This window comes from Gordonia sp. G4, from assembly GCF_057770005.1.
This window is the reverse complement of sequence record NZ_CM173442.1, coordinates 4427113-4484071: the sequence shown is the minus strand read 5'-3', so window position 1 is coordinate 4484071 and position 56959 is coordinate 4427113. Positions and strand designations below refer to the sequence as shown.

Below are 56959 nucleotides of genomic sequence, written 5' to 3'. Positions count from 1 at the left end.
GCGAGACCATCATGAAGGGCTACTGGAACAAGCCCGAGGCCACCGCCGATGCGCTCCGCGACGGCTGGCTGCACAGCGGCGACGTGGCGGTCCGGGACGCCGACGGGTTTATCACGATCGTTGATCGGATGAAGGACATGATCATCACGGGCGGGCGCAACGTGTACTCGGTGGAGGTCGAACAGGCCCTCGCCGGCCACCCGGACGTGGCCGATGTGGCGGTCGTCGGGCGGCCGGACGAGATGCTCGGGGAGAGCCTCATCGCCGTCGTCACCCCGGTCGAGGGCCGCGAGGTCACCTTGGAGTCGCTCCGCGAGTACGGATCCCAGTTCATTGCGGGTTACAAGCTTCCGCGCGAGCTCATCACCCGGCCCATTCCCCGTAACCCCTCGGGGAAGATTCTCAAGCACGTGCTGCGTGATGCAATCACGGAAGGCACAGTCGCCACCAGCTAACAATCGGATAGCTCGTTAGGCTCCTCTACCAAGCCACCTGCCATTTGGCCCGCTCTGGGAGAGGTCGAGTTCGCGGGATACTCGGCATCGCCTACTTTACATAACGTAGATTATCGGCGAATCTTGATGCGAATCAACGTGTTTCGTCACCAGTCGGGCGGCCTCGGCCAGACCGCGATTCAATCTCAAAGCCGGATGCTCGCGAGCACCCCGTGGTGGTCGGAGCCCGGCAGATCGATCCGCCGGAACGATGTCGGTGTCGGGCCGTTGCGGGTGAGTACCCGATCGAGCGCGAGCAGGGGCGGGTAGGGTCGGCCGGCGGGGTAGGTCGCGACGACGCCGGATCCGAGATGCTCGGCGGCGTCGGTCAGCTGGGGTGAATCCGGCGGTCCGGAGAGCAGCTGCCGGAAGGAGCGGTGATCGTAGGTCGAGTTGGCATCGGCGCCGATGATCAGCGGATCTGTGTCGGCGGACAGGATCGAGCGTAGCTCGCGGAGCTCGGCATTCCAGCGCCACGATGGTTCCGGATAGGGCGGCAACGGATGCAGTGCATAGACCGAGATGGGCGAGCGGTTTGGTAGCGTAAGTCGCGCATGAAGATTCGACAGTTCGAATCCGCGCAGGAGTTGCCCGTCAGTCAGCGGGGACCGAGCATAGATGCCGGCTCCACCTCCACCCTCGCGGGGACGGAGAAACGCGAACGGCAAGGCGTGGCGCAACCCGGCGCGATCGAGGGCCCCCACCGACTCGGGCGTCAGCTCGACCACCGTCATGACGTCGACTCGCGAGCTGCGTACCCGCGACACCATCTCATCCGGATCGGCCTGCCCGCGAAAGATGTTTGCCTGCATAACGGTCAAGTCCGAGTCCGAGACCAGTTCGTCCACTCCCCAATACAGCGGGGCCTGCGCCGTGACGCCCACGGCAACGACGAGCACAGCTGCCACCGCGGAGATCCAGGCGCGCGCGACGAGCAACAGCACCAGGCCGAGGACACCGACGCCGATTAACACCGGCGTGAACGCCGCCACCCGGGACGCGGTATTGCTGACCAGGCCAGAGTAGTGAGCAGCAATCCCGACGACAGCGGCGAGGACCGCACCCCAGCCGAGTGCTCGTAGGAGTCCACGCATGCGGTCGATCATGCCACGATCGCCGTCAGGCTCAGAACGCTGATAGAGGCGCAGGATGACGATTCTGACGCCCACTCGGAGAAACTAACCACGGTAGTAGTAATCTGTCCGTGGCCCGTTCGATATCGAACTGTTTCATCCGGAACGACGCTTGAACTGAGGGACCTTCATTGGCACGGCATCGCAAATCTGACCCCAGCCCACCTCCTGCTGGTATACCTGCGTCCCGCCGCCCTGCGTCGGCGGCTTTCGACCGCGGGCCTTCGGTGCCACGGCATTCGGGTATCGCGCGGGCGTCGGGGCGACATCGGATACCCCACCCCCCTGAGACTGCGGTCGGGTTCACCCGAGCAGTCCCCTCACCTGCCCCGGCCCTCACGCGCTCGCCGCAGATTTCATCGGTGAGTGCGCCCAGGACGTCTCCTCCCAACCCGCCTCGCGGCGCCCGCCCACACCCGTCCCCCTCGCATCATGCACGGCCGCACGCGGCCCGTTTCGACCATGACGCGTATGGGCCGTGGCGCACACCACGCTCGGTCGACGTCGGCAGGAACCAAAGGGTTGCAGCGCCTACCGCGCCATGGGAGCGGGCGATGTCCGTTCTCGATCACCATGACAATGAGCCAGTTCACTCTGATTTTCTCGATGTGCTCGACGAGGAGAAGACGTCGGGAACACCACTCAGGTCCGTAGCCGCAGCCGGGGTCAGTGGATCGCTCGCGGCTGCGGTGGTCCTTTGCGTCGCCGGCGGGACCGCGGCCACTGCGCTCGCCGATCGTCACAGCCCAACAGTCACCCCAGTTTTCCAGGCTGGCGTGTCCGCCGACGACCGATCCGCGGCAACGCCATCACCTGTAGCCCTCGGATCGGTGGACGATCGACAAGACACCACGCCGGCGCGGACATCGTCACTCGATGAGCTGACCGCGGCCGTGCGAGAGTTGGTGCAGCCAGATCGTCTGCGGCCTTCCGATCCCCCTGCGCCACAACGGCCGCGGTCGGCGGCACCTACCTACGGCACCGTGACCTCGAGCTACGGGGCACGCTGGAGTACCACGCACTATGGCCTTGACATCGCCAACGCGATTGGCACGCCGGTGGTGTCCGCAAGCGATGGGCAGGTCATCGAATCCGGTCCGGCCGATGGTTTCGGTTTATGGGTACGCGTGCTGCAAGACGACGGCACGATCGGCGTGTACGGGCACATCAACGAGGCGTTGGTGAGCGTCGGACAACGAGTCCGGGCCGGCGAGCAGATCGCAACGGTAGGAAACCGCGGCTACTCCACTGGACCACACCTGCACTATGAGGTCTGGCAGCAAGACGGACCCAAACTTGATCCGGCACAGTGGCTGAGAACCCGGGGCGTCTACGTCGTCGGCTGAACCGGCGTGAACGGTGCAAAGCTGCTGGAGATTTCGTGGCAGGTGTGCGGGCGTAAGCCAAGCCGACGTTGCCAGTCTCGTGGTCTTACTGAGCTTTACCGACGGCAAGCTTCTGGCAAATGCGCCCGATCGATCGGATCGCAACGGTGTGCAAATCTATCGTGGTCACAGGCCGCGGCGGACAGTGGCAGCCGCTCTTTGCTGGTTGGTGGTCGTACCCCATGATGAGGTGCGTACGTGCCTGGGTTGTGGTTTAACTATCTGGCAGGTTCACCGAGCGGCTCTTCGCGAGTCCCCTCTTGCTCGCATGGTGGGCGTCCATCGCTTCGGCCTGGTGATTGATGCGAGTTCGTAGGGGTTTGAGGACGAGCATCGAGACTGGACTACTGAGCACTACTGCGAGCACGACGGCTCCGAAAATCGGGATTTTCACGTCAAATACGAAGGAAATCAACAGGATCAATCCGCACAGCGCAGCGGCGAGTGCTAGCCGCGCGGCGTTATACAGCAGGGCAATCGCGACGAGTGACTTGCCCGAAGGGGCGGGCGAGGGGGCGGCATGGTCAGAAGTGCTTCTGCTCATGTTCGGTAGGCCTTCCGTGTGCTGCTTGTTGAATGCGATCGGATGTATGTGTGACGTGGCACGCCCTCTCGTCGAGTGCTTCAACTGGGGGACATCGATCCCCGCAGGATGAATCTCTGCTGATGTGAGTCTCATTCGTGACGTGTGCGTCGTAGTCGGCGGTTCGCTGACGCTGGCTCGGTCATCCATCGCCGCGCTTGCTCGTTGAAGTCTTCGCCCCACCCAGCCTGATCGGTGCGGGCCAAACCGGCGATGGTGACAGCAGTGCGTCGTTGGCCATCGATCTCGGTGGGCACCAACCGCACCCAGATTCGTCGGCGCCGGACAAGCAGGGACACAAGTAGCCCAGCCAGCATCACAGTCGCGGTCAGCAGGACCCAGTTCTGTGCCGGCCCGTGCGACACCTGCATGGACACAAACCGTTCGTACCCGTCGAAGCGCACTACGGTGCCGTCGGCGATGGTGTGGGTCTCTCCTGGGCCGAGATTGACTTGGGCCCGCTGCTGGAGCCGGCCCTGCTCGATGAGTGATTGGTTCAAGGAGTATGCGTTCTGCGGACGACCGGTATCCAGTCCGGTGTCGCCCTGGTAGATCCTGATCGCTACATACGGATCATTCGGCACGGGAAACGACGAGGTGAGAAGCGTTCCTTGGAATGCCGCGGTCGGCGCGAACAGACCCTCAATCGCGATCTGTCGGCGGCGCCGTTCATCCGCGTCGGGGTAAAGCCCCGCGGGAGTATCAAAACGGGCCGCGCCTGAGGACAACATCGTCTGCAAGTTGTCGGGAATGAAAAGTACTGTCTGAGTGCGCTGCTCACCGTTCGGGAAGGTCACTGTGAATGTAGGTGCGAAGCCATTGCCTAGGACGTAGACGCGGTCACCGGCTACTCGCAGAGGCTCGTTCACTCGAATACGCGCAGCGTTCCAGGTAGTGGGGTCGGACTGTCGTACGTCGTCGGTGTAACTGACGTCGGCTTCGTACATGTCGGGCTGGCCGCTCGGCAGGAACCTCGCATCGAAGCCCTCGACACGAACACAGAATGGTGAGAGATCGGTGCCGTCGACAAGGCTGCCTGCTCGAAACGAGTCATAGACGGCCGTCGAGGTGTTACAGAGGCCTTGCGTGCCATCGGCGATGAGACTGCGGGTGCCCTCGTACCCGTAAAGTTTGTCGGCCGCGATCGCTATCAACAGGGCGAGCAGTGAGAAGTGGAACAGGAGGTTGCCCCACTCGCGGAGGTAGCCCTTCTCCGCGGAGATCTCCACGGCTTCGGTGGGTTGGGCACCCGTCGCCGGGCGCGTGGTGGTGACTCGGCGCCAGCCACGCAGATTGGTATTTATCAGGGCAGCAACCTCGTCAGGATCTCCGTGCACCGTGTCCTCGACGTGCCGCGGCAGACGAATGAGGTTGCGTGGCGCGGGGACCGGCTGAGCGCGCACTGCGCGCGCATGCTCGAGAATTCGGGGGGTGAGGCAGCCCACAAGCGATACGAACAGCAGGACGTAGATCGCGGTGAACCACGTGCTGGCGAAGACGTCGAACAGCTGCAGTCTGTCCATCCACACCCCGAGCGCGCCGCGGTCGGCAATGTACTGGGTTGTTTTCTGCTCGTTGAGCGGTCGTTGTGGCAGCATGGCGCCCGGGATCGCGGCTGCGGCCAACAGGAACAGCAGCATGAGTGCGGTTTTCATCGACGTGAGCGATCGCCACAGTCTGCGCAGGGAGCCAAGCGCCGGGTGCGCTCGGCGCGGCGTCGGCGCTTCGGTTCCCATCATCGTGGTGGGGGTAACGTCGTCGCACTCCGACAGTCCATGACTGCAGGAGCGACGTCGAAGTCGCCGGCCGAGTGCCGATCGACACCCGCCACCACGAGCGCGGTGGGTCGCCGGGACATACTCCCCCGCACCGCCACTATGGGTCTCACCTGCTCTCCCTCACCTACCCGGATTACTACGCACCGTAGTATTTATAGAACCCGGATGGCAACCACGTTGGGTCTTGCTTGCTCGATCGGAGCGGTGAGGCCTGGTGAGCCGTAAACTACTATCATTGTTAGTAAGACCTGTGGCGGCGCCTACATTCTGTGGTCGTCGGTGTGTGCTCCGGATGAAGGGCTTTGTAACTGATGGGCCGCTTTGGCACTCCGAGGACGATGCGTCGCGACCGCCGATCGACTGGCCATAGTCAGCTGCGGCAACGTCTGGGAACCCTTCGACGCCACCGTTCGGCGCAGGTCAAGGCTCGGCATGTACTGGTATTGGCGGCGCTGACGGCCGTCGTGGTGGTACTGACCTCGTGCAGCTCGGCTGGCGGTAGCTCTACCTACAGTGACCAGATTTCGGCCGTCGACAGTTTTGCGGCCATCGCACAACCCTCCATCGCTGTGGCCACCGAAGGAGGCGATCGGCTCGCTCCCGACGCGGTTGTCGAACCTGGGCTTCCTATCGTTGTGACGGCCAGTCGCGGCGCGTTGACCGACGTCGATATCCCAACATCTAGCGGGCGTGCGTTGGCGGGCTCGCTGAGCGAGGATGGCAGTACCTGGACAAGCACCCAGCCGTTGGGGTACTCGAAGCAGTACTCCGTTCGAGCTGAAGCCGTGGGTGTGGGTGGTCGAACGAGCGTCTCGCAAGGCTTCACCACAGCCTCGCCGGAGTCGCTGACCAGCGCGGCCATTCTGGGCGAGAAGACCGTCGGAATTGCGCACACGATTGGTGTTCGATTCTCGGATCCCATCCCTGACCGCCGGAAGGCGCAGGCTGCAATCACCGTGGCCTCTGATCCACAGATGCAAGGCGCGTTCTATTGGATCAGCGACTCCGAGGTCCGATGGAGGCCCGAGCGCTTCTGGATGCCGGGGACCAAGGTCAGTGTCGCCGTGAACATTTACGGAGTCGACCTCGGCGACGGGCTCTATGGCAACAGAAATCTGTCCTACGACTTCACCATTGGCCGAGCTCAGACAATCGAAGCCGACGACAACACCAAGACCATCGTCGTAAAGAGGGATGGCAAGGTCATCCGAACGATGCCGACGTCGTTCGGCAAAGACAGCACACCGACTCCACGCGGCATCTACATGATCGGTGATCGCGTCGAGCACATCGTCATGGACTCCTCCACCTACGGAGTTCCTGTCGAGTCATCGGCGGGATACCGCACACCCGTCGACTGGGCGGTGCAGATGTCTTACAGCGGCATCTACATGCACGGTGCCCCGTGGTCTCTGTCGGCGCAGGGCAACAGCAATGTCAGCAACGGCTGCCCGAATCTGAGTCCCGCGGACGCGGAATGGCTCGTGAAGAACACGATGCGCGGCGACCCCGTCACGGTGAAGAACACCAACGCCGAAACACTATCGGGAGTCGATGGACTCGGCGACTGGAACATCCCGTGGGCACAGTGGAAGAAGGGCAACGCAGACACCTAGGCATCGGGCTGGCTCGATCCAGACACTCCATCACGGTCCAGTCGACTGAGCTCGTCCGGCCTTGACCCTGGACGCCTACGGGCCGGCCCCGACCGGTCCGTGCCCGCGGGTATGCCATCCGCCACATCAACGGATATTGAGGTATTTGCCCGAAGGTGGTTACATGGCGACATATCAACGAACGTAAGGATGTCGATATGACCCGGGAGCCGGTGGATACATGCGACTTGCTGTGCCTCGATTTGCCTCACGCAGAAGGTATCCGGTCTGCGTTGCCGGATGCGACGGCGGTCGACCGTGCCGCCACCGGGGCCCGTGCGCTCGGCGATCCCACTCGTCTGCGCGTAGCGACAGCGTTGCTGTCGGGGGACGAACTGTGTGTCTGCGACCTCGCGTGGGTGGTCGGCATGGCGCAGAACCTTGTCTCACACCATCTGCGCCTGCTCAAGAGTGCCGGCCTCGTGACCGGGCGTCGCCACGGACGGTTGGTGATGTATGCGTTGACTCCGTCCGGTCATGCTCTCGTGACAGCGGTTCTGGCGGTCGCCGGGGTCTCCACGACAGCCGCGACGAAACCGGCGGCGGCCATAGTGCAGGGGCATACACATGAGTGACGCATGCTGCGGACCCTCAGATTCCGCCGCCCTCGAGGCTGAGGCCGATCAGGGACCGGTCCGGTTGTGGCAAGTACGCGAGTTGCGTTTCGCCGGCGCAGCAGCAGTTTTCCTCGCGTTCGGCTGGATCATCGGAAGCTCGCTATCGGACACCGCAGGCGTCGTCCTGGAACTGCTCGCGGCAGTTGTTGCCGCCTCCACGTTCGTGCCGTCGACACTGCGATCGCTGCGCCACGGGCGCATCGGTGTCGGAACGCTGATGACGATCGCCGCAATCGGCGCCGTGGCGCTAGGCCAAATACCCGAGGCCGCGCTGCTGGGAATCTTGTTCTCGGTCGCTGAAGGACTCGAGCATTACGCGGTCACCAAGACCCGGCGAGGCCTGCGGGCGCTGCTCGCGCTGGTTCCACCGACCGCATCGGTGATTCGTGGGGGTCTCGAGGTCACCGTGTCACCGGATGAGTTGATCTTCGGCGATGTGATGGTGGTGCGTCCCGGTGAGCGCGCGGCGACCGACGGGACTATCACCGCTGGCACTACCAGCGTAGATCTGTCGGCGATCACCGGCGAATCTGTGCCCGTGGAGGCGGGTCCGGGTGACTTGCTCTACGCCGGCGCGATCAACGGTGGCGGTGCGATCGAAGTCCGCGTAACCGCCCGCGCCGCCGACAGTTCCCTAGCCCGCATCGTGCACATCGTCGAGCAAGCGCAGGAACGCAAGGGCGCCGGCCAACGTCTCGCCGACCGCATCGCCCGCCCCCTGGTCCCGGCCATCATGGTGCTAGCCGCACTCGTGGCCGGTATCGGTGCGCTACTCGGTGATCCGCTGCTGTGGCTCGAACGCGGCCTGGTGGTGCTCGTTGCCGCGTCCCCGTGTGCGTTGGCGATCGCGGTGCCGCTGACGGTGGTCGCCGCGATCGGCGCCGCCAGCCGCCATGGCGCACTCGTCAAAGGCGGTGCTGCACTCGAAGAGCTGGGACAGGTCCGCGTCGTCGCGCTGGACAAGACCGGCACCTTGACCCGCGGCACTCCGGAGGTCATCGACGTGGTGAGCACACCCGAGGTCACCCGCGAGGACGCGTTGTCTTATGCCGCCGCGCTCGAGGCTCGCAGCGAGCACCCGTTGGCGAGCGCGATTCTCGCGGCCGCACCTGCTCTGGGCTCACCTGCCGATGACGTCACCGCGATCGCCGGTCACGGCCTCACCGGCCGGATACGCGGACAGCAACTGCGCCTGGGCAAACCCGGGTGGCTCGATCCCGGCGCGCTCGCCGGAGACGTCACTCGATTGCAGAGCGACGGCGCCACCGTCGTGCTGATCGAACGGGAAGGCACCGTCGTCGCCGCGATCGCGGTCCGCGATGAGCTTCGCCCCGAGGCCGCTGAAACGATCGGGCAACTGACGGCGCTGGGTGTCGACTCGGTCATGCTGACCGGGGACAACGACCGCACCGCACATGCTTTGGCCACTGCGTCCGGAATCAGCACCGTCCATTCCGAACTCCTTCCCGAAGACAAAGCCGACTTGCTGGCCACGCTAGCGCGCGGGCGGGCGATCGCCATGGTCGGCGACGGCGTCAACGACGCCCCGGCGTTGGCCACCGCCGATGTCGGTATTGCGATGGGAGCGATGGGTACCGACGTCGCTATCGAAACCGCCGATGTGGCGTTGCTGGGCGAAGATCTTCGCCATCTCCCGCAACTACTGTCCCATGCTCGGCGCGCACGCCGAATCATGATGCAGAACATAGGATTTTCCCTAGCGATCATCGGTGTGCTGATTCCGCTGGCCGCCACGGGCGTCCTCGGCCTGGCCACAGTGGTCTTCGTCCACGAACTCGCAGAAGTGCTGGTGATCGCCAACGCGATTCGTGCCGCCCGGACGAAAGCGCTGCCGGGCACCGGTGCCGTGCCCCGGGTATCCCCCGGCACGCTCAACATCTCGGTGTCGGCCTACCACGACACAGGCGACGCCTGTTGCGCTCCAGGACCAGCCACCACCCCCGTTCAACCACGGTCGGTGCCCGCGGTACCCCTGCTGCCGACACCACGAGCACGCGGCGCGGCGACCAGCAAGAGCTGTTCGGCCACAACAGAACCAGGGTGCAGTTGCTGTTCGAGCCCGTCGGATGGCGCCGATGACGTACCGAGTAGCTCGCCAACGTTTCATCGCGAGCGTCACTGAGGGAGCCACGCCGCGTCAGGAGCGTAGGCGTGATCTCCACGTGCGTACAATCAGTGCCGCCAGGACGGCGGCAGCACAGATCCCTTCTCCTGCTGCTCCGATCCGCGTCGCCAGGGTCGTCGTTGTCCTCAACGGCACCCGCGCGATGAGAACATCGGGGGAGAACAATTCTGTGCGTTGTGCAATGGTCCCATCAGGTTCGATGACCGCGCTCACGCCACTGGTTGCTGCGATGACCACCGCCTTATCGTGTTCGACTGCCCGAACTCGCGACATCGCGAGTTGCTGGTAGGTCATCTCGGTGCGCCCGAACGTCGCGTTGTTCGTCGGAACCGCGATCAGCTGCGCACCGGCGCGCACCGATTCGGTCACCAGATCGTCGAACGCGACTTCGTAGCAGGTCGCTACCGCCACGGGCACCCCGGCAAGATCGACAACGCCATCGCCTGTGCCAGGAATGAAGTTGCCAGCCCGGCTGGCGTAGGACGAAAGCTGTGTCATCAGTCCCCGCAGCGGCAAGTACTCCCCGAACGGCACCAGCTGACGTTTGTCATGCTCCTGACCAGGCCCGGTGACGGGATCCCACACCACCAACGTATTGCGGGACGTGCTGTGGCTCCCGGCGATCACCGCGCCCACCAGGATCGGCACCTCGATCGCCCGCGCGGCACGATCAATTTGCGCCGCAGCATCACGGTTACCGAACGGGTCGATATCGGATGAGTTCTCCGGCCACACCACCACATCGGGACGCACGACCCGCCCAGAGCTGACCTCCTCCGCCAGGTCGAGAGTGCGCCGGACATGATTGTCGAGCACTGCACGTCGCTGAGCATTGAAGTCCAAACCCAACCGCGGTACGTTGCCCTGCACCAACGCCACCGTCACCGACTGCTCCTCCGGTTCTGCTGTCTGCGACGGCGCCAGGGTCCATGTCAGCACTCCCACTACGGCGACTGCTACGCCTGGGCCGGCCAACGCCCGAGGGTGCACGTTGATTACCGCCACTGCGATCGCGGCCAGGAGTGCGCCGAGCAGCACCACAACGAAGGACAACCCCGGCGCGCCAGCCAAGGCCGCTAACGGCAGCAAGAACCCGTCCGGCTGACCGAATGCTATTCGGCCCCAGGGAAAACCGCCAAAAGGCACGCGGGAGCGGACGGCTTCGACTGCCACCCAGGCGCATGCTAGCCACACCGGCGCTCCGCGGCATCTGCCGACCAGCGCCGCCACCGCCCCGAAGACACCGAACGCCACCGCCTCGACCGCCGCCAAGGCCAGCCACGGCACCGCACCCACATACGTACCGACCCACGGCAGCAGCGGCACGAAAAAGCCCAGCCCAGCGAGATAGCCGTAGCCTGACGCCGCCCACAGCGACCGCCCACGCAGTGTCACCACCAGGACCGCGATCGCCACCGGGGCAAGGAACCACAGTTGGCGCGGAGGGAAGCTCACATACAGCAGCCCGCCCGAACCGGCCGCAGCCGCGATACGTAGTGCAGATGCACATATCGGTGGCAGACCTGCGCCGGCATGCCGAGCATCCGAGTGACGACTCACCGCCCACCGCTCCCCTCACCGGTTCGGTCGTGCGTGATATGCACGCCAATCGCCCGGACGACACCGCACGCCCTGTAAACTACTAGCCAACGTAGTAGTAATCGTGACGGGAGTGATGATCGTGCCAGCTCAAGCGGTCAAGGTTCGACGCGGAGGGATGTCTCGATGAGTCGCAACGTCAAGATGTCGCTCGCGGCAGTCTTCGTGTTCTGCCTGGCGCTCACAGTGGTGTTCGTGGTCTCCCGGGCCGGAGAGAGCGAACAGTCCGGCGACCAGGCGTATACGACGGTACGGCCTGATTCTCCACGGCTATCGGCTCCGACCGAGTCCAAGGCGACATTTGTCGAGTTCCTGGACTTCGAGTGTGAAGGGTGTGGGGCGGCGTACCCGGCGGTGGAGCAGCTTCGCCAAACCTACGGCGATCAAGTCACTTTCGTGGTCCGCTACTTCCCCCTCCCCGGGCACTTCAACGCCGACCGCGCGGCACGGGCCGTGGCCGCGGCGGCCGAACAAGGCCAATTCGAACCGATGTACCGCAAGATGTTCGACACTCAACGCAGCTGGGGCGAACAAAAGGTGCCGCTGGACGATCTGTTCTTCTCCTACGCCCAGGTGTTGGGCCTGGACATGGAGCGATTCGCCGCCGCCTATGACTCACAGGCCACCCGCGAGCTCATCGACCGCGATGTCGCTGACGGCAAAGCACTAGGCGTGACCGGAACCCCCACGTTCTTCATCAACGACGAACTCATCAAGCCCGAAGGCTATGACGATCTGAGCTCTGCGCTCGAATCCGCGATACGTCAGTGACCATCACACCCCGGCAGACCTCAGAGCCGTCAGGCTTTGCGCCCGACACGCAGATCCCGGTTTTCCCGCGGCTGCTCCCGTGGATTCTTGCGGTCTGCGGAGGCATTGGACTTGTCGCTGCGTTCGCACTGACCGTCGAAAAGTTCGAACTGGCAACCGATCCGAACTACACGCCGACCTGCAGTATCAACCCGATCGTCAATTGCGGATCGGTCATGGACACCCCCCAAGCAGCCGTCTTCGGGTTCCCCAACTCACTGCTCGGAATCGCAGGCTTCACAGCTCTGATCGCTATCGCCGTCCTGCTAGGACCCCGCCCGGCCTTGTGGGTCATGATCGGATTGCAGATCGGCCTGACGGGTGCGGTGGTGTTCGTCCATTGGCTGATATTTCAGAGTCTGTATCGAATCGATGCACTCTGCCCGTACTGCATGGCCGTGTGGGTCGTTGTCGTGGTTGCCTTTTGGTATGTGAGCCTGCGCAATGCCGACCATGTCTGCCCATCCGGGAGAGCACGCCGAGCCCTCGATGTGGTCCTCACGGTGCACACCGTAGTACCGCTGGTGTGGGCGATGGCGGTGATCGCCCTCATCATCGAACGCTTCTGGTGGTACTGGTCCACGCTGGTGTGACCGTGGCCCGATTGACAGGGGTGAAGCATCGTCTCTCCCCTGGCAACGATCGTGCACTTCGTGCGCAGACCGGCGGCGTGGGTGTCGTCGATGCGCCACCCCTCACGGGTGATGGGCTGCCAAGGCTTCCTCCTGGTGACGCTGGGCACTGGTCTCGAGCTGGAAGGTGGAGTGCTCGAAGGAGATGGCGAAGTGGGTCGCCACGCACGTTCGGATGTCATTCAAGATCGTGGGGGCGTGCCCGTCCTGGAAGCAGTCGTCATCGACCACCACGTGAGCGCTAATGATCGGCAGACCAGTGGCCACCGTCGATGCGTGGAGGTCGTGCACGTCCTGCACGCGGTCCATCTCGAGAATGTGGGCCCTGACGTCGTCCAAATCGATCTCCCTGGGCGTGAACTCCATCAGCACTCGCGTCGTCTCTGCCATGAGCTTGAGGGCGCGGGGTGCGATCAGTAGCGCAATGAACAGGCCGGCCAGTGCGTCGGCTTGTTGGAAGCCGGTGGTAGCGATGACGATCGCGGCGACAATTACACCCAGCGATCCCAGTGCGTCGTTGAGGACCTCCAGGAACGCCGCTCGCATGTTGAAGTTGGCCCCGCGTCCTGAGGCAAGCACCAGCATGGCGACGATGTTCGCCACGAGCCCGATGATTCCGAAGATCAGCAGTTCGGTCGAGGGAACCTCTGGCGGAGCGAACAGTCTCCGCACGCCCTCAACAGCGGCGTAGAGCCCGACAGCAAGCAGCAGCGAGGCCTGCCCCAGAGCGGCGATGACCTCGATGCGCCGCAGTCCCCATGTGCGAGTCTTGCTGACCGGACGGTGCATCACGGTTGCTGCGACCAGCGCGACCGCCAACCCGATCGCATCTGTCGCAGCGTGCGCGGTGTCGGTCAGCAGCGCCAGACTTCCCGTGATCACCGACCCGACCAACTGGGCCACGACAATGATCCCCGTCAGAACAAACGCTATCGCCAGACGGACACGCAGCGACGAGTCGCTGGACGCAGGATCGGTTGGTCCGTGGTTGTGTCCGGCTCCCATACTTCGTACTCCCTCTCATCCACACCCAGATAGCCACGCTACCCCTATATATCAATACATGCGCATGTGACTATATGACAGACCGGGCCGGAACGGTACCAGCGGATCACGTCACGACTGACTCGGGATGTGCTGAGATGGCCCGACGTTGGCGGCGTGGAGGCGGTGGTTGTTCGGTCTCGTGAGGGTGCGGTGACCGGAAACAGGGGGACGCTGTGGACGTCGAATCGGGGCCGCCACCACAGGGCTCAGATGGGTAGTTGAGTATCGGTGATGAACGCGTCGCGCACCCACACGATGAATTGGTCCCACAGGCCGGTGATCAAAGCGATGCCCACCGCGATCATCATGGCCCCGCCGGCGATCTGGATCATGCGGGCGTGGGTGCGCAACCAGCCGAGGCTTCGCAACGCCCACGCCGAGGAAAACGCAAGCACAACAAAAGGAATGCCAAGGCCGGCGCAGTACGCCACGATCAGCGCGACGCCCTTGGCTGCGGTGGCGCCTTCGGTGCCGCTGGCCGTAGCAATGACTGCCGCGAGTGTGGGCCCCAGGCACGGGGTCCACCCGAGTGCAAAGACCCCGCCGAGCAGCGGGGCGCCGGCGATGTTGGAGACGCGGCGGGGGGCGAACCGTCGTTCCTGTTGCAGTGCCGGCACCAGCCCGATAAACACCAAGCCCATGACGATGGTGACCACACCGCCGATACGTTGCAGGACTTCACGATTCACCACGAAAGTCGTGGTGACCCCAAGTACTGTGGCGGTCGCTGCCACGAAAACCACGGTGAAACCGATGACGAACAGGCCTGCGGCGAGCGCCACACGCGAGCGACCCCGTTTATTCGACTCCCCCACCGACACCGCCGGCGCCTCGGCGCCGACCACGCCAGCCAGATAAGACAGATACCCCGGGACGAGCGGGACCACACACGGTGAGGCGAACGACACCAGCCCGGCGATCATGCATGCGAGCAGCGCCAGCAGTAGCGGACCGCTGGCGACGACGTCAGCAAACGTCTCGCCGACCGAGGCTTGCAGTTCGACTGACTGCGCCGTCATGGGCGTTGTGTCACAGGCTCAGCGACGACGCGCTGAACTGTTGCCCCGAGTTCGTCGGCGGTGATGGCCTTGAGGAACACCGCGGCCGGACGGTGGTCGCGGTCGAGCACGATGGTCGTCGGCACCACCGACGTTGGAGTGGTCAGCGCAGCCAGAGTGATGCCGGCAAAGTCGTAGATCGAGGGAAAGGCGACTTTCCTGTCGACAATGAAGTCCTTCGCCGCTTGCCGGTTGTCGCGCAGATTGATACCGAGGAACTCGACCCCCGAGGTCTTGTTCTGGGCGTAGACATGCTCGAGGTCGTCGGCTTCTCCCCGGCAGGGTCCGCACCACGAACCCCATACGTTGATGACGACGACTTTGCCTGCGAAGTCGTTGAGTCCGACGGTCTGGTCGGTCACCACATCAGGGCCTGAGACGTCAGCGATCCTCTGACGGCTTGCAGGCGGGTCGTAGGTGATGACCGTCTGCCCGCCGGGTGAGACGAACTGAAAGGTTCCCCCCTGCGCAACGGCGTCGTCGCCAGCGCTACCACAACCCGACGCTACCCACGGCACCACGCACATCAGCGCCAGGATTGCCGCCCGCACCGCGGATATCCTTCTCTCCTGCTGCACCAGCACTCCTTGACCTTGATCTACTACGCAGCGTGGTAGATTAACGTTCGCGTTGTCAACATAGCCGTAGTTTTTGCGATCTGCACCGGCCCGTAGGCCCACGTCCCGCGGCGAGGGTTCTGCCGCGTTCATCTGACGTATCGGTGCGCTCAGCTGTGATTACGCTTGATTCGGTCGAGGTCCCGAGGCTGGGCATCATTGCTTATCTGCAACTACGTTCCCTAGTAATAGAGGCCGCCAGTTGCGACTGACGCTCAACCGGATCGTGTTACTGCTGTGACCTGTGGGGCCTATGGTTCGAACGGAGGGCTGCCAATCGGGGCCTCATGTGCACCTGGCGTGCGGTGCTGAACGTCAGTGCGTCGCGCCCGTCTCCGGAAGGTCTCGCTGGCATGCCTATGTCGTCCCTCATTCGCCGCTGCGGCGTTGCACGGCCCTGTCTGAGGCTGGGGGCCGTGGGAATTGTTGCTGCGGTTCTGCTGAGCCTCTCGCTTGACGCTCGAGCGCGCGCCGACGCAGATGACACCCATGTGGCCCAGCAGTTCGCCCAACTGGTCGCCGAGACGATCTCGGCATCCTTGGGGGGGCCGGCGATGGGGGAACTAGCCGACGAGATCCGGACCGTCAGCACATGTCTGGCCGATCGTGCGCGCCCAGTCGAGCCGTCGGAGCCAACGGATGACCCCATCACTGCGGTGGGTTGCTTTGCCGCCGTTCTCAGTGCGGGACGAGCAGCCGCCGAACTGGTTGTCGACGCGCTACCGATCGGGCGGTTGCTGGCGCTGCTGGCATTTGAGATGCGTCCCCACGATCCTGCGACCCCGCATCCCGCACCGAACGGTCCACCCGTCTATTCGTCGCCGTCGCCGGGGTCCGTAGTCGCTCCGACGAATGGTCGAATCACCTCCACCTTCGGTGACGGTCGAGGTCATCAGGGCATGGACATCGGCAACGACCTCGGCGCGCCGATTTTCGCGGTCACCGACGGCGAAGTGATCAACTCCGGCCCTGCCCAAGGCTTCGGATTGTGGGTACGTATCCGACATGCCGATGGAACAGTCACCACCTACGGCCATAACGACGACAACCTCATCGAGGTAGCGGCTCCGGTCACGGTCGGCCAACCCATTGCCACGGTTGGCAACCGAGGTAACTCAACCGGCCCCCACTTGCATTTCGAGGTGGCCGATGCATCCGGTGCTGCCCTCGACCCGGTGAGCTGGCTCGCCGAACGCGGCGTCCGTCTGCCCGCCGACGGCGAACCTACTATCCCTCCCAACGAACCGCCGAGCAGCGGAAGTGCAGACCTCTGGCGGTAGGGAGCAGCGCCGCGTAACCGCGATGACCCTCCGCGCCTGATATTGGTGAGGGAGCCGACTTTTCGTTGCCGCCATGTCGGTACTCGCCCGAGATTCGGGATTCCGGGCCCAACTATGCTACCTAGTAGTTAATCGACTACAGTCCGTAGTTACGGCCCGGGAAGTCGCACGCAGGATGCGCGTGTTGCTCGATCAGGGCCACCGTTTGTCCGACTCAGATGGAGGCCTGATGACCGCGGTGTCCCCGCGCCCACCCGAGGTGGTCGCTACGCGGCCCTACCCCGAGCGGCGCAAGTCCAGAGGGTCATTCATCTACAAGCTGCTGACCACGACCGATCACAAGTTGATCGGCATGATGTACATCGTCGTGTGCTTCGCGTTCTTCCTCATCGGCGGCCTGATGGCGCTGCTGATGCGCGGCGAGCTCACGACGCCGGGCATGCAGTTCCTCTCGACCGAGCAGTACAACCAGCTGTTCACCATGCACGGCACGATCATGCTGCTGATGTATGCCACCCCCATCGTGATCGGCTTCGCCAACTTCGTACTGCCCCTGCAGATCGGCGCTCCCGACGTCGCCTTCCCGCGGCTCAACGCCCTCGGCTTCTGGCTGTTCGTCTTCGGCTCGACCATCGCGATCGCCGGCTTCATCACCCCCGGTGGTGCCGCCGACTTCGGCTGGACCGCCTACACCCCGCTCAGCGATGCCATTCACTCACCCGGCGTCGGCTCGGACATGTGGTTTCTCGGACTGACAGTGTCCGGCTTGGGCACCATCCTGGGCGCGGTCAATATGGTCACCACGGTCATCTGTCTGCGCGCACCGGGAATGACGATGTTTCGCATGCCGATCTTCACGTGGAACATCCTGGTCACCAGTGTCCTGATCTTGCTGGTGTTCCCGCTGCTCACCGCGGCACTGCTCGGCGCCGAAGTCGACCGTCAATTCGGCGCGAATCTGTTCGATCCGTCCAACGGCGGCGCCATTCTCTGGCAGCACATGTTCTGGTTCTTCGGCCACCCCGAGGTCTACATCATCGCGCTGCCGTTCTTCGGCATCGTCTCCGAGATTTTCCCGGTCTTCAGCCGTAAACCGTTGTTCGGGTACTCAGGACTGGTCTACGCCACCCTCGCCATCGCCGCCCTATCGGTCGCGGTGTGGGCACACCATATGTATGTCACCGGCGCCGTGCTGTTGCCGTTCTTCTCCTTCATGACGTTCCTGATCGCGGTGCCGACGGGCGTAAAGTTTTTCAACTGGATCGGCACAATGTGGCGGGGCCACATGACGTTCGAGACACCGATGTTGTTCTCGGTCGGCTTCATGGTCACCTTCCTCTTCGGCGGACTCACCGGTGTGCTCCTGGCCAGCCCACCCATCGACTTTCAACTCTCCGACAGCTACTTTGTGGTGGCCCACTTCCACTACGTCCTCTTCGGCACCATCGTGTTCGCCACCTACGCCGGCATCTACTTCTGGTTCCCGAAGATGACCGGACGTCTGCTCGACGAACGCCTGGGCAAGATCCATTTCTGGCTGACGTTCATCGGCTTCCACCTCACCTTCTTGGTGCAACACTGGCTCGGAGCAGAAGGCATGCCCCGCCGGTACGCCGACTACCTGCCCTCAGACGGCTTCACCACGCTCAACATCATCTCCACCGCCGGCGCGTTCGTCCTCGGCATCTCGACCTTGCCGTTCCTGTGGAACGTCTTCCGCAGCTACCGCTACGGCGAGGTCGTCACCGTCGACGATCCATGGGGCTTCGGCAACTCCCTGGAATGGGCCACCAGTTGCCCACCGCCGCGCCACAACTTCACCGAACTCCCCCGCATCCGGTCGGAGCGTCCAGCGTTTGAACTGCACTACCCGCACATGGTGGAGCGGATGCGCGCCGAAGCTCACGTCGGCACACGGCACGGTGAACCCAGCGAGACCGCAGAAGAAGTCCGCCGTGCGCCGCTGACCACCGGAGACCATGAAGCATCTACAGATCCCGACCCGGAGAGCCGACCGTGAACAACTCCCCCTTCCCTGCCCTCGACCAGGCCGCCGTCCCGCGATCGCGCCGCCCGCTGACCGTTCCTCGATGGTTCGCCATCCTCGCAGTCGGCTACACCGCGTTGATGACCTTTGCGTTGACCCTGCTCGCGGGTTCTGTCCTCGCTCAGGGCACTCCCCTGCTGCTGTGGCTGATCGCGGCGACCGCGGCAGCCTGCGCGGCCCGCGGAGCAGCCGCGATCGCGGCCCGCACAGCACAACCAGCGCGCGGCCGTGCGCTGCGGCGGTAGCCGGTCGCGTCATCCATCGGCCCAACTCTGCGTGATCAGAGCCTTGCCTGCGGGGCGTGGTGCTGCACAGCGCCACGTGGGCCATGTCGAGACTGCACGCCCCGATGCATAGCTGACGCGATCCCGGTATGACCCTGGTGACGTGGATTATGCATCCTGTTGCGACAGTCTCTCGGCTGGCGGGTCCGATGGCGAAGATGCACTCTGGGCCTCGCGGGGGCGGCGCGCGCGGGGCGTGCGCGCAACACCATGAGACACGCGCCGGTGAAGGTCGTCGTTACCGGTGGCGCAGATGAACGAAACGTCACCGGGTTTGCGACACTAACTGCTGAAGAGTGAACGTGGCGGTGCGGGGACTCACGCGGTGAGCCCATGCGCAACAACTGAGAGCACCGGAAGTGCTGCAACGGTACACAATGCGGCACCCAGAAGTGGCAGTACACTCGCCGCTGCGTACTTCGATTTGGTCGGCTCGATCACGCCATTGTCGAGCATGCGCAGCCGGTAGCGCGTGGAGTGCTGCATGGGGGTCCCGGGGCCTACGCCCTGACCGGTGACATGGGCCAGTGCGCTGCGTACCGCAGCCGTGCTGGTGACCCGGGCTGCCGACATGTCGGCATCCACTTCGATCAGGGCCGCGACCGCCGCTGGCGCCCGCCGAAACAGCGGTACGAAGGGCAGAGCACGTGCCATGACGTCGCAGACCGCCAGGACCCGGTCGTGACGAGACCTTAGATGGGCGAACTCGTGTGCCAGTACTGCTGCCCGCGCCTCGGCCGGCACGCGTGTGCGCAGCGCGCTGGTGGCTACCACGAAACCGCTGCGTCCGCCGACGCAGTAGGCCATGGGGTGGGGATGATCGATCCAGAGTACGTCGGGGGTATCGGGTTCGGTGCTGCCTACCACCGCAACGACGTCGCGATGAAGGCGTTGCACACGTTGCACATCGCGCGTGTGACGAGCGCACGACATCGCGGTGCGAGCGACCACGGCGAACAGCACGACGGCGACGGTGATGCCATACACCTGGCTGAAATCGTCGCGCACCGCATGCAGGACAGCGCCAGCGCACCGAGCCAACGTGTCGACGAAACGCTCCGCAGGCGGCGCATCGGGCCATAAGGCCGACAGCGCCGACAGGAGAAGCAGTCCCACCGCAGTGGCAATGCTGCTGACCCATGCGGTGATCACTACCCGCGGTGACCATCGCTGTGGCAATCGGTCGAGAACGTAAGGACCCAACACACCCAGCACGGCCGCGCCCACCAGGTGGGCCAAAGCAACGCTCACACTCTCAGCGCCTTCTCGGACGATCCGTCCGCGTCCGGGACAAGTGTTCGCTAAGGACCTCGCGCTCCTCGGGGGTAACCATCCGCGCGAAATGCATCAGGACCGCCGTGGAATCGCCGCTGGCATCGAGCACCCGTCGCAGTGTCTGCGACGTCGCCTCCTCCCGCGACTGCAACGGGAAGTACCTGTAGGCGCGGCTGATCTTCTCGCGTCCGGCGAAGCCCTTCTTGTGCAGATTGGTTACCACGGTCAACACCGTCGTGTACGCCAGATCGCGATCGGCCAACGCATCGACAATGTCGTGCACACTCATCGCCGCAGAAGCGCCCCACAGCACGTCCATCACTGCGCGTTCCAACGAACCCAATTGAGTCACCGTCGCCTGCCTGATCGCCTTGTCTTTGCTGCCAGTCTAGAACAAACTACCCTGCTTAGTAGCCGAAGGTGGCTTCGCCAGGTTGGCCGCCACCATCTGACACACTTTTCGCATTTCCTGCGGTGCCATGACTCACCTCACCGCCTACTGAAAGCGCCACTCGTGACCGACCTCGTTGACGACACGTACTCGACCCGCCGCATCCAACTCGATGTAGGTGGCATGACCTGCGGTGCGTGCGCAGCCCGAGTGGAACGCAAACTCAACAAGATTGACGGCGTACGCGCCTCGGTGAACTACGCTACTCGGCGGGCCACCGTGGAACTCGATAGCCACGCAGGCGTGGCCGATGCGATCGACGCTGTTCACACGGCAGGCTATTCGGCTACGGAACTGACCGAGCAGGCTCCTCCTGTCAACGAGGATGCGTCGACGGCGAAGGCGCTGTTCACCCGACTGATCGTCGCGCTGGCCCTGTTCGTGCCGCTGGCCAACCTCTCCGTAGTGCTCGCCGTCATCCCGGACCTGCGTTTTCCCGGGTGGCAAGCGGTGTTGGTGGCGCTTGCCGCACCAGTCGTGACCTATTGTGCGTGGCCGTTCTACCGCACCGCGGTGCGTACGTTGCGGACCGGTGTGGCCACGATGGACACGCTCGTCTCCCTGGGAGTGCTGGCCGCGACCGCCCTGTCGATGTATTCGATGTTCTCGGCCGATGCGATGTCTGCCGCGGGTCAGGGGGTGTGGTCAGCGATCTTCTCCAGTGACTCGATCTACCTCGAAGTTGCCGCCGGCGTGACGGTCTTCGTGCTGGCGGGACGCTACTACGAAGCGCGTGCCCGCACACAAGCTGTCCAGGCATTGAGCGCGCTGGCCGCGCTACGCGCAACCGAGGCCCGCGTCGAGTGTGCAGGGGGTACGAGCATGCTCATACCCCTGGCGGAACTCAAAGTCGGTCAACGACTCATCGTGCTGCCGGGTGAGACCATTCCCTCGGACGGGCATGTGATCGAGGGCACAGCCAGTGTGGACCTCAGTGCGATGACCGGAGAGACGACGCCGGTGCAAGTATCAGCCAACCACCGCTCCACCGCAGTCGGGGGCACTACCTGCCTCGACGGGCGATTACGGGTGGAAGTCACTGCAGTCGGTGACGACACACGCCTTGCGGAGATGATCGCGCTGGTCGATAGCGCACAGATGGCCAAGGCCCGCGCTCAACGGGTCGCTGACCGTATCGCCGCGATCTTCGTACCATGCGTCATCGCCCTGGCTGTGAGCACTGTCGTGGGCTGGTCACTAACCGGAGCGTCCTGGGAGCACGCCGTGAGCGCCGCGGTGGCCGTGCTGGTCATCGCCTGCCCGTGCGCGCTGGGCCTGGCCATGCCGATGGCCCTGGTGATCGCCACCGGGCGCGGCGCCCAACTGGGAATCTTCCTCAAAGGGCATTCCGCATTGGAACTGTCCGGGACGATCGATGTGGTGGTCTTCGACAAGACCGGCACTCTCACCAATGGGCGACCTCAGGTCAGCGGCGTGTACACCGTCGACAACAACAGCACGGAGTTGATCCTTGGCTGGGCCGCGACACTCGAGCAGCACACCAGCCACCCCATCGCTACCGCTATCGCCGCAGCGGCCGGTCCGCAGTCCCTTCCTGCACCGGTCGAGGTGGTCACCGACGTCGGCAGTGGCGTGCGTGGAGTGATCGACGGCCTGAGGGTGCAGGTGGGCTCGCCGACGTGGATTGCCCGTACCGCTGCGGTGCCTGCCGCGCTCGACGCGCAGCGCGCTGACGTCGAACGCTCTGGTGGCACCGCGGTGTACGTCGCGGTCGACGATGCAGTTCGGGGCCTCATCGACATTCGCGATAGCGCCAAACCCTCTGCTCGCCAGGCAGTCGATGAGTTGCACCGCATGGGACTTCGCACGTTGTTGGTCACCGGCGACAACGCCGGCGCAGCGCAGCGCGTAGCAGCGCAGGTCGGCATCGATGACGTGACCGCCGGGGTGCTCCCGGCTGAGAAAGTGGCCATCATCGACGACGCGCGCAGGAGCGGTGCCTGTGTGGCGATGGTCGGTGACGGCATTAACGACGGGCCCGCTCTGGCTTCGGCGGATCTGGGCATTGCTATCGGTGGCGGTACCGATGTCGCTATCGGCGCCGCCGACATCGTGTTGGTGCGCGACGATCTCACCACCGTCGCGTTGGCCCTGCACCTCGCCTCGGCCACCCGACGGACGATGCGCACCAATCTGGCATGGGCGTTCGGTTACAACATCGCCGCACTGCCGCTTGCTGCCGCTGGACTGCTCAACCCCCTGATCGCCGGGGCGGCAATGGCCTTGTCATCGTTTTTCGTCGTCTCCAACAGCCTGCGTCTGCAGAACTTCGCGCGTGTAGACCACTGAGGGTGACAGTTGCTGGGTCGGTGCCAGCTGAGACACCATCGCTGCGACGGTTCGAGAGTCGCTGCCATCAATGGCGACGGACTCGGGCAGATCGGGCCGGCGTTCGGCACGCACCCACTGCACCAACAGCACCAGGCAGACCACCACCATCGGAATCTCGCTGATCACTGCGGCCACCACACCGCCCGCCCACTGCGTGCGCGCGAGGTCGGGACCCCACGGCAGTTGCAACTGGCTGTAGAAGGATTCACCGATCACCGTCGTGGAGGTCATCAGTGCGATACCAAAAATGGCGTGAAAAGGCATGACGGCGAACAGCAGACCTAGGCGCGCCAGAATCGGCAACTGCTTGGGGCCCGGGTCGATCCCCACAGAGACCCAAAAGAACAGGTACCCAAGGGTGATAAACAGCACGCTCATCAAGACGTGCCCCCAGTGGTAGCGGACGAGTACGTCGAACACCGGTGTGAAGTACACCAGAAACGACGAGCCCACAAACAACGCGAACGCGACAACTGGATTGAGCAGTAGGTGCACGCCTCCAGAGCCGAGCAGAGTCAGCAGTCCCCGCCGGCACGCCGCTCCACCAGTGTTACCTGCCGTTGGCAGCACCCTCAACAGCAACGTGATCGGTGCGCCACCCACCAGCAGAATAGGTGCGATCATGGTCAAAGCCGTGTGTTCGGCCATGTGCACGCTGAACAGAGCATTGCCGTAGGCCTTCAATCCGGAGCTGGTGGATACCACCACCACAGCGCAGCCCGTGACCCATGACGCGGTCCGCCGTATCGGCCAGCGATGTCCACCGCCCCGCTCCCGCCTGGCGGCTACGACATATCCCACGGCGCTCACCACCGCTGCCACACCCACCACAAGATCAACACGCCACAACGACACCAGCGACCCGACACCGGGCGGGCCAGGAAGCGAATAACCCAGGTACACGTCCCACGCAGTGAATGGGTGGGCAATCAACCCGGGTGCGACCCGGGTGTCCATCACCGCCCAACACGCCACCGCTGCCAGCGCAGCCCCCGCGGCAAGGGAAGAAGCAGTTGCCGACATCGGCACACCCCGGCGCAGGCGCACAACATCGGCGATCACAAGCACCGCCAGTACACCCACCAACAGCCCCGCAGCGCGACCGAAAGCCGACGACCACACGCCCGGAGTCCGCAGCAGCACCACCACACACACCGCGCCCACCAGAGCTGTCACATCGGCGCCCAAGACGACATAGCTGACACGTCGGTCGGCCGCCCTGTCGATGGTCGCCGACCCCAAACCACGAGCCCTAAACCGGTCGGCCCACCGCAGCCCCACCGACACCGCCAAGCTCGCCGCGAACACAATCACCGCGCCGGTCGTGTAATCGTGGTCAGGCCCCTGCGCGGCATTACCGACCACAGGCAGCGCGAGCACCCCGACCGTCGCGGGAACCACCAGCGCCACCTGGACCGACCACCGCAGCGACACCGAACCGACCAGCACCACGACACCCGCTGCCGCCACAACCAGCCACGCCAGCGCCGGCAAACTCACACTGAACGCGTAACCAACCTTGCCGCTGGACACCATCGCGCCCACGGACACACCAGTGGTGTCCGCGGCCGACGTAACCGCCATCAGCACCGCAACAACCACACCAAACCCTGCAGCGCGGCGGACGCGGCGAAACACCGGATACACCGCAGCGTCAATGAACCCCTGCGAGTCGGGAGACGCGGTGAGCACCACCGAAACTAACCCTCCGAGGACCGCCGCAGCCAACGCAAAGCCAGCAAAATTGCCGACCACATCGGCCACAGCCGTACCCATCCCCGGGTAAGGATCCGCACTCTCGACATAGCGAGTGGCCCCGGACGCCCAGGCGTACACCGCCAACACCAGCATCAGCCCACCGACCAGCAACGGCGCCACCACCCGAAGAGGAACTGCGCGCAGCAGTCGCGACTGGATTGACGAGGTGTCAGCCTCCGGCAACGCCTTTGATTCGCCCACCAACCGTATGCTACTACTGCGCATAGTAGTTAACTCACATGGATCGAGGGCCGCGGTGATCGACGACCTACTCCTGCGGTGGATCGTCACCGCCATGTTCGCGATCGGAGCGATCGACAGCATTCGCACCCTAGCCGCCCACCGCAGCGACCTGCGGCTCTCAGTCGTGCACTGCCTCATGCTCCTGATGTCGCTGGCGATGATCGTCATGGCGTGGCCACAAGGCAATCAGCTCCCACTGCTGCCTCTGATGCTGCTCTTCGCTCTCGCCACAGCAATCGCGGTCGTCTTCGCGGTGCCGAAGACGACCGCGCGGCGGCTTTACGTCTCTACCGCAGTGATGATGGCCTCGATGGTGTGGATGTATGCGGTGATGAGCCGGCACAATTCCACATCCGCCGTTCCCGCTGCCACCGCCCCCGCACACCACGGAGGCCCGTCGGGGGCCGACGCCATCAACGAGATGACACCGCTGCACGGCCCGTCATCAGATCCCATGTGGATGGGGTCGGTCACCTTGCTACTCGTGCTCGGCTTCCTCGCGCTCACCCTCTACTGCGCAGCCCGGTCAATTCAGCTGCCACGCACCGCGGCCCCAGCGCCACCACTGTCAAACGCTGTAGCGACGCTTCGCCGCCCGCATCTAGAGTTCTCGTGGATATGCCACACGTTAACCGCCGGTGGGACAGGAATCATGTTCGCCGCTCTACTCTGACAGGCCACCCGAGCCTCAGAGTGAGCGGTCATTCCCGATATCGCTACGGCCGCCGCGCAGCGCATGCTCATCACTGTCGCGTCTGCGGCTGTTCATGACCGTAACGCAGAAGCGATATCGCCGGGAACCGGCATCGGGCGCATCAGACCGGCGGCAACACGTCCGGTGTTGCCCTCGGGGTAGCGTCCGCTCAGCGATCCGGGAGCGGAAACGATGATGCGCACCACCTGGCCGAGCGCTTCGCGCCGATCATGTTGGTGCACAGCGAATCTGAACATCGAAATGTGGTTCTGAGTATGCAACCACGGGTCCGGCTGGGACACGATGTGGGCGCGTTCAAGATGGTGCCAGCGCTGCTCTGCCACCTCGGCGGCGGCGGCCGCTGCCATCTCTGCCCGGTAGAGGTCACGGGCTGCCTCACTAATGCGAGCCATCGCCAGCCTCCTCGGCGCAGCACGGATCATCCAACGCAAGTACCAGCCCGAGTAGATCGTCGAGTGCATGACCAATCCGGCTATTAGCCAGTTCATACCGACTCCGTCGACCCTCAGGTACCGCGACCACCAAACCGCATCCCCGTAGGCAGGCCAGGTGATTCGACAACGTTTGCCGCGACACCCCAATCGCCTCAGCCAAGTCCGCCGGATAGGCTCCACCATGGCGCAACCGAACCAACACCTGCGTTCGCGTCGAATCGGATAGTGCGTATCCAAACCTCGTCAACGCGTCATGCTGCGCTTCTACCACCGTGCTCACGCCAAAATGATACATGACTCGATGTATTCACGCACATCTGAACAGTAAAGGTCAGGACTTCCGTCCGGCTCGATTAAGGCATAATCCTTTGCCTGTGCCTGACATAGCATAAGTTATCGGCGAAATATGTTGTGCTGCTTTATATTACGTCACCAGTGACGTAATGCAACGCGAACTAGCAGTTCAAGGAGACCGATCATGGCAACGCGGACCACGGTGCGCACCGAGTTCCTGTGCGACGTTTACACCTGCGCACTTGAAGGCGGTATCGGCTACTGGTCGACCTGTACCGACTATCGCTGGAGCAGTGATCCGCGAGCGACTGTCGAGGAAAGCTCCGGCGATCCGAGTAGTGCCCCATAGGGTGGTGTAACTCGGTGGCCGAGATCGCCTGCAGCTACGTGTTGTACACGGATGTAGAGCGGCCACCGTGTGATCCTTCGAGTCAACCGTCTAAAGAATCCTCGAGGAGTCATCACGATGACCGCACCCCATATTGTCGACCCTGCAGGCCTACTTGGCCAAGCCCTATCCGACGCATCACCGGATCTGATGCGCGAGCTGCTGCAGACCATGATCAACGCCCTGCTGTCCGCCGACGCCGACAGCGTGTGCGGCGCCGAGTGGAACGCCCGCACCGCCGAGCGCACCAACCGGCGCAACGGCTACCGGCACCGGCCCCTGGACACCCGCGTCGGCACCGTCGACGTCGCGGTGCCGAAGCTGCGCTCGGGCAGCTACTTCCCCGAATGGCTGCTCGAGCGCCGCAAGCGGGCCGAGTCCGCGCTGATCACCGTCGTGGCGGACTGCTACCTGGCCGGGGTATCCACCCGCCGGATGGACAAGCTGGTCAAGACCCTGGGCATCGACTCACTGTCAAAGTCGCAGGTTTCACGCATGGCCGCCGACCTGGACGAGCAGGTGGCCGCGTTCCGGCACCGCCGCCTGGACGATGCCGGCCCGTTCACGTTCGTCACCGCCGATGCGTTGACGATCAAGGTCCGCGAGAACAACCAGGTCGTCAAGGCGTCCGTCCTGCTGGCCACCGGGGTCAATGGCGACGGGCACCGCGAGGTCCTCGGGATGCAGGTCGCCACCAGTGAGACCAAGGCCTCGTGGAACACTTTCTTCGCCGACCTGGTGGCCCGCGGACTGGGCGGGGTGCGGCTGGTGACCTCCGATGCCCACGCCGGGCTCGTGGACGCGATCGCGGCGAACCTGCCCGGTGCAGCGTGGCAGCGGTGCCGCACCCACTACGCGGCGAACCTCATGGGCGTGTGCCCCAAGTCCATGTGGCCGGCCGTGAAAGCGATGCTGCACAGCGTGTATGACCAACCCACGGCCACCGCGGTGAACGAGCAGTTCGATCGGCTGTTGGAGTACACCGAAGGCAGGCTGCCCGACGTTGCTGACCACCTTGGCGATGCCCGCGAAGACCTGCTGGCCTTCACCGTGTTCCCCGACGACGTATGGCGCCAGATCTGGTCCAACAACCCCACCGAACGGCTCAACAGGAGATCCGCCGCCGCACCGACGTCGTGGGCATCTTCCCCAACCGGGACGCCATCGTCCGCCTCATCGGGGCGGTCCTGGCCGAGCAGACCGACGAATGGGCCGAAGGACGCCGCTACCTCGGACTCGAAGTCCTGAGCCGCTGCCGCCTCACACTGACCACCGACACCGGCACCAGCTCGACCACGGAGGTGAGCACCGATGAACTGATGCAACTACCCGCCTGATCACCAACGAAGGATCAAAAACCAGTTACACCACTACCAGGGGCTTGACCGCGATCCGCACGTGATCACGCTCGACACGATCGCCCGGGGCGTGAACTCCATCGTCAATGGCGCAGCAATGATTCCGGATGTGCAGCGTCGTAGGATCGCCGCCGCTGTCCGCACCCACGATGCCGAGACCATCGACGCGACAGATGCAGACGCCATTGTTCAGGCGGCACTGTTTGGCTCCCTCGTCTACGGGTGAGACCAGCGGTCACTGCGGTCTCGACGAGCTGAGGTGTTTCCGATTGCGGTGCCGATGTAGTGCTGAGCGGATAGTGGGCCCTGGTCCGAGTTCTTTCGCGATCGACAGTTCGCCGGCCATCAGCAACGCCAACCACCCGAGAATGGCTAGCGTCCATCCTGCCCCGACGAAGACTCCCGACGGCCACGCGGTGGCGGTAATCCGCCAGAGCGCGCAGAAGCCAGCGAGGAGCACGCCGACGGGCAGGGTAGCCAGGCCGACCAGGCCGGTGGTCCATTTGAACCGGGCGGGCGGCGGTGTAGGTCCAAGCTCAGGGTGCGGCTGCCAGCGCACCGCCCGAACAGGTTGTGTTGCCGCGTCTATGACAGCGGCCACGCCGAATCTCGACCAGTAGACGAGGCCGCTCAGGAGCAGGATCTGCCAGACGAATCCGGCCGCTACCGCTTGATTCAATGCGGCGTCCTTTCTTCACGGTCTGAACAGGCGTGATTGGTGGCTCAATCGCCGATGCGCGATGCGCACCGCCGGCAGAAGGTACCGGTGTGTTGACGGGTATGCCCATCGGGTAGCCGTTGGGTTTCCGTCGCGAGGGTGGGGCTGTGGCCTACTACGGCGCAGATGACGGGTATCCCTGTACCGCTGTCATATTCGGCGTCGGAACGCACCCAAGAACTTCATGCGCAACGCGACAAACGCCGCGACGCCTACGCCCACGGCGATGACGATCGCCAGGGGGAATGGCAGCACCGTGCGGAAGAAAATGAGCCCGGCAATCATGATCGCCGCAGGGATCAGCAGGGTCATGACGATGAAAGAGCGAGACTCGCCGTCCTCGCTCGGTGTCTGGCGCCCTCCGAGTATGAGTCCGATAGTCGCCGCGCCCACCCAGAACACCGCAATCATCACCCATCCCACGGCCGCGCCCCATGCGCCGGACGGGACGATCGACGTGTCGGGAAAGTTGGCGTCAGCAGCAAGGATCATCGGCGTTGTCCTTCCGGATTGGTTCGACCGGTGTCGAAGCCGAGGGCACGAAGGTGCTGGACATCGGGAATGCGAACCCGCGCAATGAGGAAGCACTCGACCGCTCCCGCAACAAGCACCACAGCGCCGCACACCCACGTCGTGGTGTTTCCGTCGTTGAGGGCGGCTGCGGTGGCGCCGCATACGACTGTGATCGCCGCAAAGGTCATCGCAACTCGCTGGAATTGCCGTGCACGGGCAACAGCGGTCGCGGCGTCCTTGTGTGGGCGAGGCTGAAAACGGTTAACGCGTTGCCGAATTACCCCGGCGGTGATTATTGTGACGGCTCCGGCAAAGAGCAGGATGATCGCCGTGGTTTCCATAGGTGTTATTTCCTTCTGTTGGCGATGAGCGCGAGGACTTCGGCGACTTCCTCGTTCTCAGTGACCTCGCCGCGTGCCGAGCGGGTCAGGAACTCAATGTCGTCACGTTGCGGGTTCCAGCCGTCGAGGACGTTGTTGTCGATCGCCTGCACGACACCGCGGACCTGCAGATCGGTGAGTCCTGAGAACAACTCCGGCCAACGGGCGATCCACTGTGACTCGATCATCACTCACCTTTCGGATTGGTTCACCTGTAAGGCACTGTCGCACAGTGGTCCGACAGTCTCGCGTCGGCGACACTGCGGTGGGCGGGGGTGAGCCCTACCAAGGGCCGTCATCTCCACCATCGACGCCCGACTCGATGCCACGATGCGTCCGAGAGTCACACAGGTCATCAATCCGGAAGTAGCTGCGAAGCAGGTATGTCGAAGTGGTCAGCGATCCGGTACAGCGTCCCGACGGTGATGTTCTCACCGCCGGACTCGATCGCCGACAAGTGTGTCCGGTGCACGCCAACAGCTTTGGCTACTTCGGCCTGCGTCTGACCGCGACCGGTCCGCGCGTCACGCACCCGGCTGCCCAGCTCCCGAAGTCTCTCCACGATGTTGACTATAACCCACACCTATGTAGACTAAAACCATCATCGCTGATGATGCGGTGAACCTTCGCTGCCGACTCGGGCAGAAACAAGAGTGGTCCGCGGGTGCTGGAACACCCACGGACCCGACGCACACCACGGAAAGGGCCGTGACATGCACCAATGCCCCACTCTACTCGAACAAGCCTCCGGCTATCTCGCCGCCGATCACACCATCCGCCGCATCACCCCGACCGCCCGGGCGAGCGCCGCAGCGGCGATCCTGGCGCACTACCCGCCGACCTCGGCGTTCGATGCTGGATTCCGACAGCGGCTTGTCGAGTTCACTCCTGACGTGGCGTCTGCCGATCAGCGAAAGGGGCGGTAGGCCAATGGAGTTCGCAACTCTCGGAGTCCTGGCCGACGCAGCTCCCCTCATACCGGAGGCCCCTGAGGCCTTTGTGCAGGTGGCGGCCAATCTCGGATGGGGGGCCTCGATCATCGGGGTGGTCATCTTGTTGGGGGCGGGCCTGCGAGCCGCCATTGCGAAGAAATCAGGCGGGGGCGCCGCCGCCGTCGTTCCACTTGCGGTCGGTGGTGTCATCCTCTCCTCCGTCGGACTCGTTCTGACACTGGTCGGCCCCGGCCCGGATCGGGACAGGCAGCCAACCTCCCCCGACGCGTCCCCCGCGCCACCGCCGCCGGCCCCGGCCGAGCAGACACCGTCTGCCCCCGAGGCGCCCACCGACTACACGACGCTGTGGATCATCTGCGGAGCCGCCGCGGCCAGCCTCATCGTCATCGCTGTCGCGGTTCTCGCCTGCCACAAAGTGAGCCAAGCACGTTCTCGCCGAGCCGTTCTGGTGACGAGTGTGCGTGCTCAGTGGGTCAAGGCGGCCGACGTCCTGGGCTCCATCGACGCCGAGTACGCCGCCTACCACGCCGACCTCGCCGACCGGTTGTTCGCGCGCCCACTCCTCGACGACACCAACGATCCCCGCACCGCGGCGTTCCTCGACGCCTACACCGCGGCCCACGCTGCGGCCTACGACTCCCGGCCCCTGGACAGAGACCTCGCCGACCGTGCCGTCGCCACCGCCCTCGCTGCCCGCGACGCACGGGACAGTGCCTCACGCCATGCCCGCGAGACCGGCCTGAACATCCAGCCCGCCAAGCGTGGAAAGCTCACCCGAGCACGCAAAATGCTCGACCAGGCACTGGACCCGACCATCACCGACGCCTACCGCGACAACCTGCTCGACCGCATCACCACACTCATCGCCGAGGCCGGCGCACGCCGCATCCCACCGGTCCGGGCGCTGGTCGCAGAAGCTGTTCAGCGGCAACTCAACACGGCAGTCTGTCGGCCGCAGCTGCAACAATGACCCACATTGAACGCCACCGACCTACGAAAGGGGTCAACCGTGTGGTCCTTCCTGTACTTCGCCGTCGCCTTGCAATTGGCCGGAGTCCTCGCCCTGGCTGTCGCCAACTCGGCATACCCACACCGTCGCCGAGGGGTGCGTCTGCTCGCGGCCGCACCCCCGGTGGCCTCGACCGTCACCCTTGTGACCGGCGCAGTCCTCACGATCGCCTCCGGCCAGTACCAGGCCGGCGACGTAACTCTAATCACCCTCATGGCGATCTTCTGCACCGTCGTCAACGTTTTGATCCTCGGACTGTTCGGATTCTGGGCCGAGCTACGCCGCGCGCTGGACAACCGTCGGCGGTCGTCCGGCCCGCCGGACATCGAATCCATTCCCTGACGAAGGGTCCGCATCTAGTGAACGACAGGACGATTCGCGCCGGCACCGACCGCGCCGACTTCGTCGCGCACGTCGCCGAACGCATCCGCACCCATCCCGACCCCCTGCTGAGGGCGCGGGCAGTCCAGATCGTCCTCGCCGCAGACGGCGTGCAGGCGAGCGGCAGCTTGGCAGACCCCAGAGGCGCTGTGATCGCTCACAATGAGCTACGCAGGCGGGTGGACGAGCTGGCCGCGGCCGCGGAGCTGGCCGACCTCAAACAGGACTTCCGCCTCAGCGGACAGCACCCGGCTCGACATGGCGGCGACATCGCCTTCTATGGCTTCTTCGGACTGACGGGTCCAGCAGCGTACCTCCTCGGCGCCTTCGGCTTCGAGCTGCCGCCGTCCCTGGACGGGTTCAACGTCGTAGCAATGGTCATGGCCGCTCTCACCCCCATCGCCGCCTACTGGTGCTACTACACCCTTCACCACTCCGGCCAGGATGCTCGCGGCTGGCAGGGCATAGTTGAACAGGCCGCCCACGTCGCCTACGCCGGTCGCGACGACGACACTCCCGACCAGCCGTCCGTCGCCGGGGACGACGACCTCGCCCGGCGCCGAGCCGCCGCCGCCCGCTCGCTCGATGACCTGCTCGCCGCCTGGGGGCACTACAAACTCGACACCGAAGCCTGGTACCTCACCAAACCCCTGCTGCACGACACCACCGGCACCGTTGCCACCACGGTCGCCTACACCAGCGCCATGACCGATCTCGCGGCCGCCGTCGACGCCCTAGGCGAACACTCCACCGCCAACGACGTCGACCACACACTGGCCCTCGCCGACCGCGCCTGGGCGGCCTGGCACGACGCGAATGACCACGCCGCCGCCGTCGGGCTCGACGATCGCAGCCCCACCGAACGCGCCGCGCTGCAACGCCTCAACAAACTCGTCACCCGACTCACCCGCAGCAGCGCCGACGATCCCGAACTCGCCGCAGTCAAACGCGACATCACCGCCTGCCTCGACCGCATCCACACCGTCTCGGTGTCCTGGGCCGACATCGCCGCACTGCCCGCCCTCGACCAGCAACTCATCCCGCAGTTGCCCACCGGCGCCGCCTGAGGCCACGTCGCCGAGGCGGCCAGCAGGAAGTGTCTGCGATCACAAACGCCAAGTGCGCGCGCGGCGGTGACTACAGCAAAGAGACGATTTGCTAGTGTGGCGGGACGTTCTTCTGAGTTGCCACACCCAACCGAAGATCGTTCCTCACAGGATAGGAGGGGAGGGCGGCGAACTCCCCCGAATGTGCAGCCCCCTCCCCTCCCTCCTGGCTACGCGCGGCGACGACCAGCCGGTGCGGGTCTTCACTGAGGGTCGTGGAGTGTTAGCGCCCGATCTGCTGAAGTAGTTGCGAAATCGGCACTTTCAGCGCTCCGGCGATGCGCGCCAGGGTGATGACGGTTGCCCGCCGCGATCCGTCTTCCACGCCGCGCAGCATGTTGCGCTCGACGCCGGCCTCGAGACCAAGGGCCCGCTGACTGAGGCCCAGTTCCTCGCGGCGGGTCGTGATCGCTTCTCCGAGAGCGCGTAGCAACGCAGGTTCGTCGATGTCGACGGCCATGACGGCTCCTCCTCCCCTGTCGCCCGCCAGGTCGGCGGGCACACTCGGCATGGCTGAGCCTACCGGCGAGGTCGCCACGGGCGGCAGGACGACGGCGGTGCGCCCGGCCGACGCGGGACAGCTACTCACTGCGCGGGTTTCACGATCGTCACGGTCAGCTGGTCGTCGTCGATGTGCTCGTCGAACTCCTCAATGGCCAGCCAGTGGCCGCAGACGTACTGGTCGCGCTCGGAATCGTCCATCGCTGCCCACTGCTCGGGCAGCGGGCCGACATAGCGCTGCACCCGGCGTACCAGATACGACCGCTCGACAACCTCGGTGCGCGCCAGCTCCGGCATCGCTTGCTCGACCAGCCCGACCAGGGCGGCGGCCGCGTCATGTTCAGCGTCGACACCTCCTGCGAGGTCGCAGGCTTGGCGCCACCGCTCGATGCCTGCGGCGATTGCTCGCGCATGAACGCTCATCGGTGTTGCCGCGCAGGTGTTTTCGGTGGTCGTGGCCATGTGCTGCTCCTTCTTTCCTCCGTGCCTCAGTGGTTGCCTATAGGCTACCGTTAATGGTAGTCTATAGGCAACCACTAAGGATGGAATGAGCGAGGAAACGACGATCATGGGGCACATCATCTCGAAGACAGCGGAACATCGACCGGCGCTGCGCCGCAGACGATTCCGTCACGACAACCCGACCGCGCTGGACTTGTTCTCGGGATTCGGCGGATTCACCCAGGGCATCGAGGCCGCCGGATTCGACACCATCGTCGGGGCCAACCACAACCGCTACAAGGTCGAGGTGCACGAGGCCAACCACCCGCATGTCGAGCACTGGATCGCCGATCTGATCAACACCGACTCCGACACCTACCACTCGGTGCGCGAACTCCCGGCGGCCGATCTGCTGGTCGCCGGGGTGACCTGCACCAACCATTCCCAGGCCAACACCCAGCGCGCCTACGAACAGGGTCTGACGTTGTTCGACCTCGACGACCCCGAGTTCGAGGAACGCGCCACCCGATCCGAGCGGGACCGCGCAACGGCCAACTGTGTGCTGCACTACGCCGACCAGCACCACCCCCTGCTGATCCTGGTCGAATGCACCACCGAGTTGCAGTCCTGGGGTCCAGCGGTCCCCGGCCGACGCAAGGTCGGCGACGGGTCGACGTATCGGTGGTGGCTGCGCGAGATCACCAAGCTCGGCTACGAGCACAAGGTGCTCTACCTCAACTCGATGTTCTTCGGCGTCCCCCAGAGCCGGGACCGGCTCTACATCGTGTTCTGGGACCGCACACTGCCCGCCCCCGACCTCGACCACCGCCCCCAGGCGTGGTGCGGCCCCTGCGACGAGGCCGTCGAGGCGATGTGGGCGTGGAAGACCGGCGTGCCCGCGAGCGGATCGGTGCGCTACGGCAAGCAGTACAACTACCGCTGCCCGCGTTGCTTCGGTGAGGTCTCCCCCACCGCCACACCGTCGCTGACCGCCTTGGACCTCACCCACCTGGGAACCCGGATCGGCGAGCGGGCCAAGCCGCTGGCCCCGGCGACCATGGCCCGCGCGGAGCGGTGCCGTCAGAAGTTCGCCGAGTTCCCCGCCGTGCTGATGCCGGCCAAGGCCCAACGCGGCGTGGAACGCCACCCGCTGCAACCGATGTCGACGCAAACCTCGCAGCAAGAGACCGCGCTGCTCAGTACCGGCGCGATCATGGTCGCCGCCGGAAACACCTTCGAGCGCCCCGGATCGCAGTGCCGGACCCGAACCCTGGGGCAGCCGCTGTGGACCCAGACCGCCACCAACGCCACCGGCCTGCTCACTCCCCCGGTCGCGATGGCCATCAACAACTTCCAGGGCGCACCACGCGGCCTCGATGAGGCGCTGCCCACCCAGGGCGGTTCGGAAACCCTGAGCATCGTGTCCTCCGGTGTGGTGCCCTTCCGCAAACACACCACCCCGACCAGCCACGCCCAGGCCATGCCGACGGTCACCGCCGAACAGACCCCCGGCCTGCTCACCGCGACCGGCGACCCCGCGCTGCTCGCGGGCTGGTTCAAGCAGAACGGCAGCACCGGCACCGAGACCGCCGCGCACCCGCTCACCGATCCGCTGGGCACCCTGACCAGCCGCGACACCACCGCCCTGCTGGCCGCCCACTGGCGCGACGCCCTCGCCGAGATCTCCCTCGATGAGTGCTTCTTCCGCATGATGACCCCGCACGAGGTCGGCCGCGGCTGCGGATTCGACCCCGACTTCGGCGACCACAAGGGCACCTTCACCGTCTGGGGCAAAGGCCGCGACCAGATCGACGGCTACGGCAACGCCGTCACCCCACCCGTCCCGCTGTGGATCGGCACCCGCCTACGCGAAGTCCTGCACCCCACCAGCGGATGATGACGTCGACCGCCCCGGCACACCGTGACCACTGTGCCGGGGCATCCGGCCCAGTCCACACGGACGGGCCGCGCTCGGACAGCTCGGAAAGCCTCACCGATCACGCCCGTTGCTATTATTGCTGCATGATTGACGCTGGCCGGTGGGGTGCGATCCGCGACCTGGCTGATCGCCAGTTCGGGCTGTTCACCACCGCCCAGGCCCGCAACCTCGGCGTCGCGCCGTATGTCCTGGCTCGCCTCGCTTCCCGTGAGGCCATCGTCCGGGTACACCACGGTGTCTACGAGGTCCCCGAGTCCTCGGCCTGGACCACGCTCGGTGACTGGGCGGCACAGTGGTTGGCGCTGCACCCCGCCGCTGACATCGAGGACCGCCGCACCCACCCTGACAGCGTGGTGAGCCACGCCGCCGCCGCCCAGGTCCTTCGGCTGGGCACGATCACCGCATCCGGGCTCGAGCTGAGCAGCCCGCATCGCATCAACGTCCGCGACCCGTCGGTGCGCACCTGGCGCCGGCCGATCGGTGACCGCGGCCGCGACTGGGACCTCGTCGACGGACTGCCGGTGACCACACCCGCGCGCACCGTGGTCGACCTGCTGCTCACCCACGGCGACGGCGGGCACATCGGGACCGCGCTGCACACCTGCCTGACCGAATCGCTGGTCGACGCCGACGAGCTGATCGCGGCATGTGATCGGGCCGCGCCGCGCTGGAAGTACGCCTCGGGTGCTGAGCTGTTCGCCTCGTTGCTCGATCAGGCCCAGATGCCGGCCGAACCGGTGCTGGTCGGCTGATGGCGTATGCGTCCGAAGAGGCCTTCCGTGCCGGGCTGAAAGCCCGCCTGTCCGCCGAGGCTCGGACGAGCAGATTCAGCCGTGACGAGCTCGCTCAGACCGTGACCCTCCAGTTGTTCCTGGCCCGGCTGTTCCGTTCCCCCGACGCCGACCAGTGGATCCTCACCGGCGGCACCGCCCTGCAATTCCGGGCGCCGACCCAGGCCCGCCCCACCGCCGACGCCGACCTGGCGACCCGCCTCGACGCCGAACACATGCAGCACTCGCTGCGCCAGGCCGCCCACCCCGGACCCGGCGACTTCGGCGAGTTCGACATCACGATCACCGCGACTCGTAGCCCGGGCTTGTTCGCCGGGCGTATCCGTTACAACCTTGCCGGACAACGGTTCTCCGACGCCACGCTCGACCTCGCGACCCACCGGGAGATGCTGCTACCGCCCGAGACGATCAGCCCGCGCCCGGTGCTCGCGCTCGACGAACTCGACCCCATGCCCGTGATCCGGATGCAGGCCGCCGCCGAGGCAGTCGCCGACAAAGTCGCTGCCCTCTACGAGCTGCACGGCCCCCACGGCGACAGCCCCTCGACCCGCGCCCACGATCTGGTCGACCTCGTCATCCTCGCCCGCACCCAGTCGTTCGACGCCGAGCAGCTGCATGCTGCGATCTGCCACCAAGAACAGCGCCGCGACCTGACGATCCCTGCGCCGTTGGTGCTGCCCAACCCGACCTGGGAGCGCGACTACCCAGAGCGCGCCGCGCACAGCGGCTTGCCGGCGCACCTGCACCAGGCCGACGCCGCGCTCACGGCCGCCAACAGCCTCATCGAACCGATCCTGACGGGCGCGACAGAGAACGGCCAGTGGAACCCCGACGACGGTGTCTGGACTTCGGACAGGCCACGTTCGATTGGAGAACTGCTCGCCGACACCCGTGCTGCACAGGCGGCACCGCGCACACCGGCACCGGGGACCTCCCCGCGGCCATCGTCGCGTAGCACAGAACGCTCCCGCGACCACGGACCCGAGCTTTAGATTTGACCAGCGGCCCCGCCGCAAAGCGGGAATGGCGCAGCGAAGGCAGGAGGACGCGATGCGTGATGTGTTCGGTGAGTGGTACTCCGATGGCGACGATGAGCGCCGCGATTTCGTCACTAAGGCCAGAATCGCGTTGGATGCCAACGTCCTGCTGGGCCTGTACCGGATATCGAAGGAGTCCCGCGAGAAGATCCTCGTCCAGCTCGAACGGGACGATATCCGTCCGCGCCTCTTCCTTCCCTACCGCGCCGGCTTCGAATACCACCGTCAACGACTGTCCGTCGCAGCCGATCACGCCAAGCAATACACCAGAGCGACGAACATCATCTCGGGAGTCAAGGGCAAAGGCGTCAATAGTCAGCTCCTGCAGGAACTTCGCGCGGCTATCAGGGAAGTCAAGGACACCGGAGTACAGAAACGACTACTCGACGCGGCGGACACGGCATTCAAGGAAGCCGCGACTACCATCGACGGAGCGATACGGGCAGAGCGTGAGTCGAATATCCTCCACCCCAAACAAATTCAGACAGATGACCCAATCCGGGATCGTATCGAGAAGCTGTTCACCGATGCCGGTCAGATCGGTCGTCGGCGGACATCGACCGACCTCCGGGCATGGGAGGACCAGGCACGTGCTCGGCTCGCCGCTGCCATGCCCCCCGGGACCGGAGTCGATGAGTCCAAGCGGGACGGCGGGATCGGTGACCCACTCATCTGGATGGAGATGATGGACCTGGCCCGAGCTGTCGAGCAGGACGTGCTGTTTGTGAGCGACGACATGAAGGCAGACTGGCGTCAGATCGTTGACGACAAGGACTTCGGGCCTCTACCTGACCTTCTGCGTGAGTTCGCTGACGAAACCGGCCAGCGATACCACCACGTGAACTCGGACACCTTCCTCGAAGACCTCAACACCTATCTCGACGCCGATGTGGACAACGATGTGATCGACGAGGTCAAGAATGCACGCATTTCTGTCTCCGATTCTGGTTCGAGGATCGTTCTGCCCGAAGAGACTATGGAGCGCCTGAGGGAATGGGTTCGCACCAACGAGGCGTTTGACACGACGCTGCGCTCCGAGGCGTTCCGGAACTTCATGTACGGGGAAGACAATCCCGCATCTAAGTCGTTCCAGAAGTTTATGTACGGGCCAGGCAATCCGGCATCTAACCTCGATGTTTCGTGAGGTGGCGGTCCCTTGTTGAGTGGCCCGGTTGGGTGGTCTGAGGACCGGATTTCGGGCGTGGGCCGTGTGGTGTTGTCCGAGGCGTCGGTGTGCGTCGGGTTTCACGGCCCCGAGGTGTGAATGTCCTTTCTGGATCGAAGGTTGGTCGGCCTGGTGGTCAGGCCGGCGCTGGAAGTGCTGCAAGCCTTGCTAGCCCGTCGAGTAGCAGATCGACGTGCGGAGCGTGGGTGGCCAGCTTCATGCGGGTTCGCCGGGCGTGGCGGCTGATCTTGGCCGCGATCGAGAACACGCGGTGGCGCAGTCGCTTGGGTTCCCACCGGCGAGCAGGGTGATCGGTGAACGCGAGCATCTGCGTCCAGGCGATCAACTCGCAGGCGAGCATCACGATCGCGCACCAGATCCGGTTCTGATCGAAGCCGTGCAGCGGGAGATTCGTCAGGCCACAGTCTTTGGCGGTACGGACCCGGTCCTCACATCGAGCCCGCCGCCGGTGACACAGCTCCAGATCAGCGAGTTGGCCACGGACGGTGTTGGTGGCGAACGCGGTCAGCCGCAACCCATCACGGTCGGTGAACCGCAATTGTGCACCCGGGTGCGGCCTCTCCTTCCGGACGATCACACGCATCCCCTGCGGCCAGCCCGATAGGTCGATCAACCCGGTCAACTCGGCCACCCACGCCCCGTCGCGTTGCACGCCGTCGGCATCGTAGGCCGGGGTCCACGCCTCGGGACTGATCCGGTCGGTTGCGGCCGCGATGGTCTCGGTCAGCCCGAATCCCACTGAATAGGCCAGGCGCCGGCGGGTGAGATAGCCGAGGAACTCGTGGGTGCCGCCGGCCGAGTCGGTGCGTACCAGCACCGACTTGCCGACCCGATACCCCTGCACCGTCGGTAGCTGCTCGAGTGCGGCGGCGGTGACCGTGATGTGGTCGGCGGCGGTGTTGGCGCCGGCGTTGCCGGGCCGCAATTGGATGGCCAGGGGTTCGCCAGTGCCCTGGCTACCGTGATCGACAAACGCACACAGCGGGTGGAAACCGAACCCGCGCTTGTAGGTTGGTGCCGCATCCTGTTTCTCCGAGTGCGCGGTCACCAAGGTTGCGTCGAGATCGACGATCAGGGGATCGCCAGTATCGGCGTCGTGATCGGGGGCGGACGTGGCGGCTGCTGACCAGCACTCTGCCCGGGCAGCAGCGCGGGCGGAGTTGATGGCCGTCAATGCCGCTGGGGCGTCGGCGGCCAACGCCGAGATCAGTCGTGACACCGTGGGGTCAGAGGCGACCTGACCGAATACGGCGGGGTCGGCGCGCAGTTGGTTGATGTCGGCCAGACAATCACCGCCGATCGCGACTGCCACGGCCAGATCCGTGATGATCTTGCCTGGATCGTGGGTCGCCAGGGGTTTACGCCACGGTGTCAACGCGTCCGATAAATCGGTGGTCAGGCCCGTTTTCTCGGCTGTCCGCAGCAACACCGTGGCGCCGGCTTGCGACACTACCCCGGTTCCGGTGCCATCTGCAGACAGCACGGGATAGGGCGACGTAGACTTACTCACCTGAATGGTGCTCCTCGATCTGGTCCGATTGATGACTTCGCAATCTCAATCATCCCAGGTCAGGGCACCATTCTTCATTCACGACACGGAATCAGCGTGAAAGCACGAGGCTAGCTCCCGCACGGCCGCGGACAGCTCATCGCGTGACGATGCCCTTGCCAGAGTGGTGCCTTGTTCTTCGTCCACCGATCCGGGGGCTACAGGTCGTGGCGCTGCTGCGGATCGGTCGTCGGCGGACACGCCAGCCATGAGCGCTGGGGTGTTCGTTGGATTGTGACGATCGGCGAGCGCGGTGGCCGCGGCCCCGCCGGCTACACAGAGAACCACCGCGGCCACGAGCGATCCACTCAGCCCGGCAACGGCCGTCGACCTGGCTGATGCGCCCGAGACCTTCTCGTCGTCGAGCACGTCGAGAAAAGCAGATCGAACTTGCTGACTGCCTTGGCAATCGAGACCGGACGCCCGCTCCCATGGAGCAGTAGGCGGTGCGGCCCTGGGTTCCTGCCGAGATCGACCGTGCGCGGTGTGCGCGGTGGCCCGAAACCCCTATGATCGAACCGGGCTGCGCGCGGCCATACATCATGCGAGCGAGACGTGTATGGACGGCCATCGCGAGGTAGATATGAAGATGAAGACGTCCCGGGCGCACCCCCCGACCGAGCGTGCGACGCGCGCGGGGGAACAGAGGTAGCGGGCCGGATGGACCTGACCACAGCTTCGGGGGAGGGAGGCATCCGATGTCGCCCCGCCGCACGCGCGACACCCGAAGGCTGCGGCCCCGTGGCTCCGAGGGTGAAGGCCGCCGAGGCACCGCGAGGGGACGTGTGCATACCAATGGGGAGCGGGCTGGGGTCAGCTTTGCGATGCCGTGCCAAGGAAGGTCCTTCAGTCCAAGAGTCGTCCCGGATGGAACAGATCGATATCAAACGAGCCACGAACAGGTTACTACTACGTGGGTTAGTTTCTCTCCGCGCGGGCGCGCCGAACCGGCGCCCCTCACGGTTCCATCAGCGTTTTAAGTTGACCAGTGGGTCAGGGCTATGCGCTGGGGCGGAAACAGTTCGCAACGATGACAGCGCCCGACTAAAGCGTTTGCACGAGCGACCCCGCTAGGCGCGGTAGAAGCCCCACGTTGCCGGAGGCCTTGAACTACGTCGATGGTAGTAGTGCCACAGTGGTAGTAGTGCCACAACGGTGCAGCGCCCCTGAGCACAACCATGGACCAACCGAAGGACGGCTGTCTACCGGTTACGGCCTCGAATAGCACTTCATTCTTTGGAGCCGATCGCCGCTGTCCTCCGTGATCTGGGCCGTGCAGACCGGGACGACGGTCAGAGGCCGAATGCGCCGCCGCTGACGAGGATGACGATTCCGAGAACGATCAGCACGAGCGGGAACAGGATGTGTTCCCACCGTTCCAAGATCTCGGCGATGGCCTTGCGGGTGGTGAGGAACTTCGCGGTGAACACCAGCACGGCGACCAAGAGCAGGAACACGACCGAGTAGGCGACGATCGCCGCTGTACCCACGGTCGCGAAGACCGGGACGTAGACGCCGATGTTGTCGCCGCCGTTGGCGAAGGTCACCGCCGCCACCGTCCAGACCGCGACCTTCTTGCCCTCGAACCGTTCATCGTCGTCGCCGTTGTTGCGCCATGCTCTCCAGGCGGCGAGCAGACCGAGCAGCAGAGGAATGAGCCCGAAGTAGGCGATGGCTTCTTCGGGCAGCAGCGCCGTGACTCCCAGCGCTACGAGGACCGACGCGGCGAGGATCGCTCCGAAACCGAGATATTGTCCGGTCGCGATGGCGGCCGTTGTTCCGCGGGTTCCCGCGCCGCGGGCGAAGAACAGCGAAAGCACGATGATGTCGTCGATGTTGGTCACCAGGAAGAGTCCGATGGCCTGCAGGATCGAGGTAACCATTCCGGCGGATGCCCTTTCTCTGGGAGTGCACTGCTGCTCGGCTGACACGCAGTTGTGTCGCGTGCCGTAGCCGCTGTCATGGGAGTGGCTATTTCAGTTTCGATCACGCGCCGGTGATGTCGGCGCGGGCGCAGGAGTGTGGTTGGGGAGTTTGGCGGCGATGGCCGCGGCCAGTAGTGCGCTGATGGCGGCGCTGGCAAGGAACACTGCGGACATGGCGTGGCTGTAGGCGTGGGCGCTGGACGCGGCCAGATCGGCGCCCGCTGGGCCGGGAATCTGGGTCGCGGCAAGTTGCGCTCCGGCGATGTTGTCACGCGCCGCGCTGACCACTGGTTCGGGCAGGCCGCTCAGGTGGGGGTCGAGGTCGCGGGTGTAAACGACGGTGAGCAGGGTGCCCAGGATCGCGACGCTGAACGCGGCACCGACCTGTCGAATGGCCATCAGCAACCCAGCTCCTGCGGCGCTGCGATGCTCGGGCAGGCTCGCCATGACCGCGTCGACAGCCGGCGCCAACGCCAGCCCGGCTCCCAGGCCCACGGTCGCCAGGCACACCGCGACGAAGCCGTAGCCGGAGTCGACGGTGATGCGGGATGCGAGCACGAATCCGGCCGCGGCGATCACCATGCCGGTGGCGATCGGGATTTTGGCGCCGAGTCGGGTCACGATCTTGTCCACAGCGGCTGCGGCGACGATGATCGCCAGCACCAGAGGCACCAAGCGCAGGCCGGTGCCGAAGGCGTCGTGGTAGCGCAGTATCTGCAGGTATTGCGGCAGCACGAACAGCACGCCGACCAGGGTGAAGGTGCCCGCGGTTGCGGCCAGGGTGGGCCAGGTGAAGGCCGGATTGGTGAACAGTGCCAGATCGACCAATGGGTCGCGGGCACGGCTTTCCCACACCAGAAATCCCGCGATCAGCCACACACCGGCCGCCAGAGCCGCGAGCACGACGGGATCGGTCCACCCGTACGCGGGAGCCTGGATGATGCCGAATACCAGCGCCGCCGTACCGGGCACGGCGGTGAGGATCCCGAGCCAGTCCAACGCCGGTGCATGCGGGTCGACCGATTCGGGCAACAGCACCACACAGGCAACCAGGGCGGCGACACCGACCGGGACGTTGATCAGAAACACCGAGCCCCACCAGAAATGCTGCAGCAGCCAGCCACCGACGATCGGCCCCAGCGGCAACCCGACACCCAGTGCACCGACCCACACCGCGATCGCGCGGCGACGCTGGTCGGGGCCGAACAGGGTCGGCAGGATCCCCAGCGACAGCGGCACGATGATCGCGGCCCCGATGCCCATGACCGCGCGGGCGGCGATCAGCGAGCCGGTGGACCCGCTGAAAGCGGCCCAGGCCGAGGCGGCGACGAAGGCGACCAAACCTATCAGCAGCAGCCGTTTGCGACCGTAGCGGTCACCGAAGCCGCCGGCGGGCAGCATGAGCGCGGCGAAGACCAGGGTGTAGGCGTTGACGATCCACTGCAACTGGGTGGTGCTCGCGCCGAGGTCTTGGGCCAGGGTGGGCAGGGCGACGTTGAGAACCATCAGGTCCAGCCCGACGGTGAGCAGGGCGACGACCAGCGCCGCCAGCCCTGCCCACCGACGTGACGGGCCCGGCTCAGTCCCGGTCGTCGGCGTGGTGTTCGGGTGAGAGTGGTTCTCGCTCATCGGAGTTTCCGATCAGAGTGGCGATGATGAGGGCGGTCGCGCCGAGCACGATGAAGGTGTCGGCGAGGTTGAAGGTGGGCCACCAGCCGGTGTGCAGGTAGTCGGTGACCACACCGTCGGGGGCCCGGTCGATGACGTTGGCGGCGGCACCGCCCAGGATCGCGGCGAGCGCGACGCGGGTGAGCAGGTTCGCGCGCGGCGCGACCACCCATCCGCCGACCGCGACCGCGGTGGTGATCACCGTGGTGAGCGTGAGCATCACCCAGCTCGGTGCGTCGGCGGCGATCGAGAACGCCGCTCCCGGGTTGAACGCCAACTTAAGGTCCACCGGACCCGCCTCGATCGGGGCCCCGGCCAGCGTGGTCTGCGCCCACGCTTTGAGCGTGAGGTCGATACCGGCCAGCGCGGCCGCGGCAGCGACCCACCGCAGTCGCCGCCCCCACCGCGACACGGTGGGAGCAGACGACGCGGTGGCGGTCACGCGGGCGCTCCGGCCAGTACCGGTGCGGGCTTTGCCGCCGAATCGGTCAGCGAGGCCAGGGGTTTGGTGCGTCCGGCGCGGACACCGTTGGCGATGACGACGATCTCGGCGAGTTCGTGCACCAGCACCACCGCCGCCAACCCGAGAATCCCGAACAGCGCGAGCGGGATCAAGATCGTGATCAACCCCAACGACAAACCGACGTTTTGCAACATGATCCGGCGAGCCCGACGAGCGTGCTCGAGAGCCCGCGGCAGGTGCCGCAGGTCCTCACCCATCAACGCCACATCCGCGGTTTCGATAGCGACATCGGTGCCCATCGCGCCCATCGCCACACCGAGGTCGGCGGTTGCCAGTGCGGGGGCGTCGTTGACGCCGTCGCCGACCATCGCGGTGAACCGGTCGCTGCGCAGTTCGCCCACGATGTGGGCCTTGTCCTCCGGGCGCAGATCCGCGTGCACGTCCTCGATCCCCGCCTCAGCGGCCAGAGCGGCGGCGGTGCGGGCGTTGTCACCGGTGAGCATCGAGACCCGGATTCCCAGCGCGTGCAATCGGTCGATGACCTCGTGTGCCTCGGGCCGCAGTTCGTCGCGCACAGCGATCGCACCGATCACCTGGCCGTCGAGCTCGATCAGCACCGCGGTCGCCCCCGCGTGCTGCATCCGTTCCACATCGGCGGCCAGAACACCCGGTTCGATCCAGCCCGGACGGCCCAGCCGCGCCCGGCGTCCGTCGACGCGGCCGGTCAACCCGGCACCGGTGACCGCCTCGACGTCGGTGGCGGGAGTGACGGTGTCGACGGCGGCGAGGATGGCGCGGGCGAGGGGATGTTCACTGCGCGATTCCAGCGCGGCCGCGACCGCCAGCACCCGGTCCCCGTGCACACCGCCGGTGGCGGCGATCTCGACGACGGCAGGCTTGTTCGCCGTCAGCGTGCCGGTCTTGTCCAGCGCGACCTCGCGCACCCGGCCCATCGCCTCGAGTGCGGCACCGCCCTTGACCAGCACACCCAGCTTGCTCGCCGCACCGATCGCGGCGACCACGGTCACCGGCACCGAGATCGCCAGCGCGCACGGTGAGGCGGCGACCAGCACCACCAGCGCACGTTCGATCCAGGTGACCGGATCCCCGAAGAGCGCGCCAATCACCGCGATGGCTGTGGCGGCGATCATGATGCCGGGCACCAGCGGTTTGGCGATCTTGTCGGCCAAGCGTTGAGCGTCGCCCTTGCGGGCCTGCTCGGCCTCCACGATCCGCACGATCCGTGCCAGGGAGTTGTCCTCGGCGGTCGTGGTGACCTCGACGGTCAGCACACCGGTGCCGTTGATCGCCCCGGCGAACACCTCCGCGCCCGGCCCGGCTTCTACCGGTACCGATTCGCCGGTGATCGCCGAAACATCCAGCGCGCTACGCCCGTCGACGATCACCCCGTCGGTCGCGACCCGCTCACCGGGGCGCACCAGCATCCGATCCCCGACGCGCAGCTCGGCAGGGGCGATGACGGTTTCGGTGCCGTCGCGTAGCACGGTGGCCCGGTCCGGTACCAGGTTCAACAGGGCGCGCAGCCCGCGGCGGGTGCGCGCGACCGCGTACTCCTCGAGGCCCTCGCTGATGGAGAACAGGAACGCCAGCATGGCGGCTTCGCCGACCTCGCCGAGGATCACCGCGCCGATCGCGGCGATCGTCATCAGCGTGCCGACACCGATCTTGCCCTTGGCCAGCCGTTTGAGCGTGGAGGGGACGAAGGTGTATGCACCGACGAGCAGTGCGGCGATCTCCAACCCCAACTCGACGGCGCGTGGGCCGCCGGTCCAGCCGACGATCAGTGCCGCGACCAGCAGCACTCCGGCGACCGCGGCGGCGCGCAGTTCACTGACTTCCCAGAGCTTTTCGGGTTCGCGTTCCTCGGCCTCGCCGTCACCGGCGGGTTCGTCGTGGCCGCAGCCGCATGCGTCGCTCATGCTCGTACCTCCGCGCTCTCCGTCTCGGTGGTGGAGTCGGTGCCGTAGTTCGGGCACAACGCCACCGCATTGCCTGTCGCCGCGAGCAAGGTCTCTGCCGAGGCGAGTAGGTCCATCAACTCCGGGCGGGCCAGGCTGTAGAACACCTGCCGCCCTTGCGGGCGGCCCACGACCAGCCCGCAGTCGCGCAGGCACGCTACGTGCGCCGATACCGTTGACTGAGCCAGTCCGAGCCCGGCCATCAGGTCCAAGACCCGCGCTTCCCCGCACGCCAGCCGGTGCACGATCGCCAACCGTGTCGCATCGGAGAGGCTGTGGAACAGGGCCACCGCCGGATCCAACCCCTGCGTCTCGACGAGGCAACCCCCGCCATCATTAATCGCCATAAAGCGATGATAGCGGCGAAAGCTATTGATATCGAGTGAGAGTGTGATTAATCTCGTTTCAACGATTACATCGTGATATGGCGATCAATTCGTGGTCGCTACGGAGGGAGGACGCGTGAACCAGCAGAAGTCCGCCGTCGTCGAGAACTCGCCTCAGCAACCATCGCCGCCGGGCTCGCCCGGAGTGCTATATCGGTGGGGCGTTCTGATGGCCCGGCGCAGACGTGCGGTCCTGGCGGTCTGGGGACTGCTGCTGGTGGTGTGCGCGGTGGCCTACCCGCTGCTCGAGAACCGGCTCGGTGCGATGGATTTCGGTGTCGAGGGCTCGGAGTCCACCGAGGTGGATCGCCTGGTTGCCCGGCACTTCCCGCAGTTCGGTACGGAACAGGCGGTCATCGTGCTGCAGTCTGGCGCGGTCACCGCCACCGACGCCGAGTTCCGTGCAGCGGTGGCTCGCACGATCACCGCCGCCACCGCGGTCGAGGGCGTGGTCGACGTCGTCGGCCCCTACGACGGGCTGCCCGGATCCCAGATCTCGGCCGACGGTCACGTCGCGATCGCGCTCGCCGGCATGGACGGCGACATGGCCGAACGCGCGAAAGTCGCGCGCGACCTGCAAGACGCCATCGCCACCACCGGCGACGATTCCATCGACGTAGGGGTCACCGGGTACTCGGCGGTACAGAACGCGGCCACCGAACTGCAGAACGCCGACCTGGCCCGCGCCGAGGCAATCGGCATCCCGGTCGCGCTGGTCCTGCTCGTCCTCGCCCTCGGCGCCCTGGCCGCAGCGGCGGTCCCGATCGCAGTGGCCATCGCCGGGATGCTGACCGCGGTCGGAGTGTTGTTCACCCTCACTGCTGTGACCGCGTTCGATTCGCTGACCGTGGCCATGGCCACCATGGTGGGCCTCGGCGTCGGTATCGACTACGCGATGTTCATCGTCAGCCGCTTCCGCGAAGAACTCACCCACCACACCGGGCCAGACCATGCCGCGATCAGCGGCGCCGTCGGTCGCTCCCTCGCCACAGCAGGCAAAACGATTCTGGTCTCGGGCTTGGTGGTGATGATCTCGCTGTGCGCGTTGATCATCATCCAGGCACCGATCTTCCGTGGCATCGCCATCGGCGTCGCCACCGCCGTCACCAGTATGCTCACCGTCGCCGTCACCCTGCTACCCGCCCTGCTCGCCGCCTTGGGCCCGGCTGTCAACCGCGGTAGTCTCCCGGCCCGCTGGCGCCCTGCCGACAGCGCCACCGACGCTCCCGGCGTTCTCGGTGGCCGCTGGGCGCGCTGGGCGTATCTCGTCATGCGCCGACCCGTCCTCTTCGGCACCGCGGCCGCAGCGGTGCTGGTCCTCGCCGCGCTGCCGGTATTCGGGATCCGCTACGGCCTCGACATGGGCACCACCGCCCTCGACGACACCCCGACCGGACGCGCCAGCACCGCATTGAACACCAACTTCCCGCCCGGAGCACTCTCCCCGGTCGAGATCATCGCCACCGGCCCCAGCGACACCCCACTCACCGCAGACGCCGAAGCACGGGTCAACCGATTCCTGACCGAGATCGACGGCGACGCCCGCATCGACACCGTCCTGCCCGCCCAGCTCAATGACGGTCGAATGCTCGCGATGGCGATCCCCTCGGTCACCTTCGACTCGATGGCCGCCACCGACCTCGTCCGCGACCTGCGCAACACAGCCGCCGGCGCAGCCGGAGCCGAGATCCGCATCGGCGGCAGCACCGCCGAATTCGTCGATCTCTCCGACGAAATGACCACCAAACTTCCGCTGGTCGTAGCCCTGGTGCTGACCGCCTCGCTGGTCTTCCTCATCGCCGCTTTCCGCAGTATCGCCTTACCCCTCAAGGCCATCGCGATGAACCTGCTCGCCACCGGCGCCGCCCTCGGTATCACCGTCGCGGTGTTCCAGTGGGGTCTGGGCGAGAATGTCCTCGACTTCACCAGCCCCGGATTCGTGCAGGTCTACCTACCCACCGTGGTGTTCGCGCTACTGTTCGGGCTCTCGATGGACTACGAGGTGTTCCTGATTCGTCGCATCCGCGAATACTGGGACGCCAGCGGCGACAACCAGCGCGCCGTCGCGGCCGGGCTCACCCACACCGCACGCCCCATCACCGCGGCCGCCGCGATCATGATCGCCATCTTCGCAAGCTTCCTCACCGCCGACATCCTCGAACTCAAACAACTCGGACTCGCCCTTGCCGTCGCCGTCGCCATCGACGCCGTCCTCATCCGCCTCGTCCTCGTCCCCGCCCTCATGCGCCTGCTCGGCGGCTGGAACTGGTGGCTGCCCGCCCTCAGGTTTCGCCCACCCAACACTCGCGCACCACGGGCCGCCGCTGAGTAGCGCGGCGATCAGACCAGGTTGATTCGTCGCGGACACGGGACCGGCCGCCGGGGCCACACCGCCCTCGGGGGCAACCGTCACGGCCGGTCTGACCTTCGAGTCGAGTCGAAGGTTCAGGGTCGCGGGGTGGTGATGATGCGTATTACCCAGCTGGCGCGGCGGAGCGGTGTCCCTGCCACCAGCTGCGGCTCTACGTCGGATCTGGCCGAGTTCGTGGAGGCCGGACCGTTCCTGGAAGCGTTCCTCGTGTTGATCGTCATCCCACTGACGCTGGCGTGGCTCACCCCAGGTGTACCGCGCGCCGGGACCGGGCAGCGGGTCTCGGCGCGCGGTGAGCACCGGCGATGGCGCCGTTGATGGCTACGGTGCTGATCACCGTGGTGGCCTCGCAGGCGCCAAACTCGGTGACGGCCTGAGCCAGGTCGCGGCGGTGGTGCGGGCCGGAGTGCCCGCGTCGCCGGAAGGTGTGGCTGCGCAGCCCTCATCGCAGCCGCGGGCGCGAGTCATTGGCGGGACCAGATCAGTCCGAGGAGCCCGAGTCCGATGGGCGAATCCGAGCGGTTGGAGCCATGACAGGCTCACCAGCAGCGTGCCGCTGCTCAGTGCTACGGCCGCGATCAGCAGCGGGGCACCACCGCGCAACAGCCCAGGCAGCAGTGCCGCGGTCCCGATGCAAGCCCGCCAGCGGCGTGTCTAGGTCGCAGCAGCCACAACGGCCTCCCCCGCAGCTCGCCGAGCCACCGCTGCCTGGCGCTGGGTTCGGTGTCGATGGGACAGGGCAGCAGGGGGATTCGCTGCGCTCGAGCAGGTCTTCGCGTCCGGCCGCCAGCGCGGCGGCCAGGGTGTCGCCGGACCGCGGTGAGTTCGGCGAGCTCGGCATCGACCTCGGCGAGCTTGACACCCAGTCCCAGCCGCGGTGAACCCGCCGACGGTGAGCGGCTGCCGAGACGTGAGGGCTGTCGAGGGCGTTCATGTCCGGTCACCGTCCGGTACCTGGTCGATGCGGGTGCAGCACGTCAGGGCGGCGGCGTTGTCGGCCGCGAGCAACCGGGCGAGCAGCACCAGTTCGGCCACGCGCGGGTCTCCGACCGTGTACCGCAGCTTCTTGCCGTCGCGGCGCGCGACGATGTATCCGCAATCGGCCAGACACGACAGGTGCACCGACACCCGCGGCTGGGAGATGCCGGCGTGCGCGACGCAGTCGGCCGAGGTGCGTTCGCCGGCGAGGATGTATTCCAGCAGCTTCAACCGGGTCGGATCCGACAGGGCGCGAAAGAACTTCGCCGTCGTATCCAGATGTGTGCACGCCAGCTCGTCGCCGGGCACGGCGGTCGTGGACCGGGACATGGGGCACCTCCACACCACTTGAACTATTCGCTTAAGCGCATAGTATGAGCCCTGTAGGTATTCGTCAATGCGAATAGCAGCCGTTGGCTGGCGACGCGGTTGCTCAACCCCTCAGGAGGCAGGCGTGGCCACGACACAATCCCGTCCGGATCTGGCGATCGTCGGGTCCGGTTCGGCGGCGTTCGCCGCCGCTATCGCCGCGGTCGGCCACGGCAGGTCCGTGGTGATGATCGAGCGCGACACCGTCGGTGGCACCTGCGTGAACGTCGGGTGTGTGCCGTCGAAGACGTTGCTGGCCGCCGCGGAGGCCCGCCACGCCGCAGCCGCCGCCGACCGGTTTCCCGGCCTGGGTGCCGCTGCGGTGCCGCTGGATTTTCCGGGCCTGATCGCCGGTAAGGACGCGCTGGTCGCGCAGCTGCGGGCAAACAAGTACATCGAGCTGGCGGGCGAGTACGGGTGGGAGATCGTCTCCGGCACGGCAGTGTTCGACGGCACGAGTGCGGCGCCGGGGTTGCGGGTCGGAGCGAACGACGGCGGGACCCGGGTGATCGAGGCTGGCCATTACCTGATCGCGACCGGTGCGACGCCGTGGATCCCGCCGATCGACGGTCTGGTCGAGGCCGGGTATCTGACCTCGACCACCGCCATGGACCTGAAGCGGCTCCCGGAGTCGCTGATCGTGATCGGCGGCAACACTGTCGGGCTCGAACAAGCCCAGTTGTTCGCCCGCCTCGGCGCCCGGGTGACGGTGATCGAGGCCCTGGGGCGGCTGGCGCCGGGCGAGGAACCGGAAATCTCGGCCGCGATCGAGGCTGTCTTCGCCGATGAGCATATCGCCGTGTTGACCGCGGCCACCGTCGAGAAGGTCCTGGCCGGTGGCGGCCACAAGCTGGTGAGCGTGCGCACTCGGGCCGGGGTCAGCGAGCTGCGGGCCGAACACGTGTTGGTCGCGACCGGTCGCCGCCCGAACACCGCGGGGCTGGGCCTGGAGGCGGTCGGGGTCGGTGTCGACGGGCGCGGCGCGGTGATCGTCGATGACCGTCAGCGCACCGGCAATGCCCGGATCTGGGCGGCCGGGGACGTGGCCGGGGGCCCGCAGTTCGTGTATGTGGCCGCCGCGCAGGGAACGCTGGTGGCCGACAACGCGTTCGCCGACGCGGATCGGGTCCTGGACTACGCCACAGTGCCGCGGCTGACGTTCACCAGCCCCGCCATCGCCGCCGTGGGGCTCACCGAGGCCGAGGCGGTGACGGCCGGATACCGGTGCCGGTGCCGGACGCTGGCGTTGTCGAGTGTGGCGCGGGCGCTGGTCAATCGCGATACCCGTGGCCTGGCCAAGATCGTCGCCGACGCCGATACCGGCCGGATCTTGGGCGTGCACGCGCTGGCCGAGGGTGCCGGAGACCTGATCACCGCCGCCGGATACGCGATGACCGCGGGTATGACCGTCGACCGGCTCGCCCACAGCTGGGCGCCGTATCTGACCATGGCCGAAGCGTTGAAACTGACCGCCCAGACCTTCACCACCGACGTGACGAAACTGTCCTGCTGCGCAGGCTGACGATCTCCTCCAGGAAAGGCCGAGATGAACGGGCACATGACGATCGGCGTGTTGTCGGCGCGGACCGGGGTGAGGGTGAAGGCGTTGCGTGAATACACCGACCTCGGGCTCATCCACACCCTGGGGCGCAGCGCGGCCGGCTACCGCCTGTACACCGATGACGCACTGTGGTGTGTGCGGTTCATCGGCGAGCTGCGCGGGCTTGGGCTCACCATCGCCGAGATCTGCCAGCTCACCGATGACGCCGTCGATAGTGGAGACGGAGCGGTCGGCGCGCGTCTGGCCGAGCTACTGGAGCGGTCGCGACAGCGGCTGCACCGCCGGATCAGCGACGCCCAGCAGATCCTCGACCGCATCGACGACTTCACCAGCATCCACCGTGCGCGGTGGGCCGCCGACGATGTGTGCTGGACCGAGGTCCGTGCCGATGCCCGACGCGGGCTTGACTCTGCCCCCGGGGGCAGACCCTACCGTCATCGACATCGCACCCGACGCATTCTCGGAAAGGCTGACTCTCATGAGCACCGACTCCATTCCCGCCGACGTTTTCGCCACGATCGCACCAGCCGACCGTGACCGGGCGCTGCTGCGGGCCGCGCTGCGGCTGCTGGCCCACGGAGCGCCGGTCACCGTCACGGAGTTGGCGGCCGCAGCCGGTGTCGACGCCGGAGATCTCGAAGAGACACCGATCGGCGCCGACATCGAATACGACGAGCAGGGCCGGGTCCTCGGGTGGGGATTGACCCTGAATCCGACCCCGCACCGATTCACCGTCGCAGGCCATCAGCTCTACACCTGGTGTGCGCCCGACACGCTCGTCTTCCCCGCCGTGATCGGGGCGAGCGCACACGTCGAATCCGAGTGCCCGGTTACCGTCAGCGCCGTGCGATTGACCGTCGATCCAGTCACGGGAGTCACCGACCTGCAACCGGCCGCCGCGATGGTGGCCTTCGTCGACCCCGCCGGGATCCGGGGCGGGCAGGTCCGCGCCACCTGCTGCAATCCGCAGATGTTCCTGGCCACTCCCGACGCCGCCGAGCAGTGGCGATCCGAGCATCCTGGGATGACCGTGCTACCGGTCGCCGACGCCTACACCCAGCTCGCACGCCCACTGGCCGAGGCGCTCATCGACCCGGCCGGCGAGGCGCCGTGCTGCTGACTCAGAACAGGGTGTCGCGCACCCACAAGGGCCGGTACCCGGTCGGGCCGAGCTGGGCGAGTTCGGCGTCGATATCGGTCTTGAACGCGCCGAAGAAGACCTCCGATCACACCAAGAGGTCAAGCCGCGATCTCGAAGGACGCGTCCTGAGCGGGCCCGAACGCCTTGATCGGGTCGTAGTGCTGACCGGTTTGCAAGCAGTAGTGGAGCTGCCCGAGCAAGCGGTCGAAGAGGTGCCGAAGCGCAGCGGCGTGCCGATCGCCGCGGTCGCGTCCTCGGCGTTAATGGTCTTGGGGTGCGCCGGCTTTCGCCATCGCGGCGAACGCCCAAAGGAATCCTGCAGCGTTGAGTCGGTTGTTCTTCACCACGCGGCGGGTAATCGAGATGCTGCGCCCGGAGGCCCGCGTGATCAGCACAGAACCGGCGTAGGTCCTTCAGCGAACGGGCGTCGGTGAACCGCTCGCGGTCGTCGCCGATCTCGCCGAGCACCCGAGCGCCGGAGAGGTCAGCCAGGCCAGGAAAACTGGTGATCACCGCGTAGTCGGGGTACTGCTGGAATGCCTCGGTAGTGGCCTCGGTGAGCTGATCCACGGCGGCGCATTCAGCATCGACGCCACCCAGCAGCGCGAGGGCCTGGCGGCCGAAGGCATCCGCTGATCTACAGATCGAGAGTCAGGGTGGCGGTGCGCGCTCGAGATACGCACGGGTAGATGACTCCGGTGACGAGCGCTACTGACACGAGTGACGAATCCCCAGGTCGCCAACTGACATCCAAATGACGGATCTCAGGCCACGTGTTGCATCTGATGCAATATGCAGGGGCTTACTTGACATAAGATAGGGGCTTCACCGTAGGCGGCTTTGTAGGCGGCCGCGAACCGTGCCACATGAGCAAACCCATTGTCGTAGGCGACGTCTGCAACGGTGGCTGCGCCTCGAGTTCTGTCGGAACGGGTGGAGAGTGTCAGAGCGCCGCGGTCAGATCGTGGGGGTCAAGTGCGAGCGTCGACAGGGTGTAGAGCGAGTCCTTCTTTCGGATGGAAATGGGCATGTATGCGATTGAGTCGTTCGATCCACTCGATGCCGGTGAGTGAGTCTGGTCCGTGGTCGAATGGGCAGGTTCAGTCCTTGGACTGCGGTCGACATGAGTAGTGCGCGACTGTGTGGTGCCTAGGTGGTCTGGTCGTCGACTGTGGCGTCGCCGGCGTTGTGTTTGACCGACTCGATCCCGGTTCGCGCTGAGGCCTTCGACTCATATGCGTGGCTGGCGGCGATGATTTCGCCGTTGGCTGCTTCAGATGGAAACGGTTCTTGCCGGGCCTCGTCGGTGAACAGTTCGAACTTCGCGGCCATCGTTGGGGTTCCTTCCGGTCGGGAGTGCCGCAGTCACTACAAATCGAATATGCGCGACCGTGGGCTCGACTTCTCCCCTCGAGACCTGATCCGGTGCTGATTTGTCCCTGGCCTTGCGGTCCTGCACAACGCTGGATGTGCGGCGTCGGCGATGCCGGTATCTCATTCTTATTCATCGGTACCATCCGTCGTTAGGTGACGAATCCTGACACCAGCGGGCGCGGCGGTCACCACGCCTGCCGTTCACGTCTCTCGCCGAGTGTGCAGACCGAGTATGATCCAGGCGCCAGGTCTCGATGAGTCCGCAAAATCTGTAGACGATTGAGCGCGATGTCGAGATTGTGGATGGCGCGGTGATGGTTGGGCCCGCCAGAGACGTGTAGTGCCAAGCTGGATCTCTCCGCCGTGAGAGCGAGTCTTTCAGCCGCCCGCACTACTAATTTCCGGGGGGACACAGCTCCTCGCCCCTGGATAATTTCGGCCGCCCGCTCGACTTCGGGCCGATGGCGGCGAGTAGGTATTTTGCGCGGTGGGAGGTGTTGCGCGCTTCGCGGACGGCGTCGAAGGGGTACAGCTCATTCAGACGATATGTTGTGACGAGTGCGGTCAACAACTCGACGACCTCTGCTAGGTCTGCGTGGTCACCGGCTGCGTCGCGCGGTCGTCGCGCCCGGGTGTCGAGCCGAGCGCGTATTAACAGCCGGTGCCGATCGAGTTCAAGGGCGAGCAGTAGCCCCTGCAGGCGTGTGGTTGCGCGGCTCTGCTCAAGTGGGACCATTCGGATCAGCCTCAATCCTCAGTTGCCGCAGAATGTCGGTTTGCGTCGCTTGGTTGGTCGACGTGACAAGCCAGCGGCGCGCGTCCGAGAACTGGATCTGTGAGCTTTGCCCGCGAGGGTGGGGAAAGGTCCACGAGATCGAGGGTCATCAATCGCCTGAAACGCCCCGGGTTTGTCGGAGGCTCTCGAATCTGTGAAGGATGGAGAGCATGGCAGCACCACGGAAGTACAGCGTTGAGCTGAAGGAGCGGGCGACGCGGATGGCGGTGGAGGCCCGCAAGGACCCAGCCACGCGACCAGGGGCGCTCAAACGGATCGCCGATCAACTCGGTGTGCACCCGGAGGCGCTTCGCACCTGGGTCAAGCAGGCCGAGATCGATGGCGGGGACCGCCCGGGGACCACGACCAGCGAGGCTGAGCGGATCGCGCAGCTGGAACGGGAGAACCGGGAGTTGCGGCGGGCGAACACCATCTTGAAGCAGGCATCAGCTTTCTTTGCGGCGGAGATCGACCGCCCACAGCGTTGATCGTGGAGTTCGTCGCCGCTTTCCGCGACGAACACGGAGTCGATCCGATCTGCGCGGCCCTGCGCGACACGGCCGCCCAGATCGCTCCGTCCACAGTCCGAGCCCATCTGAGCTCTCGACGAGTCGAGGCGCCACGGGTGGTCCGTGACCGCGAGATCCTCGGTGAGATCCGCACCGTGCATGCCGACAATCTCGGCGTCTACGGTGCCCGCAAAGTCCACGCCGAACTACGCAGAAAGGGTATCGGCGTGGCCCGGTGCACCGTCGAGCGGTTGATGAAAGCTGATGGGCTGCAGGGGATAACGAGATCCAAGACGCGGAAGACCACGCACAGCGAGGGGGCCGAAACTCCGCAGCCGGCCGATCGTGTCGAACGGCAGTTCACCGCGGCGGCGCCCAACGCGCTGTGGGTGGCGGACCTGACCTACATCCGCACACACTCGGGGTGGGTGTATGCCGCGTTCATCCTCGACGTCTTCTCAAGGATGGTCGTGGGCTGGCAGGTCTCGACCACCATGCACACCGACCTCGCGCTCGACGCCTT

Annotated in this window: 52 protein-coding genes, 2 pseudogenes and 1 other annotated feature (2 of these 55 running past the window's edge); of the genes and pseudogenes, 27 read left to right on the top strand and 27 right to left on the bottom strand. The window is 65.5% G+C overall.

Going from position 1 to position 56959, the window contains the following annotated elements; translation table 11 throughout:
* Window positions 1-455: the final stretch of an acyl-CoA synthetase gene (locus AC3B5T_RS20265; RefSeq protein WP_055476452.1), read on the top strand. 1081 nt of this gene lie to the left of the window's left edge; 455 of the gene's 1536 nt are visible here — the last part of the coding sequence; its start codon lies off the left edge, out of view; the stop codon is at window positions 453-455.
* Window positions 456-640: 185 nt separating this feature from the next.
* On the opposite strand, the gene AC3B5T_RS20260 is transcribed toward AC3B5T_RS20265, so the two are convergent.
* Window positions 641-1663, bottom strand: coding sequence for an endonuclease/exonuclease/phosphatase family protein (locus AC3B5T_RS20260; protein WP_307814794.1), 1023 nt, complete (start codon window positions 1661-1663; stop codon window positions 641-643).
* Between the two features lie 518 nt (window positions 1664-2181).
* On the opposite strand from AC3B5T_RS20260, the gene AC3B5T_RS20255 reads away from it, so the two are divergent.
* Window positions 2182-2973, top strand: coding sequence for a M23 family metallopeptidase (locus AC3B5T_RS20255; protein ID WP_239582609.1), 792 nt, complete (start codon window positions 2182-2184; stop codon window positions 2971-2973).
* A 253-nt stretch (window positions 2974-3226) separates the two neighbouring features.
* On the opposite strand, the gene AC3B5T_RS20250 is transcribed toward AC3B5T_RS20255, so the two are convergent.
* Window positions 3227-3556: a DUF4229 domain-containing protein gene (locus AC3B5T_RS20250; RefSeq protein WP_055476455.1), complete on the bottom strand. Its 330-nt coding sequence runs from the start codon at window positions 3554-3556 to the stop codon at window positions 3227-3229.
* A 131-nt stretch (window positions 3557-3687) separates the two neighbouring features.
* Window positions 3688-5334, bottom strand: coding sequence for a cytochrome c biogenesis protein ResB (resB, locus tag AC3B5T_RS20245; protein ID WP_055476456.1), 1647 nt, complete (start codon window positions 5332-5334; stop codon window positions 3688-3690).
* A 377-nt stretch (window positions 5335-5711) separates the two neighbouring features.
* On the opposite strand from resB, the gene AC3B5T_RS20240 reads away from it, so the two are divergent.
* The 3 genes from AC3B5T_RS20240 (at window position 5712) to AC3B5T_RS20230 (ending at window position 9788) form a co-directional block, all read left to right on the top strand.
* Window positions 5712-6989: a L,D-transpeptidase gene (locus AC3B5T_RS20240; protein ID WP_139104530.1), complete on the top strand. Its 1278-nt coding sequence runs from the start codon at window positions 5712-5714 to the stop codon at window positions 6987-6989.
* Window positions 6990-7186: 197 nt separating this feature from the next.
* A complete protein-coding gene (locus AC3B5T_RS20235) occupies window positions 7187-7603 on the top strand; it encodes an ArsR/SmtB family transcription factor (protein WP_055476457.1) in 417 nt (138 codons plus the stop codon).
* On the top strand, window positions 7596-9788 hold the full coding sequence (locus AC3B5T_RS20230) for a heavy metal translocating P-type ATPase (protein WP_055476458.1): 2193 nt from the start codon (window positions 7596-7598) through the stop codon (window positions 9786-9788). The genes AC3B5T_RS20235 and AC3B5T_RS20230 overlap by 8 nt, the downstream gene beginning before the upstream one ends.
* 15 nt (window positions 9789-9803) lie before the next feature.
* Here the strand turns inward: AC3B5T_RS20230 and lnt are convergent, their stop codons facing one another.
* Window positions 9804-11312, bottom strand: coding sequence for an apolipoprotein N-acyltransferase (gene lnt, locus AC3B5T_RS20225; RefSeq protein WP_226514238.1), 1509 nt, complete (start codon window positions 11310-11312; stop codon window positions 9804-9806).
* Window positions 11313-11516: 204 nt separating this feature from the next.
* On the opposite strand from lnt, the gene AC3B5T_RS20220 reads away from it, so the two are divergent.
* Both AC3B5T_RS20220 and AC3B5T_RS20215 read left to right on the top strand, forming a co-directional pair.
* On the top strand, window positions 11517-12161 hold the full coding sequence (locus AC3B5T_RS20220; RefSeq protein WP_055476459.1) for a DsbA family protein: 645 nt from the start codon (window positions 11517-11519) through the stop codon (window positions 12159-12161).
* Between the two features lie 53 nt (window positions 12162-12214).
* A complete protein-coding gene (locus tag AC3B5T_RS20215) occupies window positions 12215-12793 on the top strand; it encodes a vitamin K epoxide reductase family protein (protein ID WP_101821345.1) in 579 nt (192 codons plus the stop codon).
* A 102-nt stretch (window positions 12794-12895) separates the two neighbouring features.
* On the opposite strand, the gene AC3B5T_RS20210 is transcribed toward AC3B5T_RS20215, so the two are convergent.
* From AC3B5T_RS20210 to AC3B5T_RS20200, 3 genes are all read right to left on the bottom strand, one after another.
* Window positions 12896-13837 (bottom strand): cation diffusion facilitator family transporter, encoded by a 942-nt coding sequence (locus AC3B5T_RS20210; RefSeq protein ID WP_065629398.1) that lies wholly within the window; start codon window positions 13835-13837, stop codon window positions 12896-12898.
* A 248-nt stretch (window positions 13838-14085) separates the two neighbouring features.
* Window positions 14086-14898, bottom strand: a complete 813-nt coding sequence (locus AC3B5T_RS20205; protein ID WP_055476895.1) for a cytochrome c biogenesis CcdA family protein — start codon at window positions 14896-14898, stop codon at window positions 14086-14088.
* A complete protein-coding gene (locus AC3B5T_RS20200; protein ID WP_101821343.1) occupies window positions 14895-15464 on the bottom strand; it encodes a TlpA family protein disulfide reductase in 570 nt (189 codons plus the stop codon). The genes AC3B5T_RS20205 and AC3B5T_RS20200 overlap by 4 nt, the downstream gene beginning before the upstream one ends.
* Window positions 15465-15907: 443 nt before the next feature.
* Between AC3B5T_RS20200 and AC3B5T_RS20195 the strand changes: the two genes are divergently transcribed.
* The 3 genes from AC3B5T_RS20195 (at window position 15908) to AC3B5T_RS20185 (ending at window position 19126) form a co-directional block, all read left to right on the top strand.
* Window positions 15908-16834: a M23 family metallopeptidase gene (locus AC3B5T_RS20195; RefSeq protein ID WP_055476918.1), complete on the top strand. Its 927-nt coding sequence runs from the start codon at window positions 15908-15910 to the stop codon at window positions 16832-16834.
* Between the two features lie 229 nt (window positions 16835-17063).
* The gene (gene ctaD, locus AC3B5T_RS20190; RefSeq protein WP_055476897.1) at window positions 17064-18854 is read left to right on the top strand and encodes an aa3-type cytochrome oxidase subunit I; all 1791 of its coding nucleotides are present in this window, start codon (window positions 17064-17066) and stop codon (window positions 18852-18854) included.
* The gene (locus tag AC3B5T_RS20185) at window positions 18851-19126 is read left to right on the top strand and encodes a hypothetical protein (protein WP_055476898.1); all 276 of its coding nucleotides are present in this window, start codon (window positions 18851-18853) and stop codon (window positions 19124-19126) included. Before ctaD ends, AC3B5T_RS20185 begins: the two co-directional genes overlap by 4 nt.
* Window positions 19127-19483: 357 nt before the next feature.
* Here AC3B5T_RS20185 and AC3B5T_RS20180 read toward each other — a convergent pair whose 3' ends face one another.
* Both AC3B5T_RS20180 and AC3B5T_RS20175 read right to left on the bottom strand, forming a co-directional pair.
* Window positions 19484-20317, bottom strand: coding sequence for a M56 family metallopeptidase (locus AC3B5T_RS20180; protein ID WP_231632806.1), 834 nt, complete (start codon window positions 20315-20317; stop codon window positions 19484-19486).
* A 103-nt stretch (window positions 20318-20420) separates the two neighbouring features.
* Window positions 20421-20792, bottom strand: coding sequence for a BlaI/MecI/CopY family transcriptional regulator (locus tag AC3B5T_RS20175; RefSeq protein WP_055476900.1), 372 nt, complete (start codon window positions 20790-20792; stop codon window positions 20421-20423).
* A 162-nt stretch (window positions 20793-20954) separates the two neighbouring features.
* On the opposite strand from AC3B5T_RS20175, the gene AC3B5T_RS20170 reads away from it, so the two are divergent.
* A complete protein-coding gene (locus AC3B5T_RS20170; protein WP_055476901.1) occupies window positions 20955-23201 on the top strand; it encodes a heavy metal translocating P-type ATPase in 2247 nt (748 codons plus the stop codon).
* Here the strand turns inward: AC3B5T_RS20170 and AC3B5T_RS20165 are convergent.
* The gene (locus tag AC3B5T_RS20165) at window positions 23139-25202 is read right to left on the bottom strand and encodes a cytochrome c oxidase assembly protein (protein ID WP_223258964.1); all 2064 of its coding nucleotides are present in this window, start codon (window positions 25200-25202) and stop codon (window positions 23139-23141) included. The genes AC3B5T_RS20170 and AC3B5T_RS20165 overlap by 63 nt on opposite strands.
* 55 nt (window positions 25203-25257) lie before the next feature.
* On the opposite strand from AC3B5T_RS20165, the gene AC3B5T_RS20160 reads away from it, so the two are divergent.
* Window positions 25258-25917, top strand: a complete 660-nt coding sequence (locus AC3B5T_RS20160) for a DUF5134 domain-containing protein (RefSeq protein ID WP_055476902.1) — start codon at window positions 25258-25260, stop codon at window positions 25915-25917.
* A 92-nt stretch (window positions 25918-26009) separates the two neighbouring features.
* On the opposite strand, the gene AC3B5T_RS20155 is transcribed toward AC3B5T_RS20160, so the two are convergent.
* Together AC3B5T_RS20155 and AC3B5T_RS20150 are read right to left on the bottom strand one after the other, a co-directional pair.
* Complete coding sequence (locus AC3B5T_RS20155; protein ID WP_055476920.1) at window positions 26010-26351, bottom strand: DUF3703 domain-containing protein; 342 nt, start codon at window positions 26349-26351, stop codon at window positions 26010-26012.
* The gene (locus AC3B5T_RS20150) at window positions 26338-26688 is read right to left on the bottom strand and encodes an ArsR/SmtB family transcription factor (protein ID WP_078111946.1); all 351 of its coding nucleotides are present in this window, start codon (window positions 26686-26688) and stop codon (window positions 26338-26340) included. The genes AC3B5T_RS20155 and AC3B5T_RS20150 overlap by 14 nt, the downstream gene beginning before the upstream one ends.
* 465 nt (window positions 26689-27153) lie before the next feature.
* Here AC3B5T_RS20150 and AC3B5T_RS20145 point away from each other — a divergent pair.
* A pseudogene (locus tag AC3B5T_RS20145) lies at window positions 27154-28412 on the top strand (IS256 family transposase).
* 61 nt (window positions 28413-28473) lie between these two features.
* Entirely contained in the window at window positions 28474-28659 is a 186-nt protein-coding gene (locus tag AC3B5T_RS20140; RefSeq protein ID WP_488357855.1) for a hypothetical protein, read from the top strand.
* 9 nt (window positions 28660-28668) lie between these two features.
* On the opposite strand, the gene AC3B5T_RS20135 is transcribed toward AC3B5T_RS20140, so the two are convergent.
* The 5 genes from AC3B5T_RS20135 to AC3B5T_RS20115 all read right to left on the bottom strand — a co-directional run bounded on the left by AC3B5T_RS20135 (window position 28669) and on the right by AC3B5T_RS20115 (window position 30606).
* Entirely contained in the window at window positions 28669-29112 is a 444-nt protein-coding gene (locus AC3B5T_RS20135; protein ID WP_156354350.1) for a hypothetical protein, read from the bottom strand.
* Between the two features lie 189 nt (window positions 29113-29301).
* Window positions 29302-29643, bottom strand: a complete 342-nt coding sequence (locus AC3B5T_RS20130; RefSeq protein ID WP_055476904.1) for a hypothetical protein — start codon at window positions 29641-29643, stop codon at window positions 29302-29304.
* The gene (locus AC3B5T_RS20125) at window positions 29640-30005 is read right to left on the bottom strand and encodes a hypothetical protein (RefSeq protein ID WP_139115549.1); all 366 of its coding nucleotides are present in this window, start codon (window positions 30003-30005) and stop codon (window positions 29640-29642) included. Before AC3B5T_RS20125 ends, AC3B5T_RS20130 begins: the two co-directional genes overlap by 4 nt.
* Before the next feature lie 5 nt (window positions 30006-30010).
* Window positions 30011-30232, bottom strand: a complete 222-nt coding sequence (locus AC3B5T_RS20120) for a hypothetical protein (protein WP_055476921.1) — start codon at window positions 30230-30232, stop codon at window positions 30011-30013.
* A gap of 167 nt (window positions 30233-30399) precedes the next feature.
* Window positions 30400-30606 (bottom strand): helix-turn-helix transcriptional regulator, encoded by a 207-nt coding sequence (locus AC3B5T_RS20115; RefSeq protein ID WP_165630006.1) that lies wholly within the window; start codon window positions 30604-30606, stop codon window positions 30400-30402.
* A gap of 368 nt (window positions 30607-30974) precedes the next feature.
* On the opposite strand from AC3B5T_RS20115, the gene AC3B5T_RS20110 reads away from it, so the two are divergent.
* The 3 genes from AC3B5T_RS20110 to AC3B5T_RS20100 are packed head-to-tail and all read left to right on the top strand — an operon-like array spanning window position 30975 to window position 33454.
* Entirely contained in the window at window positions 30975-31967 is a 993-nt protein-coding gene (locus AC3B5T_RS20110) for a hypothetical protein (protein ID WP_055476907.1), read from the top strand.
* A gap of 39 nt (window positions 31968-32006) precedes the next feature.
* Window positions 32007-32348, top strand: a complete 342-nt coding sequence (locus AC3B5T_RS20105) for a hypothetical protein (RefSeq protein ID WP_055476908.1) — start codon at window positions 32007-32009, stop codon at window positions 32346-32348.
* 17 nt (window positions 32349-32365) lie between these two features.
* Window positions 32366-33454 (top strand): hypothetical protein, encoded by a 1089-nt coding sequence (locus tag AC3B5T_RS20100; protein ID WP_055476909.1) that lies wholly within the window; start codon window positions 32366-32368, stop codon window positions 33452-33454.
* Window positions 33455-33716: 262 nt separating this feature from the next.
* Here the strand turns inward: AC3B5T_RS20100 and AC3B5T_RS20095 are convergent, their stop codons facing one another.
* Window positions 33717-33953 (bottom strand): helix-turn-helix domain-containing protein, encoded by a 237-nt coding sequence (locus tag AC3B5T_RS20095; protein WP_055476910.1) that lies wholly within the window; start codon window positions 33951-33953, stop codon window positions 33717-33719.
* A gap of 125 nt (window positions 33954-34078) precedes the next feature.
* Window positions 34079-34456 (bottom strand): hypothetical protein, encoded by a 378-nt coding sequence (locus AC3B5T_RS20090; protein WP_139115548.1) that lies wholly within the window; start codon window positions 34454-34456, stop codon window positions 34079-34081.
* Between the two features lie 85 nt (window positions 34457-34541).
* On the opposite strand from AC3B5T_RS20090, the gene AC3B5T_RS20085 reads away from it, so the two are divergent.
* The 4 genes from AC3B5T_RS20085 (at window position 34542) to AC3B5T_RS20070 (ending at window position 39346) form a co-directional block, all read left to right on the top strand.
* The gene (locus AC3B5T_RS20085; RefSeq protein ID WP_488357854.1) at window positions 34542-36332 is read left to right on the top strand and encodes a DNA cytosine methyltransferase; all 1791 of its coding nucleotides are present in this window, start codon (window positions 34542-34544) and stop codon (window positions 36330-36332) included.
* Between the two features lie 125 nt (window positions 36333-36457).
* Window positions 36458-37126 carry a type IV toxin-antitoxin system AbiEi family antitoxin domain-containing protein gene (locus AC3B5T_RS20080; RefSeq protein WP_055476912.1) on the top strand — a complete coding sequence of 223 codons (669 nt, stop codon included), beginning with the start codon at window positions 36458-36460 and terminating at the stop codon, window positions 37124-37126.
* Window positions 37126-38157, top strand: coding sequence for a nucleotidyl transferase AbiEii/AbiGii toxin family protein (locus AC3B5T_RS20075; RefSeq protein ID WP_055476913.1), 1032 nt, complete (start codon window positions 37126-37128; stop codon window positions 38155-38157). Before AC3B5T_RS20080 ends, AC3B5T_RS20075 begins: the two co-directional genes overlap by 1 nt.
* A 58-nt stretch (window positions 38158-38215) precedes the next feature.
* A complete protein-coding gene (locus AC3B5T_RS20070) occupies window positions 38216-39346 on the top strand; it encodes a PIN-like domain-containing protein (protein WP_137809386.1) in 1131 nt (376 codons plus the stop codon).
* Between the two features lie 157 nt (window positions 39347-39503).
* On the opposite strand, the gene AC3B5T_RS20065 is transcribed toward AC3B5T_RS20070, so the two are convergent.
* The 6 genes from AC3B5T_RS20065 to AC3B5T_RS20040 all read right to left on the bottom strand — a co-directional run bounded on the left by AC3B5T_RS20065 (window position 39504) and on the right by AC3B5T_RS20040 (window position 47319).
* The gene (locus AC3B5T_RS20065) at window positions 39504-40898 is read right to left on the bottom strand and encodes an IS1380 family transposase (RefSeq protein ID WP_055476915.1); all 1395 of its coding nucleotides are present in this window, start codon (window positions 40896-40898) and stop codon (window positions 39504-39506) included.
* Window positions 40899-42229: 1331 nt separating this feature from the next.
* Entirely contained in the window at window positions 42230-42820 is a 591-nt protein-coding gene (locus AC3B5T_RS20060) for a cadmium resistance transporter (protein ID WP_005179560.1), read from the bottom strand.
* Between the two features lie 93 nt (window positions 42821-42913).
* Window positions 42914-44491, bottom strand: a complete 1578-nt coding sequence (locus AC3B5T_RS20055) for a DHA2 family efflux MFS transporter permease subunit (protein WP_005179563.1) — start codon at window positions 44489-44491, stop codon at window positions 42914-42916.
* A complete protein-coding gene (lspA, locus tag AC3B5T_RS20050; RefSeq protein WP_005179567.1) occupies window positions 44442-44972 on the bottom strand; it encodes a signal peptidase II in 531 nt (176 codons plus the stop codon). Before lspA ends, AC3B5T_RS20055 begins: the two co-directional genes overlap by 50 nt.
* Window positions 44969-46933, bottom strand: coding sequence for a heavy metal translocating P-type ATPase (locus AC3B5T_RS20045; protein ID WP_006902503.1), 1965 nt, complete (start codon window positions 46931-46933; stop codon window positions 44969-44971). The genes lspA and AC3B5T_RS20045 overlap by 4 nt, the downstream gene beginning before the upstream one ends.
* Window positions 46930-47319 carry an ArsR/SmtB family transcription factor gene (locus tag AC3B5T_RS20040; RefSeq protein WP_005179570.1) on the bottom strand — a complete coding sequence of 130 codons (390 nt, stop codon included), beginning with the start codon at window positions 47317-47319 and terminating at the stop codon, window positions 46930-46932. The genes AC3B5T_RS20045 and AC3B5T_RS20040 overlap by 4 nt, the downstream gene beginning before the upstream one ends.
* Window positions 47320-47527: 208 nt before the next feature.
* Here AC3B5T_RS20040 and AC3B5T_RS20035 point away from each other — a divergent pair, with 208 nt between their 5' ends.
* The gene (locus tag AC3B5T_RS20035) at window positions 47528-49690 is read left to right on the top strand and encodes an MMPL family transporter (RefSeq protein ID WP_007240197.1); all 2163 of its coding nucleotides are present in this window, start codon (window positions 47528-47530) and stop codon (window positions 49688-49690) included.
* 132 nt (window positions 49691-49822) lie between these two features.
* Window positions 49823-50047, top strand: a complete 225-nt coding sequence (locus AC3B5T_RS20030) for a hypothetical protein (RefSeq protein ID WP_223374213.1) — start codon at window positions 49823-49825, stop codon at window positions 50045-50047.
* A gap of 612 nt (window positions 50048-50659) precedes the next feature.
* Here AC3B5T_RS20030 and AC3B5T_RS20025 read toward each other — a convergent pair.
* Complete coding sequence (locus tag AC3B5T_RS20025) at window positions 50660-51037, bottom strand: ArsR/SmtB family transcription factor (protein ID WP_005179587.1); 378 nt, start codon at window positions 51035-51037, stop codon at window positions 50660-50662.
* 124 nt (window positions 51038-51161) lie between these two features.
* Here AC3B5T_RS20025 and merA point away from each other — a divergent pair, with 124 nt between their 5' ends.
* Genes merA through merB form a run of 3 tightly spaced genes read left to right on the top strand, consistent with a single transcriptional unit; the run spans window position 51162 to window position 53757 of the window.
* Window positions 51162-52598: a mercury(II) reductase gene (merA, locus tag AC3B5T_RS20020; protein ID WP_055476916.1), complete on the top strand. Its 1437-nt coding sequence runs from the start codon at window positions 51162-51164 to the stop codon at window positions 52596-52598.
* Between the two features lie 24 nt (window positions 52599-52622).
* On the top strand, window positions 52623-53174 hold the full coding sequence (locus tag AC3B5T_RS20015) for a MerR family transcriptional regulator (protein WP_005179589.1): 552 nt from the start codon (window positions 52623-52625) through the stop codon (window positions 53172-53174).
* Window positions 53116-53757, top strand: a complete 642-nt coding sequence (gene merB / locus AC3B5T_RS20010; RefSeq protein ID WP_005179592.1) for an organomercurial lyase MerB — start codon at window positions 53116-53118, stop codon at window positions 53755-53757. The genes AC3B5T_RS20015 and merB overlap by 59 nt, the downstream gene beginning before the upstream one ends.
* A 1170-nt stretch (window positions 53758-54927) precedes the next feature.
* Here merB and AC3B5T_RS20005 read toward each other — a convergent pair.
* Window positions 54928-55110, bottom strand: a complete 183-nt coding sequence (locus AC3B5T_RS20005; protein ID WP_055476917.1) for a YegP family protein — start codon at window positions 55108-55110, stop codon at window positions 54928-54930.
* A gap of 987 nt (window positions 55111-56097) precedes the next feature.
* Between AC3B5T_RS20005 and AC3B5T_RS20000 the strand changes: the two are divergent.
* Window positions 56098-56959: pseudogene (locus tag AC3B5T_RS20000) on the top strand (IS3 family transposase) (it continues 421 nt past the right edge of the window).
* Window positions 56376-56504: a sequence feature (AL1L pseudoknot), on the top strand. It overlaps the preceding pseudogene by 129 nt.

What these genes read in the sequence shown, in the direction of transcription:
- AC3B5T_RS20030 (WP_223374213.1), top strand. Translation starts at nt 49,823, where the DNA reads ATGATGCGTATTACCCAGCTGGCGCGGCGGAGCGGTGTCCCTGCCACC.
- AC3B5T_RS20235 (WP_055476457.1), top strand. Translation starts at nt 7,187, where the DNA reads ATGACCCGGGAGCCGGTGGATACATGCGACTTGCTGTGCCTCGATTTG.
- AC3B5T_RS20130 (WP_055476904.1), bottom strand. Translation starts at nt 29,643, where the DNA reads ATGATCCTTGCTGCTGACGCCAACTTTCCCGACACGTCGATCGTCCCG.
- AC3B5T_RS20195 (WP_055476918.1), top strand. Translation starts at nt 15,908, where the DNA reads ATGCCTATGTCGTCCCTCATTCGCCGCTGCGGCGTTGCACGGCCCTGT.
- AC3B5T_RS20230 (WP_055476458.1), top strand. Translation starts at nt 7,596, where the DNA reads ATGAGTGACGCATGCTGCGGACCCTCAGATTCCGCCGCCCTCGAGGCT.
- ctaD (WP_055476897.1), top strand. Translation starts at nt 17,064, where the DNA reads ATGACCGCGGTGTCCCCGCGCCCACCCGAGGTGGTCGCTACGCGGCCC.
- AC3B5T_RS20155 (WP_055476920.1), bottom strand. Translation starts at nt 26,351, where the DNA reads ATGGCTCGCATTAGTGAGGCAGCCCGTGACCTCTACCGGGCAGAGATG.
- AC3B5T_RS20210 (WP_065629398.1), bottom strand. Translation starts at nt 13,837, where the DNA reads ATGGGAGCCGGACACAACCACGGACCAACCGATCCTGCGTCCAGCGAC.
- AC3B5T_RS20075 (WP_055476913.1), top strand. Translation starts at nt 37,126, where the DNA reads ATGGCGTATGCGTCCGAAGAGGCCTTCCGTGCCGGGCTGAAAGCCCGC.
- AC3B5T_RS20205 (WP_055476895.1), bottom strand. Translation starts at nt 14,898, where the DNA reads ATGACGGCGCAGTCAGTCGAACTGCAAGCCTCGGTCGGCGAGACGTTT.
- AC3B5T_RS20200 (WP_101821343.1), bottom strand. Translation starts at nt 15,464, where the DNA reads ATGTGCGTGGTGCCGTGGGTAGCGTCGGGTTGTGGTAGCGCTGGCGAC.
- AC3B5T_RS20120 (WP_055476921.1), bottom strand. Translation starts at nt 30,232, where the DNA reads ATGATCGAGTCACAGTGGATCGCCCGTTGGCCGGAGTTGTTCTCAGGA.
- AC3B5T_RS20095 (WP_055476910.1), bottom strand. Translation starts at nt 33,953, where the DNA reads ATGGCCGTCGACATCGACGAACCTGCGTTGCTACGCGCTCTCGGAGAA.
- AC3B5T_RS20070 (WP_137809386.1), top strand. Translation starts at nt 38,216, where the DNA reads ATGCGTGATGTGTTCGGTGAGTGGTACTCCGATGGCGACGATGAGCGC.
- AC3B5T_RS20240 (WP_139104530.1), top strand. Translation starts at nt 5,712, where the DNA reads ATGCGTCGCGACCGCCGATCGACTGGCCATAGTCAGCTGCGGCAACGT.
- resB (WP_055476456.1), bottom strand. Translation starts at nt 5,334, where the DNA reads ATGATGGGAACCGAAGCGCCGACGCCGCGCCGAGCGCACCCGGCGCTT.
- AC3B5T_RS20090 (WP_139115548.1), bottom strand. Translation starts at nt 34,456, where the DNA reads ATGGCCACGACCACCGAAAACACCTGCGCGGCAACACCGATGAGCGTT.
- AC3B5T_RS20015 (WP_005179589.1), top strand. Translation starts at nt 52,623, where the DNA reads ATGAACGGGCACATGACGATCGGCGTGTTGTCGGCGCGGACCGGGGTG.
- AC3B5T_RS20035 (WP_007240197.1), top strand. Translation starts at nt 47,528, where the DNA reads ATGGCCCGGCGCAGACGTGCGGTCCTGGCGGTCTGGGGACTGCTGCTG.
- AC3B5T_RS20025 (WP_005179587.1), bottom strand. Translation starts at nt 51,037, where the DNA reads ATGTCCCGGTCCACGACCGCCGTGCCCGGCGACGAGCTGGCGTGCACA.
- AC3B5T_RS20250 (WP_055476455.1), bottom strand. Translation starts at nt 3,556, where the DNA reads ATGAGCAGAAGCACTTCTGACCATGCCGCCCCCTCGCCCGCCCCTTCG.
- AC3B5T_RS20255 (WP_239582609.1), top strand. Translation starts at nt 2,182, where the DNA reads ATGTCCGTTCTCGATCACCATGACAATGAGCCAGTTCACTCTGATTTT.
- AC3B5T_RS20005 (WP_055476917.1), bottom strand. Translation starts at nt 55,110, where the DNA reads ATGGCCGCGAAGTTCGAACTGTTCACCGACGAGGCCCGGCAAGAACCG.
- AC3B5T_RS20080 (WP_055476912.1), top strand. Translation starts at nt 36,458, where the DNA reads ATGATTGACGCTGGCCGGTGGGGTGCGATCCGCGACCTGGCTGATCGC.
- AC3B5T_RS20085 (WP_488357854.1), top strand. Translation starts at nt 34,542, where the DNA reads ATGAGCGAGGAAACGACGATCATGGGGCACATCATCTCGAAGACAGCG.
- AC3B5T_RS20060 (WP_005179560.1), bottom strand. Translation starts at nt 42,820, where the DNA reads ATGGTTACCTCGATCCTGCAGGCCATCGGACTCTTCCTGGTGACCAAC.
- AC3B5T_RS20125 (WP_139115549.1), bottom strand. Translation starts at nt 30,005, where the DNA reads ATGGAAACCACGGCGATCATCCTGCTCTTTGCCGGAGCCGTCACAATA.
- AC3B5T_RS20110 (WP_055476907.1), top strand. Translation starts at nt 30,975, where the DNA reads ATGGAGTTCGCAACTCTCGGAGTCCTGGCCGACGCAGCTCCCCTCATA.
- AC3B5T_RS20040 (WP_005179570.1), bottom strand. Translation starts at nt 47,319, where the DNA reads ATGGCGATTAATGATGGCGGGGGTTGCCTCGTCGAGACGCAGGGGTTG.
- AC3B5T_RS20220 (WP_055476459.1), top strand. Translation starts at nt 11,517, where the DNA reads ATGAGTCGCAACGTCAAGATGTCGCTCGCGGCAGTCTTCGTGTTCTGC.
- AC3B5T_RS20150 (WP_078111946.1), bottom strand. Translation starts at nt 26,688, where the DNA reads ATGTATCATTTTGGCGTGAGCACGGTGGTAGAAGCGCAGCATGACGCG.
- AC3B5T_RS20055 (WP_005179563.1), bottom strand. Translation starts at nt 44,491, where the DNA reads ATGAGCGAGAACCACTCTCACCCGAACACCACGCCGACGACCGGGACT.
- merB (WP_005179592.1), top strand. Translation starts at nt 53,116, where the DNA reads ATGAGCACCGACTCCATTCCCGCCGACGTTTTCGCCACGATCGCACCA.
- AC3B5T_RS20045 (WP_006902503.1), bottom strand. Translation starts at nt 46,933, where the DNA reads ATGAGCGACGCATGCGGCTGCGGCCACGACGAACCCGCCGGTGACGGC.